This window comes from Azospirillum sp. SYSU D00513 (assembly GCF_017356015.1).
Lineage (GTDB): Bacteria > Pseudomonadota > Alphaproteobacteria > Azospirillales > Azospirillaceae > Azospirillum.
On sequence record NZ_JAFIQV010000028.1, the window covers coordinates 1 to 54,521 of the forward strand.

57 protein-coding genes are annotated in these 54,521 nt (G+C 69.2%); 28 read left to right on the forward strand and 29 right to left on the reverse strand.

Translation table 11 applies throughout. From position 1 onward, the window contains the following. A partial coding sequence (locus JUB11_RS20005; protein WP_348771472.1) for an AarF/UbiB family protein occupies positions 1-731 on the reverse strand: 731 nt, incomplete at its 3' end. A 5-nt stretch (positions 732-736) separates the two neighbouring features. After that, a complete protein-coding gene (locus tag JUB11_RS20010) occupies positions 737-1,513 on the reverse strand; it encodes a class I SAM-dependent methyltransferase (protein WP_207460346.1) in 777 nt (258 codons plus the stop codon). Between the two features lie 138 nt (positions 1,514-1,651). Here JUB11_RS20010 and JUB11_RS20015 point away from each other — a divergent pair, with 138 nt between their 5' ends. Continuing rightward, the gene (locus JUB11_RS20015; protein WP_207460347.1) at positions 1,652-2,524 is read left to right on the forward strand and encodes a DUF3800 domain-containing protein; all 873 of its coding nucleotides are present in this window, start codon (positions 1,652-1,654) and stop codon (positions 2,522-2,524) included. Between the two features lie 281 nt (positions 2,525-2,805). After that, positions 2,806-3,432: a LysE family translocator gene (locus JUB11_RS20020; protein ID WP_207460348.1), complete on the forward strand. Its 627-nt coding sequence runs from the start codon at positions 2,806-2,808 to the stop codon at positions 3,430-3,432. Between the two features lie 22 nt (positions 3,433-3,454). On the opposite strand, the gene JUB11_RS20025 is transcribed toward JUB11_RS20020, so the two are convergent. Further along, complete coding sequence (locus JUB11_RS20025) at positions 3,455-5,182, reverse strand: cache domain-containing protein (RefSeq protein WP_207460349.1); 1,728 nt, start codon at positions 5,180-5,182, stop codon at positions 3,455-3,457. A 183-nt stretch (positions 5,183-5,365) separates the two neighbouring features. Continuing rightward, positions 5,366-6,226, reverse strand: coding sequence for a helix-turn-helix transcriptional regulator (locus tag JUB11_RS20030; RefSeq protein WP_207460350.1), 861 nt, complete (start codon positions 6,224-6,226; stop codon positions 5,366-5,368). Positions 6,227-6,330: 104 nt separating this feature from the next. Between JUB11_RS20030 and JUB11_RS20035 the strand changes: the two genes are divergently transcribed. The 9 genes from JUB11_RS20035 to JUB11_RS20075 all read left to right on the forward strand — a co-directional run bounded on the left by JUB11_RS20035 (position 6,331) and on the right by JUB11_RS20075 (position 15,581). Further along, positions 6,331-7,110: a class I SAM-dependent methyltransferase gene (locus JUB11_RS20035; RefSeq protein ID WP_207460351.1), complete on the forward strand. Its 780-nt coding sequence runs from the start codon at positions 6,331-6,333 to the stop codon at positions 7,108-7,110. Positions 7,111-7,190: 80 nt separating this feature from the next. After that, complete coding sequence (mutM, locus tag JUB11_RS20040; RefSeq protein ID WP_207460352.1) at positions 7,191-8,033, forward strand: bifunctional DNA-formamidopyrimidine glycosylase/DNA-(apurinic or apyrimidinic site) lyase; 843 nt, start codon at positions 7,191-7,193, stop codon at positions 8,031-8,033. 13 nt (positions 8,034-8,046) lie between these two features. Then, positions 8,047-8,499, forward strand: a complete 453-nt coding sequence (locus tag JUB11_RS20045) for a hypothetical protein (RefSeq protein WP_207460353.1) — start codon at positions 8,047-8,049, stop codon at positions 8,497-8,499. A gap of 76 nt (positions 8,500-8,575) precedes the next feature. After that, entirely contained in the window at positions 8,576-9,352 is a 777-nt protein-coding gene (locus JUB11_RS20050) for an enoyl-CoA hydratase (RefSeq protein WP_207460354.1), read from the forward strand. Between the two features lie 124 nt (positions 9,353-9,476). Next, positions 9,477-10,349 (forward strand): glycosyltransferase family 2 protein, encoded by an 873-nt coding sequence (locus JUB11_RS20055; RefSeq protein WP_207460355.1) that lies wholly within the window; start codon positions 9,477-9,479, stop codon positions 10,347-10,349. 85 nt (positions 10,350-10,434) lie between these two features. Continuing rightward, positions 10,435-10,695, forward strand: a complete 261-nt coding sequence (rpsT, locus tag JUB11_RS20060; RefSeq protein ID WP_207460356.1) for a 30S ribosomal protein S20 — start codon at positions 10,435-10,437, stop codon at positions 10,693-10,695. Positions 10,696-11,335: 640 nt separating this feature from the next. After that, positions 11,336-12,874 (forward strand): chromosomal replication initiator protein DnaA, encoded by a 1,539-nt coding sequence (dnaA, locus tag JUB11_RS20065; protein ID WP_207460357.1) that lies wholly within the window; start codon positions 11,336-11,338, stop codon positions 12,872-12,874. 188 nt (positions 12,875-13,062) lie between these two features. Beyond that, the gene (locus tag JUB11_RS20070) at positions 13,063-14,241 is read left to right on the forward strand and encodes an extracellular solute-binding protein (RefSeq protein ID WP_207460358.1); all 1,179 of its coding nucleotides are present in this window, start codon (positions 13,063-13,065) and stop codon (positions 14,239-14,241) included. A gap of 257 nt (positions 14,242-14,498) precedes the next feature. Continuing rightward, positions 14,499-15,581: an ABC transporter ATP-binding protein gene (locus tag JUB11_RS20075; RefSeq protein WP_207460359.1), complete on the forward strand. Its 1,083-nt coding sequence runs from the start codon at positions 14,499-14,501 to the stop codon at positions 15,579-15,581. A 31-nt stretch (positions 15,582-15,612) separates the two neighbouring features. Here the strand turns inward: JUB11_RS20075 and JUB11_RS20080 are convergent, their stop codons facing one another. The 4 genes from JUB11_RS20080 to JUB11_RS20095 all read right to left on the reverse strand — a co-directional run bounded on the left by JUB11_RS20080 (position 15,613) and on the right by JUB11_RS20095 (position 17,481). After that, positions 15,613-16,680, reverse strand: coding sequence for a PAS domain S-box protein (locus JUB11_RS20080; protein WP_207460360.1), 1,068 nt, complete (start codon positions 16,678-16,680; stop codon positions 15,613-15,615). A gap of 110 nt (positions 16,681-16,790) precedes the next feature. Then, a complete protein-coding gene (locus JUB11_RS20085) occupies positions 16,791-16,982 on the reverse strand; it encodes a hypothetical protein (protein WP_207460361.1) in 192 nt (63 codons plus the stop codon). 12 nt (positions 16,983-16,994) lie between these two features. Next, on the reverse strand, positions 16,995-17,138 hold the full coding sequence (locus tag JUB11_RS20090; protein ID WP_207460362.1) for a hypothetical protein: 144 nt from the start codon (positions 17,136-17,138) through the stop codon (positions 16,995-16,997). Beyond that, positions 17,128-17,481 (reverse strand): excalibur calcium-binding domain-containing protein, encoded by a 354-nt coding sequence (locus JUB11_RS20095; RefSeq protein WP_207460363.1) that lies wholly within the window; start codon positions 17,479-17,481, stop codon positions 17,128-17,130. Before JUB11_RS20095 ends, JUB11_RS20090 begins: the two co-directional genes overlap by 11 nt. 174 nt (positions 17,482-17,655) lie before the next feature. Here JUB11_RS20095 and JUB11_RS20100 point away from each other — a divergent pair, with 174 nt between their 5' ends. Together JUB11_RS20100 and chrA are read left to right on the forward strand one after the other, a co-directional pair. Beyond that, the gene (locus tag JUB11_RS20100) at positions 17,656-18,657 is read left to right on the forward strand and encodes a chromate resistance protein ChrB domain-containing protein (protein WP_207460364.1); all 1,002 of its coding nucleotides are present in this window, start codon (positions 17,656-17,658) and stop codon (positions 18,655-18,657) included. 10 nt (positions 18,658-18,667) lie between these two features. Continuing rightward, complete coding sequence (gene chrA / locus JUB11_RS20105) at positions 18,668-20,101, forward strand: chromate efflux transporter (RefSeq protein WP_207460365.1); 1,434 nt, start codon at positions 18,668-18,670, stop codon at positions 20,099-20,101. Here chrA and JUB11_RS20110 read toward each other — a convergent pair. Then, positions 20,091-21,350, reverse strand: coding sequence for a GAF domain-containing sensor histidine kinase (locus JUB11_RS20110; RefSeq protein ID WP_207460366.1), 1,260 nt, complete (start codon positions 21,348-21,350; stop codon positions 20,091-20,093). The two genes, chrA and JUB11_RS20110, sit on opposite strands and share 11 nt — an antisense overlap. 334 nt (positions 21,351-21,684) lie before the next feature. On the opposite strand from JUB11_RS20110, the gene JUB11_RS20115 reads away from it, so the two are divergent. Both JUB11_RS20115 and JUB11_RS20120 read left to right on the forward strand, forming a co-directional pair. Further along, the gene (locus JUB11_RS20115; RefSeq protein WP_207460367.1) at positions 21,685-22,569 is read left to right on the forward strand and encodes an ABC transporter permease; all 885 of its coding nucleotides are present in this window, start codon (positions 21,685-21,687) and stop codon (positions 22,567-22,569) included. A 37-nt stretch (positions 22,570-22,606) separates the two neighbouring features. Next, positions 22,607-23,425, forward strand: a complete 819-nt coding sequence (locus JUB11_RS20120) for an ABC transporter permease (protein WP_207460368.1) — start codon at positions 22,607-22,609, stop codon at positions 23,423-23,425. Positions 23,426-23,439: 14 nt separating this feature from the next. On the opposite strand, the gene JUB11_RS20125 is transcribed toward JUB11_RS20120, so the two are convergent. Further along, positions 23,440-23,676 (reverse strand): hypothetical protein, encoded by a 237-nt coding sequence (locus tag JUB11_RS20125; protein ID WP_207460369.1) that lies wholly within the window; start codon positions 23,674-23,676, stop codon positions 23,440-23,442. Between the two features lie 150 nt (positions 23,677-23,826). Here JUB11_RS20125 and JUB11_RS20130 point away from each other — a divergent pair, with 150 nt between their 5' ends. Both JUB11_RS20130 and JUB11_RS20135 read left to right on the forward strand, forming a co-directional pair. Next, the gene (locus JUB11_RS20130) at positions 23,827-24,282 is read left to right on the forward strand and encodes a thioesterase family protein (RefSeq protein ID WP_207460370.1); all 456 of its coding nucleotides are present in this window, start codon (positions 23,827-23,829) and stop codon (positions 24,280-24,282) included. Beyond that, positions 24,282-25,637, forward strand: coding sequence for a class I SAM-dependent RNA methyltransferase (locus JUB11_RS20135; protein ID WP_207460371.1), 1,356 nt, complete (start codon positions 24,282-24,284; stop codon positions 25,635-25,637). The genes JUB11_RS20130 and JUB11_RS20135 overlap by 1 nt, the downstream gene beginning before the upstream one ends. Here the strand turns inward: JUB11_RS20135 and JUB11_RS20140 are convergent. Genes JUB11_RS20140 through JUB11_RS20150 form a run of 3 tightly spaced genes read right to left on the reverse strand, consistent with a single transcriptional unit; the run spans position 25,634 to position 28,917 of the window. Further along, positions 25,634-26,434: an ABC transporter permease gene (locus JUB11_RS20140; RefSeq protein ID WP_247887193.1), complete on the reverse strand. Its 801-nt coding sequence runs from the start codon at positions 26,432-26,434 to the stop codon at positions 25,634-25,636. The genes JUB11_RS20135 and JUB11_RS20140 overlap by 4 nt on opposite strands. Before the next feature lie 11 nt (positions 26,435-26,445). After that, positions 26,446-27,390: an ABC transporter permease subunit gene (locus tag JUB11_RS20145; RefSeq protein ID WP_207460373.1), complete on the reverse strand. Its 945-nt coding sequence runs from the start codon at positions 27,388-27,390 to the stop codon at positions 26,446-26,448. Between the two features lie 18 nt (positions 27,391-27,408). Then, positions 27,409-28,917, reverse strand: coding sequence for an ABC transporter substrate-binding protein (locus JUB11_RS20150; RefSeq protein WP_207460374.1), 1,509 nt, complete (start codon positions 28,915-28,917; stop codon positions 27,409-27,411). Positions 28,918-29,076: 159 nt separating this feature from the next. Between JUB11_RS20150 and JUB11_RS20155 the strand changes: the two genes are divergently transcribed. After that, complete coding sequence (locus tag JUB11_RS20155; RefSeq protein ID WP_207460375.1) at positions 29,077-30,297, forward strand: class I SAM-dependent rRNA methyltransferase; 1,221 nt, start codon at positions 29,077-29,079, stop codon at positions 30,295-30,297. Between the two features lie 23 nt (positions 30,298-30,320). Here the strand turns inward: JUB11_RS20155 and JUB11_RS20160 are convergent, their stop codons facing one another. The 3 genes from JUB11_RS20160 to JUB11_RS20170 form a co-directional block, all read right to left on the reverse strand. Beyond that, on the reverse strand, positions 30,321-30,788 hold the full coding sequence (locus JUB11_RS20160) for a hypothetical protein (RefSeq protein WP_207460376.1): 468 nt from the start codon (positions 30,786-30,788) through the stop codon (positions 30,321-30,323). Positions 30,789-30,895: 107 nt separating this feature from the next. Beyond that, positions 30,896-31,306, reverse strand: coding sequence for a response regulator (locus tag JUB11_RS20165; protein WP_207460377.1), 411 nt, complete (start codon positions 31,304-31,306; stop codon positions 30,896-30,898). 110 nt (positions 31,307-31,416) lie between these two features. After that, positions 31,417-32,211, reverse strand: coding sequence for a response regulator transcription factor (locus JUB11_RS20170; RefSeq protein ID WP_207460378.1), 795 nt, complete (start codon positions 32,209-32,211; stop codon positions 31,417-31,419). Between the two features lie 726 nt (positions 32,212-32,937). Here JUB11_RS20170 and JUB11_RS20175 point away from each other — a divergent pair. After that, positions 32,938-33,978, forward strand: coding sequence for a chemotaxis protein CheB (locus JUB11_RS20175; RefSeq protein WP_207460379.1), 1,041 nt, complete (start codon positions 32,938-32,940; stop codon positions 33,976-33,978). A gap of 571 nt (positions 33,979-34,549) precedes the next feature. Here the strand turns inward: JUB11_RS20175 and JUB11_RS20180 are convergent. Then, positions 34,550-36,493 (reverse strand): hybrid sensor histidine kinase/response regulator, encoded by a 1,944-nt coding sequence (locus tag JUB11_RS20180; protein ID WP_207460380.1) that lies wholly within the window; start codon positions 36,491-36,493, stop codon positions 34,550-34,552. Between the two features lie 90 nt (positions 36,494-36,583). Between JUB11_RS20180 and JUB11_RS20185 the strand changes: the two genes are divergently transcribed. Continuing rightward, positions 36,584-37,651: a chemotaxis protein CheB gene (locus JUB11_RS20185; RefSeq protein ID WP_348771475.1), complete on the forward strand. Its 1,068-nt coding sequence runs from the start codon at positions 36,584-36,586 to the stop codon at positions 37,649-37,651. A gap of 117 nt (positions 37,652-37,768) precedes the next feature. Here the strand turns inward: JUB11_RS20185 and JUB11_RS20190 are convergent, their stop codons facing one another. The 5 genes from JUB11_RS20190 to JUB11_RS20210 form a co-directional block, all read right to left on the reverse strand. Further along, positions 37,769-38,149 carry a Nif11-like leader peptide family natural product precursor gene (locus JUB11_RS20190; protein WP_207460381.1) on the reverse strand — a complete coding sequence of 127 codons (381 nt, stop codon included), beginning with the start codon at positions 38,147-38,149 and terminating at the stop codon, positions 37,769-37,771. Positions 38,150-38,477: 328 nt separating this feature from the next. After that, positions 38,478-39,644 (reverse strand): MFS transporter, encoded by a 1,167-nt coding sequence (locus JUB11_RS20195; RefSeq protein WP_207460382.1) that lies wholly within the window; start codon positions 39,642-39,644, stop codon positions 38,478-38,480. Then, positions 39,641-40,189 carry a TetR/AcrR family transcriptional regulator gene (locus tag JUB11_RS20200; protein WP_207460383.1) on the reverse strand — a complete coding sequence of 183 codons (549 nt, stop codon included), beginning with the start codon at positions 40,187-40,189 and terminating at the stop codon, positions 39,641-39,643. The genes JUB11_RS20195 and JUB11_RS20200 overlap by 4 nt, the downstream gene beginning before the upstream one ends. A gap of 665 nt (positions 40,190-40,854) precedes the next feature. Continuing rightward, complete coding sequence (locus tag JUB11_RS20205) at positions 40,855-41,574, reverse strand: Crp/Fnr family transcriptional regulator (RefSeq protein ID WP_207460384.1); 720 nt, start codon at positions 41,572-41,574, stop codon at positions 40,855-40,857. Between the two features lie 117 nt (positions 41,575-41,691). Continuing rightward, positions 41,692-42,105, reverse strand: coding sequence for a response regulator (locus JUB11_RS20210; RefSeq protein WP_207460385.1), 414 nt, complete (start codon positions 42,103-42,105; stop codon positions 41,692-41,694). Between JUB11_RS20210 and JUB11_RS33230 the strand changes: the two genes are divergently transcribed. The 4 genes from JUB11_RS33230 to JUB11_RS20225 all read left to right on the forward strand — a co-directional run bounded on the left by JUB11_RS33230 (position 42,104) and on the right by JUB11_RS20225 (position 44,313). Continuing rightward, positions 42,104-42,235 carry a hypothetical protein gene (locus JUB11_RS33230; RefSeq protein ID WP_282189117.1) on the forward strand — a complete coding sequence of 44 codons (132 nt, stop codon included), beginning with the start codon at positions 42,104-42,106 and terminating at the stop codon, positions 42,233-42,235. The genes JUB11_RS20210 and JUB11_RS33230 overlap by 2 nt on opposite strands. A 344-nt stretch (positions 42,236-42,579) precedes the next feature. Next, a complete protein-coding gene (locus JUB11_RS20215) occupies positions 42,580-43,299 on the forward strand; it encodes a Crp/Fnr family transcriptional regulator (protein ID WP_207460386.1) in 720 nt (239 codons plus the stop codon). Positions 43,300-43,444: 145 nt separating this feature from the next. Next, the gene (locus JUB11_RS20220; RefSeq protein ID WP_207460387.1) at positions 43,445-43,768 is read left to right on the forward strand and encodes a hypothetical protein; all 324 of its coding nucleotides are present in this window, start codon (positions 43,445-43,447) and stop codon (positions 43,766-43,768) included. Positions 43,769-43,860: 92 nt separating this feature from the next. Next, positions 43,861-44,313 (forward strand): response regulator, encoded by a 453-nt coding sequence (locus JUB11_RS20225; RefSeq protein ID WP_207460388.1) that lies wholly within the window; start codon positions 43,861-43,863, stop codon positions 44,311-44,313. 166 nt (positions 44,314-44,479) lie between these two features. Here JUB11_RS20225 and JUB11_RS20230 read toward each other — a convergent pair whose 3' ends face one another. The 4 genes from JUB11_RS20230 to JUB11_RS20245 form a co-directional block, all read right to left on the reverse strand. Beyond that, positions 44,480-45,574, reverse strand: coding sequence for a cytochrome-c peroxidase (locus JUB11_RS20230; protein ID WP_207460389.1), 1,095 nt, complete (start codon positions 45,572-45,574; stop codon positions 44,480-44,482). A gap of 74 nt (positions 45,575-45,648) precedes the next feature. Continuing rightward, positions 45,649-46,155, reverse strand: a complete 507-nt coding sequence (locus JUB11_RS20235; protein WP_207460390.1) for a hypothetical protein — start codon at positions 46,153-46,155, stop codon at positions 45,649-45,651. A gap of 187 nt (positions 46,156-46,342) precedes the next feature. Next, positions 46,343-46,891 carry a cysteine hydrolase family protein gene (locus JUB11_RS20240; RefSeq protein WP_207460391.1) on the reverse strand — a complete coding sequence of 183 codons (549 nt, stop codon included), beginning with the start codon at positions 46,889-46,891 and terminating at the stop codon, positions 46,343-46,345. 142 nt (positions 46,892-47,033) lie between these two features. Further along, the gene (locus tag JUB11_RS20245) at positions 47,034-47,957 is read right to left on the reverse strand and encodes an MBL fold metallo-hydrolase (RefSeq protein ID WP_247887195.1); all 924 of its coding nucleotides are present in this window, start codon (positions 47,955-47,957) and stop codon (positions 47,034-47,036) included. A gap of 100 nt (positions 47,958-48,057) precedes the next feature. On the opposite strand from JUB11_RS20245, the gene JUB11_RS20250 reads away from it, so the two are divergent. Continuing rightward, positions 48,058-49,047, forward strand: coding sequence for a helix-turn-helix domain-containing protein (locus JUB11_RS20250; protein WP_207460392.1), 990 nt, complete (start codon positions 48,058-48,060; stop codon positions 49,045-49,047). 68 nt (positions 49,048-49,115) lie between these two features. Here the strand turns inward: JUB11_RS20250 and JUB11_RS20255 are convergent, their stop codons facing one another. Next, positions 49,116-51,371 (reverse strand): CheR family methyltransferase, encoded by a 2,256-nt coding sequence (locus JUB11_RS20255; protein ID WP_207460393.1) that lies wholly within the window; start codon positions 51,369-51,371, stop codon positions 49,116-49,118. A gap of 194 nt (positions 51,372-51,565) precedes the next feature. Here JUB11_RS20255 and JUB11_RS20260 point away from each other — a divergent pair, with 194 nt between their 5' ends. After that, a complete protein-coding gene (locus tag JUB11_RS20260; protein ID WP_207460394.1) occupies positions 51,566-51,790 on the forward strand; it encodes a hypothetical protein in 225 nt (74 codons plus the stop codon). Between the two features lie 47 nt (positions 51,791-51,837). Here JUB11_RS20260 and JUB11_RS20265 read toward each other — a convergent pair whose 3' ends face one another. Then, positions 51,838-52,587: a Crp/Fnr family transcriptional regulator gene (locus JUB11_RS20265; protein ID WP_207460395.1), complete on the reverse strand. Its 750-nt coding sequence runs from the start codon at positions 52,585-52,587 to the stop codon at positions 51,838-51,840. A 188-nt stretch (positions 52,588-52,775) separates the two neighbouring features. Here JUB11_RS20265 and JUB11_RS20270 point away from each other — a divergent pair, with 188 nt between their 5' ends. Continuing rightward, positions 52,776-53,186 (forward strand): response regulator, encoded by a 411-nt coding sequence (locus JUB11_RS20270; protein ID WP_207460396.1) that lies wholly within the window; start codon positions 52,776-52,778, stop codon positions 53,184-53,186. 61 nt (positions 53,187-53,247) lie between these two features. Here the strand turns inward: JUB11_RS20270 and JUB11_RS20275 are convergent, their stop codons facing one another. After that, on the reverse strand, positions 53,248-53,460 hold the full coding sequence (locus JUB11_RS20275; protein ID WP_207460397.1) for a hypothetical protein: 213 nt from the start codon (positions 53,458-53,460) through the stop codon (positions 53,248-53,250). A 644-nt stretch (positions 53,461-54,104) separates the two neighbouring features. On the opposite strand from JUB11_RS20275, the gene JUB11_RS20280 reads away from it, so the two are divergent. Next, entirely contained in the window at positions 54,105-54,437 is a 333-nt protein-coding gene (locus JUB11_RS20280; protein ID WP_207460398.1) for a type II toxin-antitoxin system HicB family antitoxin, read from the forward strand. The last annotated feature ends 84 nt before the right edge of the window (positions 54,438-54,521 follow it).

Below are 54,521 nucleotides of genomic sequence, written 5' to 3' on the forward strand. Positions count from 1 at the left end.
CCGCGGATGCGCTCCAGCGTCAGGACGCGGCGCGCCGTGCGGTCCCAGTCGATGCGCGGCACCCGGAAGGTCTCGTCGCCCCGGAAGTTCGCGGCCAGCTCGGACGCCGCCGCCGCCTCCATGCGCAGCTCCATCTCCATCCGCGAGGTGCGGGCGAAGATCTCCACCACCTCCAGCAGCCGCAGCCGCTTGACCCTGGGCATCAGGATCTGCGCCCATTCGGCGAGCCACTGGAACAGGCCGATGTCGCGCTCGAAGGCGTATTCGATGCCCGGCCGCAGCACCTTGACCGCGACCTCCTCGCCCTCCGCCGTGACGGCGAAATGCACCTGCGCGATGGAGGCGGCGGCGACCGGCTCCTCGTCGAAGGTGAGGAACAGCTCCGTCAGCGGGCGGCCCAGCTCCTCCTCGATGATGGCGCGGGCCTGGGCGCCGGGGAAGGGCGGCAGATGGTCCTGCAGCTCGGCGAGGTCGGTCGCCATCCGCTCGCCCACGAGGTCGGAGCGGGTGGAGAGCAGCTGGCCCAGCTTGATGTAGGTCGGGCCCAGCTCCGTCAGCGCGCGGGCCAGACGCTGGCCGTCGCGCCCCATCACCTTCTTGTTGGCGACCATGCGCCAGAAGGGCGCGAAGCTCGGCGCCACCAGGGACAGCGAATCGGGCAGGGCGTTGTGCCGCGCCAGCGTGCGGCCGATGCCGACGAGGCGGACGAGGTTCCGGATCGTGCGGATCACGGGCGTCAGACCCGCCAGCCGGAATGGATGGCGGCGACCCCGCCCGTCAGGTTGCGCACGCGCACCGCGCCGAAGCCGGCCGCCTCGATCCGCTTGGCGAGCGAGGCCTGGTCGGGGAAGCGGCGGATGCTTTCCGCCAGGTACCGGTAGGAGTCCTCGTCGCCCGCGACCATGCGGCCCATGCGGGGAAGGATCTGGAAGGAATAGAGGTCGTAGACCTCGCGCAGCACCGGCAGGACCACGTGGCTGAACTCCAGGCAGTAGAACTTTCCACCCGGCTTCAACACGCGACGGGCCTCGGAAAGCGCGTCGTCGATGCGCGTGACGTTCCGAAGTCCGAACGCAATGGTATAGGCATCCACCGAACGGGACGCGAGCGGCAGCTTTTCGGCGTCGCCGATGGTCCAGTTCACGCCCGACAGGATGTTGCGGTCGTAGGCGCGGTCGCGCCCGACCCGCACCATCGCCTCCGTGATGTCGCAGACGATGGCCCGCCCGCCGCCCCGCTCCAGGAAGCGGAAGGCGATGTCGCCGGTGCCCCCGGCCACATCCAGCAGCGTCATGTCGGCCTTAGGCGCGACGAGCTGCATCAGCGTGTCCTTCCACAGCCGGTGGATGCCGCCGGACATCAGGTCGTTCATCAGGTCGTAGCGGCCCGCCACGCTGTTGAACACGCCGCGGACCATCCCGGACTTGGCGTCGGGGTCCACGGGACGGAAACCGAACCACTGGCCCTCGAAGCCCGTGGTCTTGTCCTTGTCGGAAGGGGTGCGTTCGCTCATGGCCCGGAAGATAGCGCGCCGCCCAGGCTTCCGCCAGCGGGGGCGGGCACAACGAGGCCGAATTCAGCCACGCTTTTTCGGTCGATGCCGCCGGTTCTTCATGCGAGTGTTTGTATGGAACCAACTGGCGGCGGCGCAATGACCTGGCTCCTGTTCATGGACGAATCGGGCCACGATCACAAGAAAATGCCCGCCGAGGTCCGAGGCGGCGTGGCGATCCATGCCAGCAAGATCTGGCCTTTCATGCAGGCTTGGCACGGGCTGGAGCAGGAAACCTTCGGTGTTCGGCTTGCCGACCATAAGACGGAACTCAAAGGCTACAAGCTGCTGGACAAAGACCGATTCAAGTGGTCCGCCCAGGCGGAAGAGCTGCCCGACGAGGAGCGGCGAAAAGGAGTTCGGCGTTTCTTTGCCTTGTCAGCGGAGAAGAAGTCTCCCGGACGTTCCGATTTCACCGCCTATGGTCAAGCCTGCATCGGCATGGCGGTTCAGATTTTGCTGCTACTGAAGCGCTTCGATGCCGTCGTCTTTGCCTCCATAATTCCCCGGGGGGTGAAGCCTCCCGCAGACTATGCCTATGATCATTTCCTACGCAGGGATCATGTTCTTCTGCTGGAGCGCTTTTTCCATTTCCTGTCGGAGAGACGGGATCATGGGCTTCTTGTCATGGACGAAACAGACAAGGCGCAGGACAGGCGTTTCGTCGATCGCCTGCAAGCCTACTTCACACGAACGCAAACGGGACGTACTCGGACTGAGTGGATCGTTCCCGCACCTTTGTTCGTTTCGTCGGATATGTCAGTCGGCGTTCAAGCGGCCGACATTGTACTTTACTGCATCAATTGGGGATTTCGTGCGCCGACCTGGAATTTCGATGGAAGCACGAGGCCAGAAATAGCAGAAAACTTCAGCGGTATTCTCAACGACTTGCAATTCAAGAGACAGGCAAGCCGGAACGGTGAGCCGGTCCCATCCCACGGCATCTTCTTCCTGCCCGACCCGTTCTACTGATCAGGCACAAAATGAAAAAGGAGGTAAAGCCAATGTCACCTCTTCCTGGCCAAAGCCGGAAAGCCGTGCATGGGCCGAACCTCCAAAAACAAATCTAGCTTCCCATCCGGGCGCATTCAAGGGCTTCCGAGTTCTGCTGCCGAAAGGGGGCGAAGGATCGCCTTTGCCGTTCAGAGCGCTCCTGAGGCTTATAGCTTGGCAGCATGGGCGAATGGGAGCAGATTTCCGGGCACGCCAGCCTCCCGACCGTCCGTTGAGAACCGCCCCATGAAGGTCAGCCCATGACGCTCCAGACCTGGATGATGTTCCTCCCCGCCTGCTTCGCCCTGAACCTCGCCTTCGGGCCGAACAACCTTCTGTCGCTGAACAATGGCGCGCGGGAGGGGATCGGGCGGGCGGTGCTGGCGGCGCAGGGGCGCACGCTCGCCTTCGCGCTGATGATCCTGCTGACCGCGCTCGGGCTGGGCGCGCTGCTCGCGGCGTCGGAACTCGCCTTCACCGTCGTGAAATGGGCCGGCGCCGCCTACCTGATCTGGCTTGGCCTGCGCATCCTGCGGGCCGGCGCGCCGGCTGTGGCGGGGGCCGGGGAACAGCCCCGGCGCAGTCTCCTCGCGCTGGCCCGGCAGGAGTTCCTGGTGGCGTCCGGCAACCCCAAGGCCATCCTGGTCTTCACCGCCTTCTTCCCGCAGTTCCTCGACCAGGAGCGCTACTGGTCCGGCTTCGCGGCGATGGGGGCGAGCTTCCTGCTGCTCGAGACGGTCGCCATCGCGCTCTACGCCGGGCTGGGCGCCAAGCTGGGCGAGCGGCTGCGCGGCGGCGCCATGCTGCGCTGGTTCGACCGGCTGTCCGGCAGCATGATGATCGGCTTCGGCGCGCTGCTCCTGCTGGCGCGCCGGCCGGCGTCCTGACGGGCGGCCAACGCCCGCCGGCTCACGCCACCGGAGGCAGTTCCCGCGCCTCCCGACCGGCGGCGTCGGCGGTGGCCGGCACGGGCGGCTGGGGCACGGTCGGGCGGAAGGTGACGGCGAATTCCGTCTCGCCGTCCGCCGAGGAGGCCTCCAGCCGGCCCTTGAGCTGGGCGACGGTGGAGCGCACCATCCGCATGCCGAAGCCCTTCGTCCCCGCCGGGTCGTAGCCGGCGGGCAGCGTGCCGCGGTTGCGGACCTTCAGCCGGATCTCGTTCCCCTCGCGCCCGTCGGAGCGCCGGGCCAGTTCGACCGTGATGGCGGGGGCGGCACCGCCGTGCTTGACGGCGTTGGTCACCAGCTCGTTCGCCACCAGGGCCAGCGGCATGGCCTGCTCCGGGCTCAGCCGCACGGCGGCGGCCTCCACCCGGATGGGGCTGTCCTCGGGCAGCATGGAGGCGCGCAGATCGGCGCACAGCTCCTGGAGCAGGGTGGTGAAATCGACCACCTCCACCCCGTCCGGCGCGTGGAGCCGCCGGTAGGCGAGCGCCATCGAGTTGATGCGCAGCACCGTCTGCTCGACCTGCCGGCGCCCTTCCGGGTCCCGGATGCCGCGGGCCTGGAGCGCGGAGAGGGAGCCCAGCGTCTGCAGGCTGTTCATCACGCGGTGGCTCACCTCGCGCAGCAGCACGTCCTTGTGGCGCAGCGCCTTTTCCAGGTCCGCCGCCATCCCGTTGAAGGACGCGCCCAGCCGGCCCAGCTCCGAGTCGGGCGCCGTCACGGCGACGCGGGCGGCGAGGTCGCCCCGGCCCAGCCGCTCCGCGGCATCCAGCAGGCCGGACACCGGCTTCAGGATGAAGGCGCGGCCGACGACCTGCACCGCCAGCAGGGCCAGCAGCGCCGTCAGCCCGAGGAGGAGGAGGTTGCGCAGCCGCACCTCCTCCATCCCGGCGAAGACCACTTCCACCGGGATGCCGACCGCGACCACCAGCCCCTGGGGCGGGTCCTTGAGCGAGGTGTAGCCGAGCAGCCGGGCCACCCCGTCGGCGGTGTTCTCCGCCGTGGAGCGCAGGGTGCCGCCGCCCTCCGGCGCGGTGAGGAGCTGCGGGTAGCGGACGAGCTTCGTGCCCTCCCGCTCGCGGTTCGGCAGCCGCACGAGGATGGTGGAACCCTGGTCCACGATCGTGATGGAGCTGCGCGGGGGGAAATGGCCGGTCTTGGCGGCGAGATGCCCGCGCAGCCAGTTCAGCCGCAGGGTGGTGGCGATGACGCCCACCGGCTTGCCGTCGCGCTCGATGCGCAGGGCGAAGGGCAGGACCGGCTCGCCGGAGGTCTTGCCCACCACATACTCGCCGGTCACGAAAGCGCCGGACTCCAGCGCCGCGGCGAAATAGGGGCGGTCGGTGATGTTCACCCGGTCCACGTCGCTGCACCGGCGGTTGCCGTCCAGGTCGTAGACGGAGACGGATGTCGTGGCCGGGTTGCGGTCCTCCAGCCGGTTCAGATACGCGCGGCAGTCCGGGTCGCGGAAATCCTGCACCGCCGGGGTCGCGACCACCGCGTCGAGTTGGGCGCGGATACCCTCGACGATGCGGTCGAGTTCGCCGGAGATCAGATGCGCGTAGCGCAGGGACTCCGTCTCGGCCGCCACCTCCCGCTGCCGGCGGTCGTTCCAGTCGTTGTAGAAGAGCAGCGCGGTTGCCGGCGTGACCGCCAGCAGGACGAGCAGGTAGAGCCGCGCCATCAGGGTCATGGCGACGTCCGGGTCCGGGACACGGGGAAAGCGGTCTGGGCGTGGCGCGGGGGCATGGTCGGTGTCGCGGGAAAGTTGGCCCACCCTATCGGGAAGCCCCTTTCCCTGTCCAGTGAGCGGGTGATGACTGGTCGAAGGCCATACAACCTCCGCGCGCGGATCCAGGGGGAGGGCGGTCCGGGCTCAGCCGATCAGCATCACCAGCTTGTGGCCGCCGGCGGCGGCCGGAGTCAGGGTGACCTGCTCGTACAGGCGGCCGCCCTCCTCCGGGTGGCGGAAGGCGCGCGGCCCGCCCTCCCGTTCCAGCACGCCGTGATCCTCCCAGAAGCGGGCGAAGGCCGGGCTGGCCTCCCGCAGGCCGCGCACCAGCGCGCGGAACTCCGGGGCGGCGGAGCGGCCGGCCGTGTCGGCGCGGAATTCCGCGAGCAGGCGGCGGGCGCGCCCCTCCCAGCCGGGGATGAGGATGCGCGCTCCCGGATCGAGGAAGACGTAGCGCAGCAGGTTCGGCTCCCCGCTCGCCGGCTCGAAGCCCGCCTCCTCCGCGCCCTCCTTTTCCGTGGGGCCGAGCCAGCCGGCGAAGAGCCGCCCGGCCGGCGCGTTCCAGCCGCGCGCGTTCCAGAAACGGTCGAGCAGATAGGCCGGCACCGTCATCGCCCGCAGCGCCGCCAGCAGCACGGGCGGCGGCGGCTCGGCGCCGGGGACCGGGCCGTCCGGATCGCGCCGGCCGGTCAGCTCGAACAGATAGGCGCGCTCCGCCGGCGTCAGGCGCAGCGCGCCGGCCACCCGCGCCAGGGCCTGCGGCGACAGCGATATCCCCCGCCCCTGTTCCAGCCATGTGTACCAGGTCGGGCTCAGGCCGCAGAGCAGGGCCACCTCCTCCCGCCTCAGTCCCGGCGTGCGGCGCCGCGCCGGGCCGCCCGCGATGCCGGCCTCGGCGGGCGTCAGCCGCTCCCGGTGCGAGCGCAGGAAGGCGCCCAGGAGCCGCCGCCCGTCGTCGGGGGCGGTGGTGGAGGAGCCGGGCTTGGGGCGTGGGGGAGCGGGCATGGTGGCAGGCTTTATACCAGGATAAACATCCCTCTTGTACCGGTCTAAGCGGCGAGCGAGGCTGCCCGCTTCCAAGAAGCCTGTCCGAAAGAGGAGACAAGGTCATGACCGGCAGCCATCACGCGGTCGTCGCGGACCAGTACGGCCCCCGCGCCGGCGACTATGTGTCCAGCGCGGTCCACGCCGGGGGCGAGGATCTGGACCGCATCGCGGAGATCCTGCGCGCCCGCGCTCCGGCCCGCCTGCTCGATCTCGGCTGCGGCGGCGGCCATGTCGCCTACCGGGCCGCGCCGCACGCCGGCGAGGTCGTCGCCCTGGACCTGACGGCGGAGATGCTGGAGGCGGTCGCCCGCACGGCCGGGGAACGCGGGCTGCGCAACATCGCCGTGCGGCAGGGGGCGGCGGAGGCTCTTCCCTTCCCCGACGGCGGTTTCGACGCGGTGGTCAGCCGCTTCAGCGTCCATCACTGGCGCGACGCGGAGGCTGGGCTGCGCGAGGCCCGGCGCGTGCTCGCCCCCGGCGGGCTGGCGGTCTTCGCCGACGTGGTGGCCCCGGAAACACCCCTGTTCGACACGCATCTCCAGGCGGTGGAGCTGCTGCGCGACCCCTCCCACGTCCGCGACTATGCCGCGTCCGAATGGATGGGGATGCTCGCCCGCGCGGGCTTCACGGTCACCGGCGCCACGCGCCGCCGGATGCGCATGGAGTTTGCCTCCTGGACCGCCCGCACCCGCACGCCGCCGGACCATGCGCGGGCCATCCGGTCGCTCCAGGCGCTGGCGCCGGCCGAGACCCGCGCCCATTTCGCCATCGAGCCGGACGGCAGCTTCACGATCGACGCCATGACCTTCGAGGCGATCCCCGCGGGGACCGGCGCCGTCTGATCCGGGCCTGGCGGGAGCCCGGCGGGAAAGGTGCTGCGCGGGGGCTTGCGCGGCCCCTGCCCAGCGCGCACCTTCTCGCCATGCCCGAGCTTCCCGAAGTCGAAACCGTCTGCCGCGGCCTCGCCCCGCATCTGGAGGGGCGCACCCTCCGGCGGGTCGAGCAGCGCCGCCCCAACCTGCGCTTCCCCTTTCCCCCGCGCTTTTGCGAGCGGCTGACCGGCCGGCGCGTGGAGGCGGTGCGGCGGCGCGCCAAATACATCCTCATGCACATGGACGACGGCACCGTGCTGATCGCCCATCTCGGCATGTCCGGCCGCATGGTGGTGTCGCCAGGACGGCCGGAGAGCTTCGGCGCCCACGACCATGTGGTTCTGGAGACGGAGGAGGGGACGGTCGTCACCTTCAACGACGCGCGCCGCTTCGGGCTGATGGACCTGACGACGGAGGACGCGCTGGGCGAGCACCCGCTGCTGCGCTCCATCGGGCCGGAGCCGCTGGGCAACGAATTCTCCGGGCCGGTGCTGGCCCAGCGGCTGGCCGGCAAGATGACCAGCATCAAGGCGGCGCTGCTCGACCAGACGGTGGTCGCCGGGCTCGGCAACATCTACGTGTCGGAGGCGCTGTTCCTCAGCCGCCTCAGCCCGACCCGGATCGCCTCCACCGTCAGCGGCGCCAAGGCCGACCGGCTGGCCTCCGCCATCCGCGCGGTGCTGGCCCGCGCCATCGAGGCCGGCGGCTCCACCCTGCGCGACCACCGGCAGGCCTCGGGCGAGCTGGGCTATTTCCAGCACCAGTTCACCGTCTACGACCGCGAGGGGCAGCCCTGTCCCGGCTGCACGTGCGACATGGCGAAGACGGGGGGCATCCGGCGCATCGTGCAGTCCGGCCGTTCGACTTTCTATTGTCCGCAGCGCCAGCGCTGATAGACTTGCCCGCATGACGGAATTTCCAGTCACGTTCAGGGCAGCCAGGCCCGGCCCGGCCGCCCTCCTGCTCGCCGGGCTCGCCCTCGCAGGCGCGGGCGTGCCATGGCCGCCGGGTCCCGCGCTGGCCGCCGGGGCGGCCCCGACGGCCGCCGCCGAGGAGGCCTTCGTCTCCGGGCTGGGCGACGTTCCCGCCATGCCGGGGCTGACCCCGGCCGAATCCGAGCCGCTGGTCTTCGACAAGCCGTCCGGCCGCATCGCCCAGGCCCTGCTCCAGGGGCCGGTGGAGCGCAGGGCGATCCTGACCTTCTACGGCCGCTCCCTGCCGCAGCTCGGCTGGACGCGGCTGGCCGACACCCAGTACGCCCGCGAGGGGGAGGAGCTGCGGCTCGAATTCGTGGAGCCGCGCGGCGCGCCGGTGAGACCGGCGCGCACGTTCGTGCGTTTCACCCTCAGCCCGCGCTGAACCCTCAACCAACGACCAGAACGCGGCACGGCCGTCCCGCAGGGACGCGCCGTCCGTCCGGGAGCGAGACCGAACCATGCGTTACGACACGATCCAAGTCGAAACCCGCGGGCCCGTCGGCCTGATCACGCTCGACCGCCCGAAGGCGCTGAACGCTCTCTCGGACCGGCTCGTGACCGAGCTGGGTCAGGCGCTCGACGCGCTGGAGGCCGACGAGGCCGTCGGCTGCATCGTCGTGACCGGGTCGGAAAAGGCCTTCGCGGCCGGCGCCGACATCAAGGAGATGGCGGGCTTCGGCTACATGGACGTCTACAGCCAGGACTTCATCACCGCGAAGTGGGAGCGTCTGGCCAAGTGCCGCAAGCCGACCATCGCGGCGGTGGCGGGCTACGCCCTGGGCGGCGGCTGCGAGCTGGCGATGATGGCCGACTTCATCCTCGCCGCCGACACCGCGAAGTTCGGCCAGCCGGAGATCACCATCGGCACCATCCCCGGCGCCGGCGGCACCCAGCGGCTGACCCGCTTCGTCGGCAAGTCCAAGGCCATGGAGATGTGTCTCACCGGCCGTCTGATGGACGCGGCCGAGGCCGAGCGCTCGGGCCTGGTGAGCCGCGTCGTCCCCGCCGCCGACCTCGTGGAGGAGGCGGTGAAGGTCGCGGAGAAGATCGCCAAGCTGTCGCGCCCGGCCGTGATGATGGCGAAGGAGGCCGTCAACGCCGCCTACGAGACGACGATGGCCCAGGGCATCCATTTCGAGCGGCGCCTCTTCCATTCCACCTTCGCCACCGAGGACCAGAAGGAGGGAATGTCCGCCTTCGCCGAGAAGCGCCAGCCCGACTGGAAGAACCGCTGAGCGGCGGCTGAGGCGGCGGGCGTGGCTGGAGAGCGGGCGCGACTGGACAGCGGCCGGGCGGGGCGGCTATAGCTGCGGCCCGATCCGCCCCGGCCCGTCCGGGTCCGCTGCCCTGGAGGCCGGCATGGCTCCCGTGAAGACGTCGGTCATCGTTTCCACCTACAACTGGCCGGCGGCGCTCCGGGTCTCGCTCACGTCGCTGCTGGCCCAGGACCGGCCCGGCTTCGAGGTCATCGTCGCCGACGACGGCTCGGCCGGCGAGACGCGCGACCTCGTCCAGGCGATGGGGCGGGGCGCTCCGGTGCCGGTCCGGCATGTCTGGCACCCCGACGAGGGCTTCCGCCTCGCCGCCATCCGCAACCGGGCGATCGCCGCGGCCGAAGGCGACTATCTCATCCTCATCGATGGCGACTGCTTCGTCCTGCCGGACTTCGTGCGGACCCACCGCGCGCTGGCGGAGGAGGGGTGCTTCGTCTCCGGCAAGCGCTCCTACCTGCGGGCGCCGATGACCCGCGACTTCCTGGAAGGGCGGCGCGACGCCGGGCAGGGGCGGGCGGCCTGGATGCTGCATGGTCTGGCCGGGCGCTGCACGCGCCCCCTGCGCTTCCTGAAGCTGCCGCTCGGCCCGCTGCGCCACCGCCGCCCGGACGACTGGCGCCGGGTGCAGACCTGCAACATGGGCGTCTGGCGCCGCGACGCCGTCGCGGTGAACGGGTTCGACGGGCGCTACCAGGGCTGGGGGCAGGAGGACTCGGACTTCGTGGTCCGGCTGCTGCGCCACGGGCTGCGGCGCAAGCTGGGCGACTTCGCCAACGTGGTGATGCATCTCGACCACCCCACCCGCGGCGGCGGGCCGGCCAACGAAGCGCTGCTCCGCTCGGTCATCGAGGGGACCGGCTGCCGCGCGGTCCAGGGGCTGGAGGAGACGGTCGAGGAAGGGGAGGCCGCGAGTCTAAGGAGCGCCTTGACCGATCCGGACCCGGTCCAGGCAAAGTAATTCCGGGTGCCTTGACTCTCATTTCCTCCGGGCGTATAAGGCGCCCTCGCATTGGGACAGGCGTGTCGTCCGGAGTAGGGTTTTCATGGCCAATCATAAGTCTGCTGAAAAGCGCATCCGTCAAACCGAGCGTCGTACGGAAGTCAACCGTAACCGCATCAGCCGCATCCGCACCTTCGTGAAGAAGGTGGAGAACGCCCTCGTGACCGGCGACAAGTCCGCCGCCGCCGAGGCCTTCAAGCTGGCGCAGCCGGAACTGATGCGCGGCGTTACCAAGGGCGTGCTGCACCGGAACACGGTGTCGCGCAAGCTGTCGCGCCTTTCGGCCCGCATCAAGGCTCTCTAAGCCTTCATCGGTGTCAAAAAAAGCCGCGCCCAATATTGGTGCGCGGCTTTTTGCGTTGCGGGAAATCGTTTCCAAGATTTGAACGGCAGGGCCCTGGGCTTCTTCTGCTCCGTTCGAATCCCCGGCGAATCCTGGGGTGTTTCGGCAACACTGTGTAGTTTTTCGCTGTTCGCCTTCTGTCCCATTGCCTTGGGACAGGCTCGCAACTAGACTTTCGATCCGTGTCTGGAGGGTGTTGGTCGTCCTGGCCGAAAAGGGCCGAGGGACGGGCCGGCGCCCGCCGGTGCGGGACGGAAGACGTTCGGGCCGCGGCCATGCGCGACGCGCGTGGCGACCGCCGGCCAGGGGATTGCCCCAACCTTAAAACCTGCGGCGTTGCGATGGTGGAATCCCGGATTCCCCCAACGGGGTAGCGCTGTCATGGCGGTGGGGCATTCGCCTATCGAGTCTTTCGGGGGGAACACTTGCCGGGGACTCTTCCCAGGTAAGGAGATGCCGGGCGTGCGCCCCGCGCGGATAGGGCGCGGGACCATTCCGGGAAGCGTCTTCTCGAACGGTTGCGACCCCTCGCGGTGAGCCCTTCGGCGCTCTTCCGCGGCGGCAGCCGGACGGGAAGGCCGAGCGGGGGAGTTGGGGAAGCATGTCGGTCGGCGTGTCGTCGTTGGATCAGCAATGGGTCCGCATCCGCGGGCGCCTCAAGGACGAAATCGGCGAGACGGCCTACCGCAGCTGGCTGCAGCCCCTGTCGGTGGGCGGCCTGCGCGGCGGGGAGCTGCGCATTCTCGTGCCGACCCGCTTCATGCGCGACTGGGTGATGACCCATTACGCCGACCGCATCCGCGCGCTCTGGTCCATGGAGAATCCCGAGGTCCAGTCCATCGACATCGTCGTCGCCGCGGCCGCCCCGCCCCCCGCCGCCCCCGCGGCGAACGGCGCCGGCAATGGCGGCTCCGCCGCCCAGGCCCTGCCCGGCGATGACCAGGACGGGGAGGAGGAACCCGCCCCGGAGCGCTTCGCCCGCCCGCCGGCCCGCCCCGCCCCCCCGGAGGACGCCTCCGCCACCGCCTACACCGGCTCCGGCTACACGGACGAGACCATCGGCGCGTCGGACGAGTCGCCCTCGGCCATCGGCTCGATGCTGGACGGGCGCGACGCCATCACGGCGGCGCTCGACCCGCGCTTCACCTTCGACAACTTCGTCGTCGGCAAGCCGAACGAGCTGGCCCACGCCGCGGCCAAGCGCGTGGCGGAGGCCAGCGCCGTCACCTTCAACCCGCTCTTCCTCTATGGCGGCGTCGGGCTGGGCAAGACCCACCTGATGCACGCCATCGCCTGGGCCATCCGCAAGAAGGACCCCTCGCGCAAGGTGCTGTACCTCTCGGCCGAGAAGTTCATGTACCAGTTCATCCGCGCGTTGCGCTTCAAGGACACCATGGCCTTCAAGCAGCAGTTCCGCTCGGTGGACGTGCTGATGATCGACGACGTGCAGTTCATCAGCGGCAAGGACTCCACCCAGGAGGAGTTCTTCCACACCTTCAACGCGCTGGTGGACCAGAACCGCCAAGTCATCATCTCCGCCGACAAGAGCCCGTCGGACCTCGAGGGGATGGAGGAGAGGCTGCGCTCGCGGCTCGGCTGGGGCCTCGTGGCGGACATCCACCCGACCACCTACGAGCTGCGGCTGGGCATCCTCCAGCAGAAGGCCGACAGCCTGCGCGCCGAGATCCCGATCAAGGTGCTGGAGTTCCTGGCGCACAAGATCACCTCCAACGTGCGCGAGCTGGAAGGGGCGCTGAACCGCATCGTCGCCCATTCCGACCTGGTCGGCCGCTCCATCTCGCTGGAGACGACGCAGGAGGTGCTGCACGACCTGCTGCGCGCCAACGACCGGCGCGTCACCATCGACGAGATCCAGAAGCGCGTGGCGGAGCATTACAACATCCGCGTCGCCGACATGCATTCGGCCCGCCGCGCCCGCGCGGTGGCGCGCCCGCGCCAGGTCGCCATGTATCTCGCCAAGCAGCTCACCGCCCGCTCCCTGCCGGAGATCGGCCGCAAGTTCGGCGGGCGCGACCACACCACCGTCATGCACGCGGTGAAGAAGGTGGACGAGCTGCGCGCCACCGACCCGGCCTTCGCCGAGGACGTCGAGCTGCTGCGCCGCATGCTGGAGAGCTGAGGCGCGGCGGTCGGACGCCGAGTCGAAGGCCGAAACGCCGACTACCCATTTCGTTACAGTCCGGTGAAGATTTGCACGGTTCCGTCTTGGGAAATGGACGGGATCCGCTACACTCGGGCAAATTCGCCGCGACGGCGGGGGACGCGAACGGCGCCTCCCCGGCGAAACGAACAGGGGAAACAAGCGCCATGGCTGACAGCAAGAAGACGCCCGACCAGATCTCCAGCGCCGCCACCCAGCGCGCGGCCAAGAGCTTCACCCGCCGCACCTTGCTGCGCAGCGCCGCCGCTGCCGGCGCCGTCGCCTCGGTCGGCCCCTGGATCCTCCGCGAGGGTCACGCCGCGTCGGGCAGCGTGAAGGTCTTCTCCTGGGCCGGCTACATCACCAAGGACATGCTGGCCGACTTCGAGTCGAAGACCGGCATCAAGGCGACCCTGACCGAATACGGCACCAACGACGAGCTGCTGAACCAGCTCAAGGCCACGGGCGGAGCCGGCTTCGACATCATCCATCCGACGGTGGACCGCGTCCCCAACTACGTCGAGGCCGAGCTGGTCCGCCCGCTCGACGAGTCGAAGGTGAAGTGGGACGGCTGCCTGAAGTCGGCGGTCGAAGGGTCCGCCGGCATGGGCGGGGTGGTCGGCGGCAAGCGCTACTTCGCCCCGGCCGACTGGGGCACCGAGGCCATCGCCTACGACATGAAGCAGTCGCCGCTGACCTACGGCAAGGCCGGCTACGGCGACATCTGGGCGCCGGAGAACGCCGGCAAGGCCACCGTGCGCGGCCACTCCTCGCTGATCGGCATCGCGCTGTGGCTGGAAGGGCAGGGCAAGCTGCCGCACCCCCTGCGCGACCAGTTCAAGGACGAGGCCAAGGCCCGCGCCAACTTCGACGCCATCCTGAAGGTGGCGACCGAGCACAAGAAGGCCGTCGGCCAGTTCTGGTCCAACGAGAACGAGGCCCAGGGCGCCTTCCGCACCAACGGCTGCACCATCGGCCAGACCTGGGACTCGACCGCCGTGGCGCTCCGCAAGGAAGGGCTGCCGGTCCGCTTCGTCGCGCCGAAGGAGGGAGCACTCGCCTGGATGGAAGGCTTCGCCATCCCCGCCAAGGCCGAGAACCTCGAGCAGGCCTACGCCTGGATCAACTGGTTCTACACGCCGCAGGCCGGCGCCCTCTACACCAACGCGTCCGGCATCTCCAGCACCTCGGTCGGCGCCGAGGCGCATCTCAGCGACCTGAACAAGCAGTTCTTCGCCGACGCCTATCCGGGCGACGCGCTGAACAAGCTGTGGTGGTGGCCGATCCAGGACGCCTGGTACGTCTCCATCCGCAACGAGTACCAGGACCGCTTCCTGGCGGCGTAAGGCGCGTCCGCGCGCATGCCCCATCCGGCCGGCCGCGACGGCGCGGGGCGGGTGGGGCAGCGTGGCGCCAAGCCCATCGCCGTCACCTCCGTCAGCCCTCATCCCCGCGGAAGCGGGGATCCAGGACTCCCCCATGGGACCAGCCGTGGGAAAGGCCCGGGTCCCCGCTTGCGTCGGGATGAGGGTTGCGTGTTGAAACGGGACCGCGCCCATGCGGCAAGGTCCCGCCCTCCCCACCCGCCAGCCCCGGATGAAGCATGAGCCAAGCTGTCGAACTCGACTCCGTCACGATGCGGTTCGGGCCGGTCACGGCGGTCCGCGACGTCAGCCTGACCATCGGCGCCGGCGAGTTCTTCAGCTTCCTCGGGCCGTCCGGCTGCGGGAAGACGACCATCCTGCGCATGGTCTCGGGCTTCATGGAGCCGACCTCGGGCGCCGTGCGGATCGGCGGCCGGGACATGCGCGGCATCGGGCCGAACAAGCGGCCCACCGCGCTGATTTTCCAGAACCTGGCGCTCTTCCCGCTGATGACGGTGGCCGACAACATCGCCTTCGGGCTTGAGGTGCGCGGCGTGCCCGCCGCCGACCGCCGCCGCCGGGTCGAACAGCTCCTGGAACTGGTCGCCCTGCCGGACGCCGGGCCGAAGAAGGTAACGGAGCTGTCCGGCGGCCAGCGCCAGCGCATCGCCATCGCCCGCGCGCTGGCGGTCGAGCCCGCCGTCCTGCTGCTGGACGAACCCTTGTCGGCGCTGGACCTCAAGCTGCGCCAGCACATGCGGGCGGAGCTGCGCGAGCTTCAGAAGCGCACCGGCGTCACCTTCATCTACATCACCCACGACCAGGGCGAGGCCCTGACCATGTCCGACCGGATCGGCGTGATGTCCAAGGGCGTGCTGGAACAGGTCGGCGACGCGCAGGCCATCTACGACCGGCCGGAAACCAGCTTCGTCGCCTCCTTCGTGGGGGAGACCAACCGCTTCGCCGGCACCGTGGCGCTGGCCGACTCCGGCACCGCCGCCATCGACACGCCGCTCGGCCGCCTGACGGGCCGCAACCCGCGCGCCCTCAAGCCCGGCGATCCGGCCACCCTCTTCATCCGGCCCGAGCGGCTGAGCCTCGGGGGCGCCGGCGACAACATGGTGGAGGCGCGCGTCACCCACCGCGACTTCGAGGGCGCCTTCATCAACGCCTTCCTCGAAGCCCCGGCGCTCGGCCCCGCCGCCCGCCCCATCATCGTCCAGACCCCCCACCTGGGCCAGGAACCCGCCTTCACCCCCGGCGCCCCGGCCCGCGTCGCCTTCCGCGCCGAGGACGCGGTGGTGCTGCCGGCGCAAGCGTGAGGGGCGCATCTCGGCGAGCCCCCGGACCCCATCACTCCGCGCGCAGCACGAAGGCCGTTTCCGGCTCCCGTTCGATGGTCAGGCTGGCCCCGATCTGGCCGGCGAGGGCGGTGACCAGCCGCATGCCGAGGGAGCGGGGTGCCGCGCTGTCGAAATCCTCCGGCAGGCCGGCGCCATCGTCGCAGACGCGCAGTTCCCAGCCGGCGCCCGGTCCGGCTGTCTCCGTTCCGTCCCCGGCCGGGCCGAAGCGGACCTGGATCCGCCCCGCGCGGCCCTGCGGGAAGGCGTGCTTGATGGCGTTGGTGACCAGTTCGTTGGTCAGCAGCGCCAGGGGAAGCGCGCGGTCGGCCGGCAGGACCATGGGGACGGCCTCGACCGCCAGCGCGACGCGTTCGGCGGCCGGGCTCGTGCCGTGGATGTCGGCGCAGACCTCGCGCAGCACGCTGGCGAACTCCACCGTCTCCGCATCCTCGATGCCGTGCAGCCGCTCGTGCAGCCGGGCCGCGATGGCGATGCGGCTGCAGGCCTCGTCGAAATGCTGCCGGACGGTTTCGTCCGGCACCTGATGAGCCTGAAGCCGCAGAAGGTTCAGCACCATCATCAGCGAGTTCTTGACCCGGTGATGCGCCTCCTGGATCAGCGCCTGCTTGGCGGCCAGGGCCTCGGCCAGCTGCTCCTGGATGCGCTTGCGCTCGGTGATGTCCACGGCGATGAGCACGGCGCCGATCATCTCCCCGTCGCGCAGGACCGGCGCGTTGGAGCAGGCGACGTGGATGGGCATGCCGTCGCGGTGGAAGAACAGGTCCTCGTGCTTTTCCAGCCGGTGGCGCGAGGTGAAGACATGCCCCAGCGGGCATTCCGACATCGGGAAGTGGCGTCCGTCGGAGTGCTTGTAATGGACCATGTCGTGCAGGGACCGCCCCCGCAGCTCGTCCTGGGCCCAGCCGAAGGTGCGTTCGGCGGCGGCGTTGGCGAAGAGGGTGCGCCCCTCCGTGTCCATGACGAAGATGGAGTCGCCGGCATTCTCGACGATCAGATTGGCAAGGTCGCCGGGAAGGTGGGATGGCCCGCCGGTTTCCGATAACAGGTCAACCGGCATCGTTCCTCCCACGCAAGGCGCATCTCTCAAGCATGGGCCATCCTACGCCGTCCCGGCCGGAAAGGCGACAGGCCGCCGGTGCCCTGCCCGCGGCTTTCCTGAATGCGGGGCTAGAACTCGTCCACCGCCACGCCGGCCATGATGAAGGCCAGCCGCAGGGCCGCGGCCATGCGCAGGTCGGCGGATTGCTGCTGGTCCTCGTAGGCGGCGATGGTCGCCGCGTCGACCAGGGAGCGGCGCGACAGCTCGTCCCGCGACCATCCCAGACGTTCCCGCGTGTTTCGGCATTTGGCGGGCGTCATGGCTTTCCTCCCTCAGAGCGCCAGCACATCCACCCCGGCCTCCGCGAAGGCCCGCTCCGCCCGGCCGCCCGTGATCCCGCCCGGCACGGGCGCCGACACCGCTCGCTGCACTATGACAGAGCGGGGGAGGGAGTCACCCGGAGATTCAGCGTCCATTCCAGTGTTCGCAGGCGACGCCGTCCTCGTCGCGGTCCAGATGGGACCAGTAGCCCGGCTCTCCGTCGCGGACGGGGGCAAGCTCCAGCAAGCGGGCGGTGCCGCAGCCGCCGGCGGCCGCCAGATGCTTGAGGGTCAGCAGGGCCGGCCATGGATATGACCACACCACCCCGGTGCACAGGACGGCGAGGCCGATCCCGGCCAGAAGCGCGGCACCGGCACGGCGCTGGAAGCGGCCATGCCTCGCCCTGCGATCCTGGTTCCGCGTGACCCTGCGGAAACGGGCATGCAGGTTCTGAAGCCTTTCTTCCGCCTCATCGCCATGCCTGGGGCGCCAAGCCATGAATTCCCCCTGGTTGCAGGAAGGACAGAGTAACCGTGCCGGGGAATGATGTCTCGTGCGGGATCATGGCGCCGTTCACGACCCCGACCGGTCAGGCCGCTCTCGGCCCGGCGCTTGAAAATGAAAGATACAGCTGTTGCGTATCGTGAATACTGCATGATACAGCCTCATTCCATGAGCGATGAGCGCCCAACCTCCGACTTCCGGCAGAGCTGGCTTCTGCTGTCCCACCAGCTTCCGCCGAAGCCGGCCTACTTCCGCGTGAAGATCTGGCGGCGGCTCCAGGATCTCGGCTCGGTGGCGATCAAGGCGTCGCTCTATGCCCTGCCGTCGCGCGCGGACACGCGGGAGGACTTCCAGTGGCTGCTGCGCGAAATCCGGCAGGGCGGGGGCGACGCGACCATCTTCGAGGCGCGGCTGGTCGACGGGTTGACCGACGGGGAGATCCGGTCGCTGTTCGACGCCGCCCGCGACGCGGAATACGGCAAGCTCGCCGAGGAAGCCCGCGCTCTCGCCGAGACCTTGACCGAAGCGCCGGAACCCGCCGGCGGGCGCGCCGCCGTTCCGGAGCAGCGATCCCAGCTCGCGCGGTTGCGGCGGCGCCTCGCCGAGATCGCGGATATCGACTTCTTCGGGGCCAACGGGCGCGACGCGGTGGAGGGGCTGCTCTCGGGAATCGAGCGCCGCCTCGACGAGGCCGCGCGGGATGAGAGCGGGGAAGGAGACGGGATCGCTGCGCGGGCGCGGCCGACCGGCCGTACCTGGGTCACCCGCCGGGGCGTCCATGCCGACAGGATCGCGTCGGCCTGGCTGATCCGCCGCTTCATCGATCCGCAAGCCAGTTTCAAATTCGTGCCGGACAAGGGTTATGTCCCGGAGCCGGGGGAACTTCGCTTCGACATGTTCGAGGCGGAGCACACGCACGAGGGCGACCGCTGCACCTTCGAGGTCCTGCTGGCGCGCTTCTGCGATCCGGACCCGGCCCTGTCCGCCATCGCCGAGATCATCCACGACATCGACCTGAAGGACGGCAAGTTCGGACGCGAGGAGGCGGCCGGCATCCGCACCCTGGTCGCGGGCATCGCCGCGGCGACCGACGACGACAGGCGGCGGCTGGAACGCGGGGCCGCCGCCCTCGACGACCTTCATCATTATTTCCGCAGGAAACGGGACTGAGGGGAGCCCCATGAGCCAAACCAATTCCGGCGCCGGCAGCCGCGCCGACACGGCCGCATCCGGTGCCGATCCGGGCGGCCGGTCCGGCGGCCATGGCGTGAGCCTCGGCGAGGCGCTGCGCGTCTGGGCGCGGATCGCGGCGCTCAGCTTCGGCGGGCCGGCCGGGCAGATCGCCGTCATGCACCGCATCCTGGTGGAGGAGAAGCGCTGGATCGGGGAGAACCGGTTCCTGCACGCGCTGAACTACTGCATGCTCCTGCCGGGGCCGGAGGCGCAGCAGCTCGCCGTCTACATCGGCTGGCTGATGCACCGCACCGTCGGCGGGCTGATCGCGGGCGTGCTCTTCGTGCTGCCGGGCGTCATCAGCATCATGGTGCTCAGCTGGATCTACGCCGGACTCGGCAATGTCGGGATCGTGCAGGGGCTGTTCTTCGGGCTGAAGGCCGCCGTGCTCGCCGTCGTGCTGGAGGCGGTGGTGCGCATCGGCCGGCGCGCGCTGAAGAACCGGGTCATGCTGGGCATCGCCGCGGCCGCCTTCCTGGCGATCTTCGCCTTCGACGTGCCCTTCCCGGTCATCGTGCTGACGGCGGGACTGGTGGGGTGGTTCGGCGGGCGTTCGGGCCATCCCGCCTTCAAGCCCGGCGGCGGCCACGGCGCGTCCGGGGGCAAGACGCTGGCCGACGCCGACAGCCTGCTGGGGGAGGAGATCCCGGCCCACGCCCGCCCGACGCTCGGCTGGTCGCTGAAGGTGAGCGCCATCTGCCTCGCCCTCTGGCTCGGCCCGGTGGCGGCGCTGCTGGCCCTGTTCGGGACCGGCGACGTGTTCAGCGAGATCGCCGTGTTCTTCTCGAAGATGGCGGTGGTGACCTTCGGCGGTGCTTACGCCGTGCTGGCCTATGTGGCGCAGCAGGCGGTGGAGACCTACGGCTGGCTGCGGCCGGGGGAGATGCTGGACGGGCTCGGCATGGCGGAGACGACGCCCGGTCCGCTGATCATGGTGGTGCAGTTCGTGGGCTTCCTCGGCGCCTTCCGCGAGCCCGGCGCCCTGCCCCCGATGCTGGCGGCGACGCTGGGCGGGCTGCTGGCGACCTGGGTCACCTTCGTGCCCTGCTTTTTGTGGATCTTCCTGGGCGCCCCCTTCGTCGAGGCCCTGCGCGGCAACCGGGCGCTGGGCGGTGCCTTGTCGGCGATCACCGCCGCCGTGGTCGGCGTGATCCTGAACCTCGCCATCTGGTTCGCGCTGCATGTTCTCTTCCGCGAGGTGGCGGAGACCCGTGTCGCCGGCATGACGCTGGACGTGCCGGTCCTTCGTTCCATCGACCCGGCGTCGCTGCTCCTGGCCGTGGCGGCGCTGCTGGCGGTGTTCCGCTTCAAGATCGGCATGATCCCCGTGCTCGCGGCCTGCTCGGTTGTAGGGATGCTGCTTCACCCCCTCATCCGCTGACGGCGGTCTCCGCACCAGTGGCCGGCATGCCATGGGCCGGCATGCGGAAGGTGAAGCGCGTCTCCTCCCGCGCGGAGGTCGCCTCCAGCCGGCCGCCATGGGCGCGGGCGATCTCCGAGGCGATGTAGAGCCCGAGCCCGAGCCCCTGCCGGCCGGGCTTGGCCGAGGCGCGGGCGAAGGGCTGGAAGAGGCGGGCGAGGATCTCCGGCGGAATCGGCTCGCACAGGTTCGACACGGACAGCTCGAACCCGTCCTCGCCGCAGCGCCCGCGGACCCGGACCGGGCCGGCGGGATCGCCGTGGGTCAGCGCGTTGGCCAGCAGGTTGGAGAGGAGCTGCGCCACGCGCGCCCCGTCGCAATGGACCGGCCGGCCGAGCGCCAGGTCGCACTGGATGATCCGGTCCGGCCAGGCGGAGCGCAGCTCGGCGACGACCTGGTCCAGCAGGGCGTCCAGCCCGGGCTCGGCCCGGCGGGCGCAGGGCAGGCCGCCGCCCAGACGGCCGCGCGCGAAGTCGAGCACGTCGTCGATCAGCCCGGCCATGCGCGCGGTGCTCTTCTGCACATGGGCAACGACCTCGGCGGCCGGCGCGCTCAGCGGCGTCTTACGCAGGAGCCTCATGCCGGCGTCGATGGAGGCCAGCGGGTTGCGCAGGTCGTGCCCCAGCACGGCGATGAACTGGTCGCGCAGCTCCCCGGTCCGGCGCTCGTCCAGCAGGGCCGCCTCGCCGGACTCCATGCGGTCCATGGCGTCGAGATGGAAGCCGATGAGGTCGGCGAACAGCTTGAACATGCCGATGGTCTCCGGCTTGTCCAGCCGGGCGGGGCGCGGGTCGATGGCGCAGAGCGTGCCGAAGAACTCCCCGTTGCGCCGGAAGACCGGCATGGAGAGATAGCTCTGGAATCCGTAGATCTTCGGCGTGCGGTGGTCGCAGAAGATCCCGTCCTCCGCCACATGGTCGATCACCACGTAACGGCCGCTGCCGCGGATCTCGTCGCAGATGGTCGTCTCCACCGGCAGCTCTCCGCCGGGCTGCAGCCCGAAGGCGATCTCGTCGCGCACCGCGCAGGCGATCCAGCGCTCCTCCGTCACCCGCGCGACCGCGGCGAAGCCCATGCCGGTCGTGCGGCAGACCACCTCCAGCATGGTCGGAATGGCATCGATCCGCGCGATGGCGGCCAGATCCCGTGAGAAACGATCCCCGCCTGCGTCGTCATCGGCAAGAGCACCGTCAGCAACGGCATTCGGCATGACGGCTCCTTGCCGGATTGGTTCGCAATGGCAGCCAGCTTAAACCGGCGGCGTCACTTTGTCACCCGCCGCTGCCGTGATCAGCAGGACTTGCGTGGCATCATGGATTTACCACCGGATACTTGAGGAAGCGTGTCGAAACGACTCCAAAACGTCATAATTCCCGCCGGTTGCAGCGCGCGGCCAAGCTTGCGCCCGATCCGCGTGCATGCTAGGCTTGCAGTCCTAAGCCCCCGCGCCACGACCTTCCTTCGACAGACTCCCGAGGTGACGCCGTGAAACACGACCGCGTTCCATGTTTCACGCTGTTCCATCCCGTTCCCGCGAGGGCGGCATGAGCGAGGTGCTGCGCCGCTACGGGCCGGTCCTGACGGGGATCATCCTGCTCGCCGTGGCGGTCTGGATGCTGCTGCTGGTGATCCTGCCGCAGCTTCTGATGATCGACTTCTCCTTCCGGCCGTCGTTGCCGCCGTCGAAGGCCGGCGGGCCGGAGGACGTCTACACGGTGCGCAATTACGCGACGCTCTGGACCAACCAGATCCACCTGACGATCTTCCTGAAGACGATCTGGGCCAGCGCGCTGGTGACCTTGACGACGCTGGTGGTCTGCTACCCCGTCGCCTATTACCTGGCGCAGGTGGCGCCCCGGCACCGGCTGCCCGTGCTGATGCTGATGCTGGTGATCCCCTTCTGGATCAACGAGCTGCTGCGCACCTTCGCCTGGTACATCATCCTCGCCTACAACGGCGTGCTGAACACGGTGCTGGTCGGGCTCGGGCTGATCGACGCGCCGCAGCGGCTGCTGGGTGGGGACGGCGGCGTGATCGTCGGCATGGTCTATGTCTACATCCTCTTCATGGTCTTCCCGATCTACAACGCCATGGAGTCGCTCGACCGCAACCAGATCGAGGCGGCGCGCGACCTCGGCGCCGGCACGCTGCGCATCCACCGCCGCGTGGTGGCGCCGCACGCCAAGCCGGGCATCGCGGTCGGCTGCATCATGACCTTCATGCTGGCGGCCGGAAGCTACGCCGTGCCCTCGCTGCTCGGCGGGCCGCAGAGCCGCTGGTTCACCGAGGTCATCTACAACTGGTTCTTCGAGGGCGGGAACTGGAACCAGGGTGCGGCCTATGCCTTCATCCTGCTGGTCCTGTGCATCGGCTTCATCCTGCTGATGATGCGGCTGTTCCGCGTCGGCTTGGCCGACATCGCCAAGTGATTTGGGCCAAGTGACCGGGTGAAGTGAGGAAGCCGACATGACCGCCGACCGTTTCCGCCGCATCCTGACCACCGCCTATCTGGTGCTGTTCTTCGGCTACCTGTTCCTGCCGCTCGGCATCATGGCGGCGGCGACCTTCAACGACAGCCGCTTCCCGACCGTGACGCCCTGGCGGGGCTTCACGCTGGGCTGGTTCGAAGCGCTCTTCGCGGACGAGCGGATGTGGACCTCGCTCGGCACCAGCCTCGTCGTCGCGGCGGGCGTGATCCTGGTGGCGGTGCCGCTGGGGCTGGCGGCGGCGCTGCTGCTGGACCGGCTGCACAGCCGGGCGCGCAGCTTCCTCTACGCGGTGATGGTGTCGCCGCTGCTGACACCGGGGGTGATCGTCGGCATCTCGACGCTGGTCTTCTGGCGGGAATGGTTCGGGGTGACGGGGGGCATCTTCCTCACCGTCGTGGCGCAGTCCAGCTTCGTCACGGCCTACGCCATGCTGCTGTTCCTGGCCCGGCTCCAGCGATTCGACGCGACGCTGGAGGAGGCGGCGCTCGATCTCGGTGCCAGCCACGGCCAGGTGTTCCGGCGCATCACGCTGCCCTACCTGACCCCGGCGATCCTGTCGGCGGCCTTCCTGGCCTTCCTGCAGAGCTTCGAGAATTACAACACGACGCTGTTCGTGCGCGGGCTCGACACCACGCTGACCGTCTACATCGCGTCCAAGGTCCGCACCGGCCTGACGCCGGCGGTCAACGCGCTCTCGCTGATCCTGATCGTCCTGACCATCGTGGGCGCGGTCGTCTATGAAATCCTGCGCCGGCGGGAGGCGCGCCGGCTGGCCGCCGTGTCTCCCGCCGCCTAGGGGAAATCCTCCCCTTACTCTTCCTCGTCGGCGTCCGCCTCGATCTGGGCGGCGAGGTCGCGGAGCATGTCGATCACATCCTCGTGGCTGGTCTCGTCGACCGCCGTGTTCACGGCCGCCTCGATCATGGCAACGGCGACATAGGGGCCGAGCGGGCCGCCTTCCTTCACCGCCTGCTCCAGGTGCTTCTCGGCGATGGACAGGGCTTTCTCGAAGATGGCTTCGGCGGTCTGATTGGTGTCGTTGCTCATGATTGCGGTCCGTTTTCTGGTATGGACGTGAACCTATAACATCCCGCAGCGCGAGTTGGCGCGGGAATTCGGCTCTATGCCTCGCAGGGTGGCCATCGCGGCGCGCATCGGGGTCTTGCCCCGGAGCGGCGGGCCAGCCACATTCGCGCCATGACCGACACGACCGACCGCAAGACCCCCGACGGGGCGGGACCCGACCTGACCGACCCCGAGGGCTATCGGTTCTGGGTGGACGAGCATGTGCGCTTCGCTGACCTCGACCCGCTGGGCCACGTCAACAACAACGCCATCGGCGTCTATTTCGAGCAGGCCCGCGTCGTCCTGCTGACCGCCGGGCTGGGCTTGCGCCGCGAGAGCCCCTGGACCGTGGTGATCGCCCGCAGCCTGATCGAATACAAGGCCGAGCTGCATTATCCCGCCGAGGTCCGCATCGGCGCGCGGGTGCTGCGGGCCGGCAACAGCTCGCTGACGCTGGGTTCGGCCATCTTCCAGGGTGACCGCTGCATCGCCACGCAGGAGGCCGTCCTCGTCATCGTGGACAAGGCCGCCCACCGCCCGACCCCCATCCCGGACGCGGTCCGCCCGGTTCTCGACCGGTACAGCTGATGCAGACCCATTCCCGGCGCCGACCCGCATCCCGGTCCTCCGCCCCGAAATCCGCTTCCAAACCCGCCGCCACGCTGACCGCCGACCTCACCATCGCGGAGGTCGGGGCGCGCGGCGACGGCGTCGCCCTGCATGGTGGCACCAAGGTCTTCGTGCCCCTGACCGTTCCCGGCGACCGGGTGCGCGTCCGGCTGGGCGACCCGAGCAACGCCCGGGGCGACGGCGTGCGCGGCGAGCTTCTGGAGCTGCTGGAGCCCGGCCCGACGCGGGGCGCCACGGCGGCCTGCGGCCATTTCGGCGCCTGCGGCGGCTGCACGCTCCAGCACATGACGGACGAGTCCTACGCCGCCTGGAAGGTTGGGCTGGTGCGCGCGGCGCTGGCCCGCGTCGGGCTCGGCGAGGTGTCGATGGAGCCGCTCTCCCGCACGCCCGAGGCGGCGCGGCGGCGCGCCCGGCTGGCGGCGATGCGGCGCGGCCGGCGCCTGCTGCTCGGCTTCAACGAGCGGCAGAGCCACCGGCTGGTCGATGTCGAGGCCTGCCCCGTGCTGGTCCCGGCGCTGGCCGCTCTGGTCGCCCCCTTGCGCGCGCTGCTGGCGGAGGTCCTGCCGGACGGCGAGGGCTGCGATGTGGTGCTGGCGGATCTGGAGGGCGGAATCGACCTGCTGCTGGTCGGGCCGCGCCGGCTCGACCGCGCGGCGCGCGACTGGCTGACCGGCTTCGCCGAAGTGGAGGTCGCCCGCATCTCCTGGCAGGCGGACGACCGCGGCAGCCCGGAGCCGATCGTCCACCGCCGCCCGGTCGCGGCGCGCTTCGCCGGGGTGCCGGTCACGCCGGCCCCCGGCGCCTTCCTCCAGGCCAGCGCGCAAGGGGAGGCCGCGCTGGTCGCCGCCGTCCTCAAGGAGATCGAACCGGTCGTCGCGGCGAAGGGTGCCAAGGCCCGCGTCGCCGACCTCTTCGCCGGGCTCGGCACCTTCTCCCTGCCGCTCGCCACGCTGTGCGCCGTCCACGCGGTGGAGGGCGACGCCCCGGCCATGGCCTCCCTCGCCAAGGCGGCGTCCGGGCTGCGGCTGGTGACCGAAACCCGCGACCTGTTCGAGAACCCGCTGACCGCGAAGGAGCTGGCGCGCTTCGACGCGGTGGTCTTCGACCCGCCGCGCGCCGGGGCGGCGGCCCAGGCCGAGGCGCTGGCGGCGTCCAAGGTCCCGCTGGTCGTCGCCGTCTCCTGCAACCCCGCCACCTTCGCCCGCGACGCGCGCGCGCTGGCCGATGGCGGCTACCGGCTGGAGCGGGTCTACCCGGTGGACCAGTTCCTCTGGTCCGCGCATGTCGAGCTGGTCGGCCTGTTCCGCCGCTAGCGCTCGCGCGGGTCGAGCCAGTCGCGCAGCCCGTCTCCGAGCAGGTTCAGCCCCAGCACGGTCAGCGCGATGGCCGCACCGGGAAACACGGCCTGCAAGGGGGCGGTGAAGAGGAAGGTCTGGGCGTCGCCCAGCATCCGTCCCCAGGAGGGGGAGGGCGGCTGGATGCCCAGGCCGAGGTAGCTCAGCGCCGCCTCGTTCAGGATGGCGACGGCGAAGAGGATCGTCGCCTGCACGATGACGGTCCCGGCGATGTTGGGCAGCACATGCGCCAGCGTCGCCGAGAGCGGGCCGCGCCCCAGCGCCAGCGCCGCCCGCACGAACTCCCGCCGCCAGGCCTGCTGGGCGGCACCCCGCGTCACGCGGGCCAGCACGGCGGCGTTGAAGACGGCCAGCGCCAGCACGGCGTTGGTGCCGCCCGGCCCCAGCACCGCCGTCAGAAGCATCGCGGTCAGCACCGCCGGAAAGGCGAAGAGCAGGTCGCCCAGCCGCGCCACCAGCTCGTCCCCCCAGCGCCCCCAGGCCGCCGCCGCGAGACCGAGCGGCACGCCGGCGGCCGCACCCAGCAGCACGGCCGAGGCGGCGACGGCGAGCGAGTTGCGGGCGCCGACCAGGATCATCGACAGGGTGTCGCGCCCGAAATGGTCCGTTCCCAGCCAGTGCTGGGGGCCCGGCGGGCGCAGCCGGGCGATGATGCGCACCTGCTCCGCCGGGTAGGGCGTCCAGGCCCAGGACAGCAGCGCCGCCGCGACCACCGCCAGGGTGATGGCCGCCCCGACCAGCAGGCTCTTAGGCATCCGCCGCCGCATCACGCCACCTTCGGGCGCGGGTCGAGGGCGGCGTAGGCGATGTCCACCGCCGCGTTCGCCAGCACGACCAGGATCACCAGGATCACGACGATGCCCTGCACCACGATCAGGTCGCGCTGGCCGACCGCCTGGTAGAGCAGGCGGCCGAGGCCGGGCAGGGTGAAGACATTCTCCACCACAACGGCCCCGCCGACCAGGAAGGCCGCCTGCAGGCCGAGCACGGTGACCACTGGCGCCAGCGCGTTGGGCAGGACATGGCGCAGCAGCACGGCCGCGCCGGACAGCCCCTTGGCCCGCGCCGTGCGCGCGTAATCCTCGCGCAAGGCATCGAGCAGGGCGGAGCGGGTGACGCGGGCGAGGATCGCCGCCTCCGGGATCGCCAGCGCCGCCGCCGGCAGCAGCAGCGCCATCAGGGCCGGGCCGGCGCCCGCCCCCCAGCCGGGAAAGCCGCCCGCCCGGAACCAGCCGAGCTTCACCGAGAAGAGCAGGATCAGGAGGATGCCGACCCAGAAGCTCGGCACCGAGATGCCGAGCCGGCCGAAGCCCGCCACCGCCCAGTCGCCCGCCCGCCGGTGCCGCGCCGCCGCCAGCAGCCCGAGCGGGACGGCGAGGGCGGTGGACAGCAGCAGCGCCAATGCTGCCAGCGGCAGGGTGACGGCCATCCGTTCCGCCACCAGCCCCGCGACGGGCCGCGCGTAGGTCACGCTGGTGCCGAGATCGCCCCGCAGAAGCCCGCCGAGCCAGCCGAGATACCGCAGGGGCAGGGGCTCATCCAGCCCCATCTGGGCGCGCAGGGCCGCCAGCGTGTCGGGCCGCGCCGCCGTGCCGAGCATCAGCAGGGCGGGGTCGCCCGGAACGAGCTGGAGCAGGGCGAAGATCAGCAGCGTGGCGAGCCAGGCGGTCAGCGCCAGCGTCAGCAGCCGCCGTGCCAGGAAGGCGAGCACGCCGGACCGTCCCTTGCCCTATGGTTTCCAGCGCACGGCGGTGGCGTCGTTGGCCTGGACCGGGCGGTTGACCCACATGCCCTCGACCCCGGCCTTCTGCACCGTGGTGACCGGCAGCATGAAGAGGAAGCCGTTCACCGCGTCTTCCGCCAGGAGCTTCTGCTGTTCGCCGTAGAGGGATTTGCGCCTGGCGGCGTCCTGGGTGCGGTTCAGCTCCTCCTCCAGGGCGAGGAAGCGTTCGCTGCGGTAGTTGAAGTAGTAGTCGGGGCGGGCGTAGATGTCGATGTCCAGCGGCTCGGTGTGGGCGATGACGGTCAGGTCGTAATCCTTGCCGCGGAAGACCTTTTCCAGCCAGGCCGCCCATTCCATCGGCTCGATCGACGCGCGGACGCCGACCTCCGCCAGCATGGCCGCGATCAGCTCGCCGGAGCGGCGGGCGTAGACCGGGGGCGGCAGCTTCAGCACTGTCTCGAACCCGTCCGGGTAGCCGGCCTCGGCCAGCAGCGTCTTGGCCTTCTCGACGTCGTAGGGATAGCGCTCCGTCAGGTCCAGATAGCCGTCCCGGTGGGGCGGGAAATGGCTGCCGATGGCGACACCGTTGCCGAACAGCACCCCGTCGATCAGCATCTTGGGGTCGATGGCGTGGGCCAGCGCCCGGCGCACCCGGACGTCGTCGAAGGGCTTGCGGCCGTTGTTGGTGGCGAGGATGGTCTCGCCCTCGGACGTGCCGACGGTCACCGTGAAGCGCGGGTCGTCCTTGAACTGCGGCAGCGCCTCGTAGGTGTCGAACTGCGGGAACGTGTCCACGTCGCCGGCCTGGAGGCTCGCCACCTGGGCGGCCGGGTCGGCGATGAAGCGGAAGGTCACGCGCTCCAGCGCCGGCTTCGGCCCGTCATAGTCGGGGTTGCGCACCAGCACCACCCGGTCGCCGGCGGTCCAGCCCTCGAAGCGGAAGGGGCCGGTGCCCACGGGGGTCTGCTTGTTGGCCGCCGCCGTCTCCGGCGCGACGATGGCCGCGTCGCCGGTTCCCATGTGGAAGAGGAACAGCCCGTCGGGCCGCGACAGCTTCACCACCACCGTGCGCGGGTCGGGCGTTTCCACGGAGTCGATGGCCGCGAAATAGGCCTTCTGCGCGTTCACCGAATCGGCGGCGCGGGCGCGGTCGAGAGAGAACTTCACGTCCGCCGAATCGGCGGCGGTGCCGTCGTGGAAGCGCGCGCCTTCGCGCAGGGTGAAGCGGTAGGTCAGCCCGTCCCCCGACACGGTCCAGCGCTCCGCCAGGCCGGGCACGACCTTGCCGTCCGCGTCGATGCGGGTCAGCGCCTCGAACAGGTTGGCGTAGGTCACCTCGTCGATGGCCGCGGCGGCCCCCGCCGTCGGGTCGAGGTGCGGCGGCTCCAGCCGCATGCCGAGCACGAGGTCGGTGCGCGCCTGCTGGCTCCGGGGCTGCTCCTGCGCCGGTGCGGGCACCGCCATCATCGCCGGCAGAAGGGCGGCGAGCGCGAGGCGCGGAAAGCGGATCGGCATGATGACGTGTCTCCCCCGGTCGAATGCGGCGGGATGATGCTGCGCACAATCCCCGAGCGCAAGGCCGCTTCGCCGGCTTTCCCGGAACTTCCCCGCCCCAACCCCGATTGCATGGCCGGCGGAAGCCGTTAGGATGCGCGCCGAAGACCGAGGGGCACCATGACCGAATCGACCAGGACCGAAGCGAACAAGACCGTGAAATACCCGTCCATCCACCTCCAGGCCGGCCGCCAGAAGCGCGTCGTGAACGGCCATCCCTGGGTCTATTCGAACGAGGTCCAGATGGACGCCGCCGCCAAGGCGCTGCCCGCCGGCAGCCCGGTGCGGCTGCTGGAGCCGAGCGGCAAGCCGGTGGGCATCTTCACCTTCAACCCGCACACGCTGGTCGCGGCCCGGCTGCTGTCCACCGACCCGGCGGCGGTGATCGACGGCGCCTTCCTGGAACGCCGCCTGCGCGCCGCCACGGAGCTGCGCGACCGGCTGTTCGGCCGTCCCTTCTACCGGCTGGTCCATGCGGAGGCCGACGGGCTGCCCGGCCTGATCCTGGACCGCTTCGGCGATGTCGTCACGGTGCAGGCGAACTCCGCCTTCATCGACCAGCGCATGGATCTGCTGCTGGAGGCGCTGGACCGGGTGCTGGCCCCGCGCGCGGTCATCCTGCGCAACGACAGCAACCAGCGCGGGCTGGAGGGGCTGGCGGAGGAGAACCGCCTCGCCAAGGGCGAACTCGACGGGCCGATCCGGCTGGAGGAGAACGGGTCGGTCTTCTTCGCCGATCCCTTGGGCGGGCAGAAGACCGGCTGGTTCTACGACCAGCGCGACAACCGGGCCTTCATCGCCGGGCTGGCGAAGGGGGCGCGGGTCATCGATTTCTACAGCTACAACGGAGGCTTCGCCGTGCAGTGCGCGTTGGCCGGTGCTGAATCCGTGGTGGCGGTGGACCGCTCCCAGGCGGCGCTCGACAACGCGGCCCGCGCCGCCGAGGCCAACGGGGTGGCCGCCCGCTTCGAGGCGCGCCGCGCCGACGCCTTCGAGGAGATGGAGCGGCTGGGTGCGGCGGAGGAGCGGTTCGGCGTGGTCATCGCCGACCCGCCGGCCTTCGTGAAGTCCAAGAAGGACCTCGCCGCCGGCAGCCGCGCCTACCGCAAGATGACGCGTCTGGCCGCACGGATCACCGCACCCGGCGGCTATCTGCTCTGCGCCTCCTGCAGCCACAACGTGGACCCGCCGGCCTTCGCCGAGCAGGTGGCGCGCGGCCTGACCGACGCGGGCCGGACCGGCCGCATCCTGCGCTCCGCCGGGGCGGCGCCGGACCATCCGGTCCACCCGCACCTGCCGGAATCGGCCTACCTGAAGGCCATCGTCATGCAGCTCGACTGACAGGCGCCCTCACGGAGCGCTTCCTAGCGGCCGATCGTGTTCTGCTCGTGCTGCCGCAGCAGCAGGTCGCGCTGGCCGACGGGGTCGAGCTGGTTGAAGCGGTCGGCCTCGCGCAGCCGGTCGAGCTGGGGCTGCATCAGGTCGCGCTTGGCGTCGTTCACCGCATCCCTGTTGGACGGCGGCGGCGGCAGGCCCGGCGTGGTGATGAAGGGAACCGCCTGCTCCGGCGCCGGGGAGGAGCTGCCGACCCGCCGCCGGGGCGCCTGCCGGTCCGGTTCCCGGTTCGGGTTCTGACCGTTCTGGGCCTGCTGCCGGGCGGGCTCCGCCTCCGCCCGCGACGGGGCGGGCGCGGCGCCGATGCCCGGCGTGTAGGACTGGGTGCGGATGGCGGGGGCCGGCGTCCGGGCCTGGCCGGGCGTCTCGTCCCGGACCTCCGTCGCGCAGGCGGCGAGAAGCAGCGCCAGGGCGACGGTCAGCGGTGTGTGTCTCATGGAACAAGGATGTCGGTGGCGCCCGCCCGGCGGCAAGGCGGGATTCCGGCTTACCGCCCGCCCCGCGGTCCGCCACGTCGCCCGAGTCCGCCGCCGGTCACGGCGGCTCAGGCCGCCGTCTTGAAGAGCTGGAGCGCCGGGGGCACGTCGGTGGGGCGCAGGCCGGATTGCAGCTCCTCGGCGGTGGTCACGGCGCCGGTCAGCGCCTCCGGTCGGAAGGGCTTGCGCAGGCAGCCGAGCGCCACGTCGCGGGCCTCGTCGCCCCGGTGCTCGTAGCCCGTGACCATCAGGGAGGGAATGCCGTGCTGCTCCTTGAGCGTGCGGGCGAGGCTCGCTCCGTTCTCGCCCCCCGCCAGATTGTAGTCGATCAGCGCCAGGTCCGGACGTTCGCGTCCGGCGAGCCGGACGGCCTTGGCGGCGTTCTTCAGCGGTCCGATCACCTCATGGCCTGCGTTCTGCAATACGGCTTTCATGGCCGGCCCGATCAACGGGTCGTCCTCCACGATGAGAAGCCTCACGGTCTTTACCCCGGTTATACTTATCGTTCGGTCGTTCCGGTCCTTCTCGCGAAGGACATCCTCGCAAAGAACAACGGGTCCGGTCCCAAGTGGTGTCCCGGTCGGGGCAATCAAGCCGAACCGGTCGGCATATCCCCATCGGCTGTAGGGTTGTTCGGACCCAGCAGCCCGGCGCGCGCGGCGAGCATCGTCACCTGGGTGCGGTTGCGGGCGTTGAGCTGCTGCATGATGGCGCGGACATGCACCTTCACCGTGCCTTCCAGCACGCCGAGGCTGCGGGCGATCTCCTTGTTCGAGGCGCCGGCGATCAGCAGATGCAGGACCTCCCGCTGCCGTTCGGTCAGGCCGCCGAGCATGGGATGGCCGCCGGGGGCGGCGGCCGGCGCCGGCCACGGAGGCGGGGGCTGCACCCGACGGGGCTCGCTGAGAGCGCCGGCGCGCGGCGCGTAGGTGCCGCCGCTCAGCACCAGCGGCAGCACATGCTCCAGCACCTCCGCCTTGCACCATTTCGGCAGGAAGCCGCTGGCGCCCGCGCGGATGCATTCGGCGGCGATGTCCGGGGCGGGCGAGGCGGAAATGACGACCACCGGCACCGGCCCCACGCGGTCCAGCAGATGGCGCAGGCCCGGGATGCCGTCGGCGTCGGTCAGGCCCAGGTCGTAGACGACCGCCGCCAGCCCTTCCATCCCCCGCGCCTTCTCCAGCGCCTCGCCCAGGCTGCCGGCCTCGGTCACAACGGCGCCGGGAAGGCGCGTCGCGATGGTCATCGCCAGCCCGCGCCGCATCAGGGCATGGTCGTCCACGAGCAGGATCGGCAGTTCCGGCGGGCCGTCCGCGTCCGCGCGGCGGGACTCCGGGACCCGGTCGCGCTGGACCGCGAAACGTGTGTCGTGTTGTACCGTCATTGCCTCGCCGTTCGTTGTTGTTGCTTGAGGACGGTGTCGTTTTTCCTGCTCCACGAAGACAGTAACAGCCGAAGGCGAGGGATGTTCGTTCTCGGACGGGGTGCTCCGAATGGAAGGGCGGCGCCCATGCAGAAAAGACGGACGCGCCTTCGCGCGTCCGCCAGGTCGGGTCACAACCGAAGGAACCCCTTTCGTGAAAAGGCGGGCGGCCCGGTGGGCGGTCCGGTCCCGGCCACATTCCCCACGACCGGCTCGGACCAGCGGGTCGGAGCCGGGGGCGACCGGCGCGGCGGAGCCACCACCAGGAGGCACACCGGGAGAGAGCACACCATCTCCGCCCCGCCGGTCATGGGGAAAACAGGTTCTCGGGGCGGACCGGCCCCCTTTCCGGCCGCCTTATACCGGCCGAGGAGCCCCGCCGCCTCCCCGGCCGGCGGTGGTATGCACGATGGCAGGCCGATGGCCGGACCTGCTGCACCGCCGCGATAGCCTGTCCGCACCAGGGCGCCGGAGAGCGGCGGGCGCTGTTCTGATGACCGGTCCCATCGCATGGGGCTGCTTCATGTTTCCCCTGAACGCTCCACCTTCCCTGCCGGCCGCCTCGCCCTCACGGGCGAGCGGCCGGTCTTTTTTCGCCCCCGCTCCCGCCCCCCGGCAGGCCGCCGGAAAAGCGCGGGCTTGGACTTGGCGGCAAGGACGATCCTGTCCGCGGCCTGTTGATGCCGCATGGAACTCGGCTCAATCGTCGTGATCGGCGCCTCGGCGGGCGGTGTGGAAGCGATCCTGGAACTGGTGGCCGGCCTGCCGCGCGACCTGCCGGCGGCGGTCTGCATCGCCCTGCACATCGGCGCGCGGCCGAGCACCGCGCCCGAGCTGTTCGGCCGGGCCGGGCGGCTGCCCGCCGTCTTCGCCACGGACGGCGCTCCCCTGGTGCCCGGCCGCATCCACGTCGCGCCGCCGGACCACCATCTTCTGGTCGCGCCCGGCCGGCTGCATCTGTCGCGCGGCCCGCAGGAGAACCGCACCCGTCCCGCGGTCGATCCCCTGTTCCGCACCGCGGCCGAAGCCTATGGGCCGGCCGCCATCGGCGTGATCCTGTCCGGCCTGCTCAGCGACGGGACCGCCGGCCTCAGCGCGATCAAGGGCCGGGGCGGTACCACCGTGGTGCAGGACCCGCGGGACGCGCTCTATCCGGGCATGCCGAACAGCGCGCTGGCCCATGTCGCCGTGGATCATTGCCTTCCGGTTTCCGGGATGGCCGGGCTTCTGGTCCGGTTGACGAAAGGGCAGGAGGTCGGACCACCGCCCTCCGCTGTCACGTCGGCACGTGCGAAAGGAACGGTCCCGCCGACCGCGACCGCCAGGGAGACGATCAGGATGGACGGCGAATACGAACTGAATCAGCCTGTGGCGCTCTGCTGCCCCATCTGCGGCGGGGCCATGAAGGAAAGCTCGGTGGACTCCCTGCCCTATTACAGCTGCCACATCGGGCACCGCTTCGCCGCCGAGAACATGGACGCCGCCCAGTTCGACATGCTGGAGCAGGCGATGAGCGTGGCGTTGCGCACCCTGAACGAACGCACGGCCCTGTGCGAGCGCATGGCCACGGCCGCCGAAGCTAAGCACCAGACCCTTACCGCCCGGCGCTGGCGCGACGCGGCCCGCGAAGCCGGAGAGCGCGCCGAAACGCTCCGCCGCTTCCTGGAGCAGGACTGGATCCGGCCCGCCTCCAACGCCGAGGACAGGAACGAGACCGGAGAGGGATGAGGCCGGCCACGGCACGGCCCCGTTGTGCGGCGTTGTGCAGTTTGTGCTGAAAGCATCTTTTGCACAACGCCCCGTTCGGGGCGGTTTTCAGCGCAGTTTCAAGGGTTTGGCACTGTCCGCCGGACTGGCGCGTTGTGCAGCCGCTGCACAACGAAGGAGTGCCGTCCGGACGCAATCCGCCCCTTGATGGCGAGGATGTTAGGGCGGACTTCGCACCGGGGCAATGTTTCCGGACGCATCCCGCGACGCGGTGTTCACGCGGACAAGTAAGGCGCAACCGTCAGCCCCGCTTTCGAGCATGGGCGCTGACTAATTCCCTCTCCCCTTGGGGAGAGGGCCTCTCGCGCAAACGCAGTTTGCGCTGTCGGCGGCAGGCGAATGCCCTTGGCATTCGCTGGAAGCCGGGGTGAGGGGGGCAGGGGGGACATTTGCGTTCGGCAATCGCGGCCCCCTCACCCTCCCAGCCCTTGCGGGCTGGGCCCCGCCCTCTCCCCGGCGGGGAGAGGGAGAAGGCGGCGGCCCGCTCCCGCGAGTGTTAAGGTCAAGGCGAGCCATGCGGTGCCGCTGGTCCTCAGCTCGCGATCAGCTCGTCCAGGGTCCGGGCGAGGTCGTTCGCCTCCACCGGCTTGTGCAGCAGGCGGCAGTCGAGTGCGGCGGCCTCGCGCAGGCGGTCGGGGCCGGTGTCGCCGGTCATGATGATGGCCGGCAGGTCCCAGCGCGCGCGCACCATCTCCACCACGGCGCGGCCGGTGTGGCCGCCCGGCAGGCGGTAGTCGGAGATCAGCGCGCTCGGCCGCTCCTCGATGTGGTCCAGCAGCTCCGCCATCTCGTCGCGGCTGGAGGAGGAGACGACGTTCATCCCCCACAATTCCAGCAGCATGACGACGCCCTTGCGGACGGACAGGTCGTCCTCCACCACCAGCACGGTGCGCCCGCGCAGGCGCGCGAGGTCGGCGGTGGGAGCGGGACCAGCGCGCAATTCCATGGCCGCGGCCTCCGCCGGGGTGGCGAGCGGGACGCGGACCCAGAAGACCGAGCCGCGCCCGACGACGGAGCGAAGGCCCAGCTCCAGCCCGAGCAGGCGGGCCAGCCGGTGGACGATGGCGAGCCCCAGCCCGAACCCGCGCGCGGCGTTCCGCTCCGGGTTGTGGAGCTGGTGAAACTCCTCGAAGATGGCCTTCCGGTGTTCCTCGGAGATGCCCGGGCCGGTGTCCCAAACCTGGAATTCCGCATGGCCGCCGCGCCGGCGGCAAGCGAACAGCACGCGTCCCTCCTCCGTGTGGGTCACGGCATTCGCCATGAGGTTGCGCAGGATGCGCTCCAGCAGATGGGCGTCGCTGCGCACGGCCAGTCCGCAGGTGCGCACGCGCAGTTCGATCCCCTCATGCTCGGCCTGGGCCTGGAATTCCGACGCCAGCCGGATCATCAGGTCGTCCGGGTTGAAGGCGGCGATCTTCGGCTCGATCACGCCAGCCTCCAGCCGCGACAGGTCGAGCAGCCCGTCGAGCATGGAATGCAGCCCGTCGATGGAGGCCTGCAGCAGGCCCAGAAGCTCGCGGGTCGCCTCGTCCTTGGCCTGATAGCCGATCAGCCCGGTGTAGAGCGAGGCCGCCTGGATCGGCTGGCGCAGGTCGTGGCTGGCCGCCGCGATGAAGCGCGTCTTCGCCTGGTTGGCGCGTTCCGCCATGATGACCGCCTCGCGCAGGGCGTGCTCCATCTCCTTCTGGCGGGTGATGTCGATCGACAGGCCGGTCACGCGTGTGGCGCGCCCGTCCCGGCCGCGGGAGACGCGCCCGCGTCCCATGATCCAGCGCTGGCCCCGGACGGGGTGGAGGATGCGGAACTCCGCCAGGAAATCCTCCTGGCCGGGGGTGCTGACCGCGCTTTCCAGCGCCTGCCTCGCCCGGTCCCGGTCCCCGGGATGGATGGACCGGATCCAGGCGTCGGGCGAGGGCGTCCAGGCCGCGGGATCGAGCCCGAACAGGTCGTAATATTCGGGCGAGCAGGTCGCGGTGCCGGTCTCGACCTCCCAGTCCCAGGTGCCGGCCGCGGCGCTGCGCTGGGCGAGGCGCAGCAGCTCCTGGCTGCGCGCGAGGGCCTCGTTCGCCTCGGTCAGGGAGGCGGTGCGTTCCGCCACCCGCTGTTCCAGCAGCTCCTTCTGCCGCTGGAGCTGTTCGTTCGCGACCTCCAGCTCCTCGGCGGTGACCTGAAGCTCCTCGATGGTCGTCTGAAGCTCCTCGGCCAGGACGCTGTAATCGACATCGGCCGGCGGCCTGCGCCCGGTGCTGGCGGAGCCGTGCCGCATGGCGGCGATCCGGGCTTCCAGCATCGCCGCGTGCGCCTGGGCACGGGCCAGCTCCACCGCCTGGCTCTGCCTTTGCGCCAGGAGCCGGTTCCGTTCCTCGGCGAGCCGCTGCATCTCCTCGCGAAGGGTCTCGTCGTTGATCAGGGCCTGTTCGCGCTCGTCTTCAAGCCAGGCAAGGCGTCGCCGCAGGGATTCCAAATCCTCACCCATATGTCCCGATCACCCCGCAGAAGGCACAGCTTGAAAGCTTCACCCACCGACAACAGCGGGAACAAGTTCTTTCATGCGTGGTTCCCCAAAGTGGGGGGACACAAGGCCGGGCTGGAGAGTGACCTGGATAAACGAGATATCTTCGTCATAGGCTCTTCGGCCGGGGGTGTCTCGGCGATGCAGAGGCTGTGCGCAGTCCTTCCCGCCTCCTTCCCGGGCGCGCTCTTCCTCGCCCAGCACGTCAGCGCCGAGGCGCGCAGCGTGCTGCCGGAACTGCTGTCCCGCGCCGGCGCGCTGCCCGCCTTCCACCCCCGCGACGGCGATCCGATCCGGCCCGGACACATCCATGTCGCCCCCCCGGACCGCCACATGCTGCTGCGCGGCGGGCAGGTGCTGATCCGCCGCGGCCCGCAGGAGAACCGCTGCCGTCCGGCCATCGACCCCCTGTTCCGCTCGGCCGCCGTTTCCCATGGCGCCCGCGTCGTGGGGGTGGTGCTGACCGGAACGCTCGGCGACGGGACGGCCGGGCTGCGCGCCGTGAAGGCCTGCGGCGGCACCGCCGTGGTGCAGGACCCCGCCGACGCGGAATGGCCGGACATGCCGCGCAACGCGCTGGCCAAGGCCGAAGTGGACCATTGCCTGTCGCTTCCGGCCCTCGCGGACCTTCTCGTCCGCCTCGCCGGGGAGCCGGCCGGACCCTCGCCGGCCGTTCCGGAGAGCCTTAGGGTGGAAGCGCGGATATCGGAGATGGAGCCGGACACCATGAATGGGCCGATGCCGACGGTTGGCCGGGATTCCGGCATGAGCTGTCCCGAATGCGGCGGCGGGCTGATGGAGATCCAGGACGGGCCATTGCTGCGCTTCCGCTGCCACACCGGCCACGCCTACAGCAGCCACGCCCTGTCGGAGGAGCAGATCAGCGGGCTGGAGCGCGCCATCTACGTCGCGTTGCGCACGCAGAACGAACGCTTCCTGCTGTTCGAGAAGCTGGCCGACAACGCCCGTACAAACGGCCAGACCCGCACCGCCGCCAAATGGGATGCCGCCGCCCAGGAGGCCAGCGAGCATGTGGAGGTCCTGCGCGGCGCCCTGTCCATCCGCCGGCTTCTGGAAACGGAAGCGGACGAGGAGGGGCAGCCGGAGCACGGGGTGGAGTAGGGATAAGGCAAGCGCGTGAGGCCAGGCTCCTTCCGCCCTCCGGGAGGAAGGAGCCTGGCGCGAGCGGTGCCGGGGGTAAGCGGGAGCGCTCGCGTGATGGCCCGCCGGACTGCCCTGTCAGGCGTGGGCGTAATCCGAGAACACCATCCCCACGAAAGGCGGCAGGGTGGAGCCTGTCCCGCCGACCACACGGTCGAGGGCGTCGTCGTTCAATTCTCCGGCCCCCGCCGTGGCCGGCTGAAGCTCATCGGCCGACAGGTCATAGCCCCGCGCCTTCAACGTTTCAGAGGCGGCCACCGCGTCCTCCGCCAGGGAGAGTTCCCGGGCGATTTCGGCCTTCAGCGAGGGGTCGGCTTCGGCGTCCTTCCGTAGGCGTTGCAGTTCCTGAGCGCTCACCATGGCCTCCTGTCGGAAACGATCGGGTTGAGAATGTTGCTTTTGCGCGCGGCGCGGCGGGTGGGTGGGTTCGCCCGGAACCAGCCGGCCCGTGATCGTCATGACCGCGGGCAATGCCCGGGGAGCACGATATCGAAGCTCTTTTGAAAGATCATCAACAGCTTACCGGTCAGGAGGCGGGGGCGGGAAAAATGGACATGGAGGCAAATCGCCCCCCTTCCTCCCCCCTCGAGGGCGGGCTTTTCCATGCGCGCTATCACCATTCTCCGTATGTGTAACCGGCTGTATCGGGCGCACACTGACCCCGCCCCCGTGAAGAGTTCGGGGGTGTGACAGCAAACTGGCCCGCTTCCGCCCATCCCGGAGGCGGGCTTTCTTGTGCCCGATCACGGCGACCATGGCATCCGGAACTGGTGGCCGATCCGCGAGATCACGGAGCAGGCGGGCTGCCGCGGCGGACCGGCCAGACCATCGCCGCGCAGGCGATCGCGGCGAACGACGACAGGGAAGCGGCAGCGCCCACCCCGTCCAGCAGGGCGCCGAAGAGCGGTGCGCCGACCATCTGGCCTGTGGCGATCGCCAGGAAGGAGATGCCGAGCCCCAGGTCGGGGCGGTCCGGGAGGATTGCCGTTCCCCGGATCAGCAGGACGCCGCTGGAGACGATGTAGGCGGCGCCGAACAGCGCCATCGCCGCGAAGGCGAACAGGGGGGCTGCCGTCGCGGCCGCGAGCGTTGCGTGGCAGAGGGCGATGGCGAGAAGGGCCGCGCGGTGAACCGTGCCGGTCCCGAAGCGGGCCACGAGGAGGCCCGTGGCCGAGCCGGCGAGCCCGCCGAGGCCGAGCGCGATCCAGGCGAGCGCGATGCGCTCTTCCGGAAAGCCGAACCCGCCGCGCAGCAGGTCGGCGCCGAAGGTCCAGACCGCCGTGCTGGCCGCACCCATCAGGAAGGCCGCGGCGCACAGGCCGGCGAGGCCGGGCCTCGCCAGCCGCCGCGGCGGAACGCCGCCGGTCCCGCGCCCGGCAGCGTGTCCGGCAGCGTGTCCGATTGCGCCTGGGGGCATCGCGAACCACAGCCAGACCGTGACCGCCGCGCCGATCAGGGCGAAGAGCGCGTAGAGGCCGCGCCAGGGCAGCGCGAAGCCCATGACCGCGACACCGGAAAACACGATCCCCGCCGCCGTGCCGGCGTTGATCATGCCGTTGGCCTTCGGACGTGCGCCCTCGTCGAACCCGCGCGCGACGGCCGACGCGAGCGGCGGGGAGGCGATGCCGGTGCCGAGCCCGCCGAGGGCCATGGCGATGCCGAACAGCGGCATGGTCGGGGCAAGCGCCGCAAGTCCCAGGCCAGCCGTCGCGGCGAGCCCGGCGAACACCGCCAGGGTCCGCTCCCCGCATCTCGCGCCCGCCAGCAGGGCGAGGGCGACGCCGACGCAATAGGCCGCGAAGGCGCCGCCGCCGATCCAGCCGGCGGCGACCGCGCCGAGCGACAGATCCTCCCGGAGCCGCGGCAGCAGCAGGCCGTAGGCGAAGCGGGCCAGCCCATAGCAGAGGGCCGTCAGCGCGAAGGCGGCGGCGACGAGGTTGCCGCCGCCCTTCACCGTGCGTTCTTCCGCGCCTCATCGACCAGCGAGACGGCGGCATCCCTCGCTTCGTCGATGACGGACAGATCGGCGACGCTGGCCGCCGCCGTTGCGCCCTCGAACAGAAGCCAGATCCGGGTCGCCAGCCGTCCGTCCGCCCGTCCGAGCGCCGCCTCCGTTCGGGCCTCGATCATGCGGCGGAACTCGCTTTTTTGGCAGCGGACGAGCCCGACGATCTCCTCGTTCGCCCCCGCATATTCGGCCCGCGCCCGCAAGAGCATGCAGCCCCGCGCGCCATGCTCCTCCAGCCATTCCTTGAGCGTGTCGAACAGGGCGGCGACCGGATCGGCGCCCGCTGCGGCGGCATCGAGACGCTCCGCGAAGCCGCGGTGCCGCTCCTCCAGGACGGCGAGAATCAGGCCGTCCTTGGAGCCGAAATGCTTGTAGAGGGTGCGGGTGGAAGCACCCGACGGCGCCAGCACCCTGTCGATGCCGACGCCCCGAAACCCCTCGGCTTCGAAAGCGCCGGCGGCACCCGCGATGATGTCCGTCCGCTTGTCCATGGGCGGATGGTAAAACTATCGTTTTACGATGTAAAGGGATCGTTTTACCGGCGTCATGCCCGCGCGAATGGCCCAGCCCGCCGCGCCTTTTTCGCCCTCTCCCCGCTGGGGCTACGGCTTGCACAGATTTTGCGTTGCGGTAAGTATCTGGAAGAAAAAGAACTTTTCCGTCATCCCCGCGTCCGCGCATAGGCGCTAACTTTGAGAATCGACCGACGAAACCGAGCATCCGAGCGCCTTTCCACCGTCATCCCCGCGGACGCGGGGATCCAGATTTTCCGATAGGTTCGCTGCGGGAAGGGACTGGATTCCCGCTCTCAAGCAAACTTCGTTTGCTCTGACGCGGCAGGCGAATGCCAGAAGCATTCGCCAAGAGCGTTTCGCGGGAATGACGAGGAGGGATGGCACGGGCTTCGGTCGAACGGACGAACATGCAAAAGTTAGCGCCCATGCGCTTTCGCGGAAATGACGGGGAGGGAGGTCGCAGACCTCGGCAAATCGGGCCGATGTGCAGAAGCCAGCGCCTATGCGCGAAGGCGGAGCTTGGCGTGCCGCAATGCAGGATGTGCGCGGCCACAGCCCGAAGGGGAGAGGGATCAAAGGGCCGTTTCCGGAAACGGGGCGGCCCTTGCCGCCCGTCGGCAAGGCCGGTCGAACTTGGCGAGCTAGACCCGGTCCGCGCCGACCAACCGCTCGACATCGCGCTGGACGATGCCGTAGCACTCACAAGAGGAACCTTCCAGGCCCTCGCGGTCGAGCACGGTCATCTGGCCGTGGGCGTAGCTGATCAGGCCCGCCTGCTTCAGGGCGCCCGCGGTGATGGTCACGCCGGCGCGGCGCACCCCCAGCATCATGGCCATGAACTCCTGCGTCATCGGGAAGGCGTCGCCGCCGGCACGGTCATGCGCCATGAGCAGCCAGCGGGCGAGACGCTCCTCGAGAACATGATGGACGTTGCAGACCGCGGTTTGCGCGACCTGGGCATGGAGCGACAGCATGTAGCGCGACAGCCGGTTCCGGATCGCCTCGCTCTCGCGGAACGCCTGTCTCAGGGACGCGGGGTCGATGCGCCAGGCCGTCCCCTGCATCTGGACCATGGCCCCGTGGGCGGCAACCTCAGCCCCGAACACGACGGGCAATCCGATCACGCCTTCCGAGCCGATGAGGCCGATCTCCTGCATCTCCCCACCCGCCAGGTAGCCCACATAGGAAGTCATGCCGGTTTCGATGAAATAGGCGGCCGGAATGGGCTCATCGGCTTCCATCAGGGCCTGCTTGAGAGGCAGATCAACAGCCGTGAGGGACCCGGCCAGGAGCCCGAAGTCGGCTGGCGGCAGGGCGGAAAGAAGCCGATTGCGAACGGCGGACTGGTCGATCCGGGACATGTGCCCCTCCCAAGTTCAGCGGGAGCACAAGAATCTCTCAGTCGCCCACAGCCAGGATCGTGGTGGGCAATGAAGGCTAGTTGGGAACTCCGCGCACGGCCTGCAAGCTGTAATCCCCTAATCCTCCGCGAGAAGGGAAGAGGTGGGTTGTTCGGTCCCTTGCGTTGCCCTGTCCTCAAGAACGGCCTGAAGAGTCTTGACTAGGTTGTCGAACGGGAACGGCTTTTGAATGATCACCAACCGCTTCGCATCTTCGGGCTGAATGGCGTCGGCGTTGGCCGTCATCACCACGACGGGAAGAGCGGGGCGGCTTTGCCGGATCCTTCGAACCAATTCGGTTCCGTCCATGACCGGCATCCTCAGGTCGGTGACCAGGATGTCGGCCGGGTCGTTCGCGTCGGCCTCCAACGCTTTCTTGCCATTGGATGCCGTCGTAACCCGGAATCCTCTCCCTTCCAGGGAGGCGGACAGAGCTTGCGCGATGAGGAATTCATCCTCGGCGATGAGGATGTGCGGAGGGACGACGGACATGAGCGCGCTCTTCTGGATCAGGAAGAGCGCACGTATCTCTCAACCACCCGCGCCTGAAGGGACCGAGCAAGTGACGGTGCTGTTGTACGCTTCCGCACGCTTCACCACCATCGGAATCATCCTGTCCTGACGGGGGAGGCTCCGCCCGGCAGGACGTTCCCCACACCAGACCCCTTCGGAGAGCCGAGGTCTGGACCCTCGTGCCTCGGACCGGATCCTTCATGGTCCGTCACCAAGGTCGGCACACCCCCGTCCTCGAAGCACGGCAGCAATCAGGAGACGGTTTCTTCCTGCCCGCCTGCGGGCTTTGCCCCGACGTCCCGGGTTCCTTCCGGGACCCGCCGTTCCGCTTCGACCTGATCGCGGCTTGCAGACGGCGGCCCGAGGCTTTAAGTCATCCTCATTGCCCACCACGATCCTGGCCGTGGGCAACCGAGAGATGCGTGTGCTCCCGCTGAAAAGAGGGGGGCGCACATGGCCAAGATCGAGCAATCCGCCGTCCGCAACCGGCTTCTCGCCGCCTTGCCGCCAGCCGACTTCGGGCTCCTGGCCGGGTCCCTCACGGCTGTGGATCTGCCTTTGAAGCTGCCGCTGCTCGAGGCGGATGAACCCATTCCGGCCGCCCATTTCATCGAAACCGGCATGGCCTCTTACATCTGCTACCTGGCGAATGGAGGGATGCAGGAGGTGGGGCTCGTCGGCTCGGAGGGCATGGTCGGGTTGCCGATCGTTGTCGGCGTCGAGCGTGCCGCGCACGGAGCCATCGTCCAGATGCAGGGCACGGCCTGGCGCATCGACGCAGCCGCCTTGAGGCAGGCGTTCCGCGAGAGCGATCCGCTGCGCACCCTCCTGTTCCGCTACGCGCTCGCGCTTCACGGCCAGACCGTACAGAGCGCAGCCTGCAATGCTCATCATGTCCTTGAGGAGCGCCTCGCCCGCTGGCTGCTCATGGCGCATGACCGTGCCGGGGGCGACCGGTTCCCGATGACGCACGAGTTCATGGCCATGATGCTGGGGGTGCGCCGCGCCGGCGTGACCATCACCGCGGGCGCCCTGAGGCAAGCGGGCCTGATCAGCTACGCGCAGGGCCAGATGACCGTGCTCGACCGGGCCGCCCTGGAGGAAGCCTCCTGTGAGTGTTACGGCATCGTCCGTGGGCAGTTCGAGGAACTCCTCGGCTCGAAGCGCGGGTGATGGCGGCAGCGTGCCGAAGGTCCCGACCGGCGGATTTTCCGTGCCGCCTCACGCAAGGTTTCAGAGCCGGGCGGGACGGTTTGCGATGAAGAGGAGGGCTGCCGGTGGTATGAGCCCTGTCCAGCGGAGCTGGAGACCGACGGCCATGGACAAGCAGGACGGCGCGCCCGATCCGGATGCGGCGATGTTGGCGGAAGAGCTGCGGCGCGCCATCGGCACCTTCGTGCGGACGGTCCGCGACGACGCCGACGGGCCGAAAACGGCGCAGTCCGAAACGCTCGGGCTTCTGGAGCGTTGCGGCGCCATGAACATCGCCAGGACGCCCGGCAGCGTGTTGATCCCCCAATGCTCCGCGCAGTGGCCGCCGGCGCCCCGGACGATGCCGATGACGTCGATCCGGACGGGCCGCCCGGTCGCGTCGATTCCCATGACGGGGCCGGCGGTGTCCGGCGAATGCGCAAAGGAGTAGGGCGCGAGTCTCTCGGGGGGAGATGTCCGCTACCGGACAGCCCTGTCCCCCTTGACGCCTCATGCTTCCGGAAACGCCGATGGGAGCAGACCATGCCGAGCCTTAGCGACACTGCGTTTCCAGCCTCGACCGCCTGCCCGCCCGACATGCTGAACGTTGGGGTGCTGGCCGTCTTCATGGACGATGATCCGGCCCAGCGCATGGCCCTCGCCATGCTGGCGGAGGTGTGGGGGTACCGGGCCCTTGCCGGGGCCGCGCCGAAGGATGTCCTTCCGGACGTTCAGGCGGCGTCCTGCACTCCCGGCATCATCATCGTGGATTTCCGCCTCAGCCAGGATCTGACGGCCTATGATGCCGTCGCGGAGTGCAACGCGGCGCTGAACTGCGCTCCTCCCGTCATCGTGGTGACGGGCGACACGTCCCAGGAGTTGCGCGAGAACGTGCAGCGCTGCGGCTGGCGCATCCTTCACAAGCCCTTCCCACCCCACGCTCTTCAGGCACTCATGGCGGAAATGGTTCTGGAACGGCACGGAGCGCGGGCGTAAGGGCGGTCTGCCCTCCTCGTTGTCGTAAAGCAGCCGCGACAGGGTGACGCGGCATGTGGTGCTCCGGCCGCGCCGGTCGAGCCCACCGTCTCCCGTTCGACTGCGTTTTATGAGATCCTTCCCAGGCGTAGCGGGACACCGGACGCATCCGGTGCCCCACAGGTTATCAGCGGATCGGCACCGCCTTCTCGACGGCGTCGGTCTTCTCGAGCGAGTTCTTCACGAGTGGCTCGGGACGCGGGGTTTTGGCCGTGCTGACCGGCAGCATCGGCATCTCGACCCGCGGCTGTTCGCCGGTGAGGGTGTTGAGGAAAGCCGTGATGGCGTCGACTTCAGTTTTCGAGAGTTCCTTGCCCAGCTGGCTGGTGCCCATGATGGCAACCGCCTGTCCCAGATCCCAGACCTTGCCGGTGTGGAAGTAGGGCGCGGTCAGGGCGACGTTGCGCAAGGGGACGGCGCGGAAGACGTACTCGTCCGAGGCCGTCTTGGTCACGGCGAAGCGGCCCTTGTCGTTCTCCGGCAGGATGTCGCTGCCCGGACGCTCGACCACGCCGAACGGGAAGTAATCCTGCCCGCCGAGGTTCACCCCGTTGTGGCAGCTGGAACAGCCCGTGTCCATGAACAGGCGCAACCCCTCCTTTTCCTGGGCGCTCAGCGCGTTGGCGTTGCCCTCGAGATATTGGTCGAAGCGGGAGGCCGGGGTGATGAGCGTCGCCTCGAAGGCCTCGATGGCTTTGGCGACGTTGTCGAAGGTGACGGCGTCGGACTCGCCGGGGAAGGCCGTTTTGAAGCGCTGCTCGTATTCCGGCATGCTCTTCAGGACCGCAAGGACCATCTCGGGTGTGGCCGCCATCTCGACGCCTGCCTGGATCGGTCCCTTGGCCTGCGTGCGCAGATCCTCGGCGCGGCCGTCCCAGAACTGGGCGGCGTTGAACACCGAGTTCAGAACCGTCGGGGAGTTGCGGGGTCCTTTCTGCCAGCCATGGCCGATCGAGGTTTCCAGGTTGTCATCGCCGCCCATGGCCAGGTTGTGGCAGGAGTTGCAGCTGAGGATGCCACTTGCCGACAGGCGCGGGTCGAACCACAGCATGCGTCCGAGTTCGGTCTTCTCGCGCGTGACCGGGTTGCCCTGCACCGCCGGGACCATGGAGGGAATGACCTTGAAGGCCTCGTTCGCGCTCTTCAGCAGGTCGTCCTCAGCGGCTATTGCCGGGCTGGACAGCAGCGCCAAGGCGGCGATGGAAAGAAGTGCTTGTTTCATCAGGCTGCTCCAGATTTCACGCTTGGTTAACAGGCCATCTTTCCCTTGGCTCAGGGCATTCACCTTGATGTGGATCAAGGCTCCGCATCCTTTGCCCGAAGAGAGTCGCGCATGATCCCCGCCGCCTGACCAACACTGCCGCCAAACGAGTCATGCGCGGCATTGCCCTGACCCGGTAATCCTGGCTGTTCGTCGGTTCTGATCGCGGCAGCCAGCAAACCACCTTCGTGAACTGCCTGATCGAGGCACGACACGGTTCGATGAAGCGTTTGCGTCCGAAGCTGTTCGAGACGGACAAGGAACGGGGACCTGAGCTCAAGGGGGCGCCCGCGCCCGCGCCCGTCACGCTGGCTCCCGTTCTCCAGGTCCTGCCGGGGGCCTGGCACAGCGCACACGTCGGCTTTGAAGGGGTGGCCGTCGGGAAAGCCGTCGTCCAGAAATGCCGACAGCTCCATGAGCTGGTCCGGAAACTCCTCCGCGCCGATCCGACCCCGCCGCAGGGCGGCGGCCGTGTTCAGGTCCGTGCCGGGCGCGCGGCCGATGCCCAGATCGATGCGCCCCGGCGCCATCGACGCCAGCAATCTTTCGACCGTTCAGCCGCAGGGGTTGTGCAAACCCACGCCAAACCCCGCCCATTGGGCAAGCCTGGCAACTGTCGCAGGCCTGCCAAGCCTTCCGCAGGCTGAACATCCTTTGCCGGCTGCGGCAAAGTCGGGAATGAACAAGGACTGGCGCGAGCGGAACACCGCTGCGCCAGCCGGTGGATCATCAGCGGGAGAGGAACTCGTTCGTTCCGATCACCTTGCCATAGGCAAAAGCCAGCGCCGCCATGTTTGCGGAATGGACTTGGGAAGCCGGAACCGTGGTGCCGTCGAACTCGACGTCTCGGGTGGCGCAGGCATCATGGACGACAACGGTGTCGTAGCCGAAGTCCGCGGCAGCCCGAGCCGTCGCGGCGATGCACATGTGGCTCATCGCCCCGACGACGACGACCTCCTCCACGGCCTGCTCGTCGAGCATCTGCTTCAGCCCGGTTTCGCGGAACGAGTTCGGATGGTTCTTCAGAATGACGGTTTCGGTCCCGGCCGGCTGGACGAGGGGGTTGATCCGCGCGCCCTCGGTGCCGGGGACGAAGAAGGGCGCATCGGGGGTCGTGAACTCGTGACGGACATGGATGAGGATGTCACCCTCGTCCCGAGCCTTCCCGATCACCTTGGCCGCATTGGCGGCTGCCTCTTCGATGCCCTTCAAGGGCCACTTTCCAGAGGGCCAGTAGTCGTTCTGGAGGTCGACGACGACGATCGCACGCTTTTTCATGATGCTTTCCTGTCTGTTCAAAGGATTACTGTTTCGATGGAGATGACGGTTGGCGCTGAAATTCTTCAAGCCAGCCGGCGCTGTCTGCCCGCATCTTCCTGGGAGGACGAAACGCCCACCCCGATCGGGCGGGCGTCATGGATCAGAACTTCAGGGTTTCGCCATCGGCCGGGATCAGCACGCGATCCTCGATGCCATTCTGCTGGACATACTCCTGCAGATCCTTGCGGCTCAGGTCCATGTGGTTGATCGCATCCAGATGGACCGCGACGATGGTCGCGTCCGGCGCGGCGCGGGTTGCGCGGAGCACGTCGTCCTTGCTCATGATGATGGCTCCGGCGTAGCCGACCAGACGAGCTTCGCCGGCGTTCAGGATGACCACATCGGGCTTGAACCTGGCCAGGTTCTGCTCCACCTCGCCGCGCCACACGGTATCGCCGACGAGGTAGACGGTCGGCGAGCCCTGTGCCTGAAAGACGACACCCATGGCTTGGCCCAGGAACCCCGCCAGCCGGCTGTCGGCGTACATCTCGTCGGTGCCGTGCTGCCCGCCTGTCCTGGTCAGGCGCACGCCTTCGAAAAGGGTGCTCTCACCGATCACGCGCACGTCGGTGAAGCCCTGTGCGCGAATGATCTTGGCGTCGGACTCGTTCTGCACGATCAGAGGCATGCCTTTGGGAAGCAGCCGATGCTCGCCACCGTCCCAGTGGTCGAGGTGGGTATGGGTCACGATGATCGCATCCACGCCCTTCAGGACGTCTTCGACCGGCATCGGAAGCTCGACCAGCGGGTTGCGCAGATTGCTGCGGAACGTCCCTTCAAACCCGGGATAGGCCCCCTTCTTCGCAAGCATGGGATCGACAAGGAAGGTCTTGCCCGCGTAGCTGATTTTCGTCGTGGCGTTGCGGATGTGCTGCATCCGCACTGCCGACGTGGGGGACGTCGAGTTGGCCTCGGCGGCGGCTTGTGCCGATACGCTTGCTGCACCCATGGCCACGGAAAGCGCGATGGCACGGACGACGGTCATTGGCTGCATGTTGCCGCTCCAAAAGACGACGTGGATCATGGACGGCATTGTGTGCAAGCCAGCCCTGCCGTAAAAGTGACCCGGGAGCCAATCATCGAAACTATCGGGCCACCGCCCCGGGGATCACCGCCCAATGCCAATGCCCGTTCCCACCGTTGCGCTGATCGTGCCTCCCCAAGTCAGCCCATTCCATTTTTCGGTGCCGTACATGGTGTTCAACACGGAACTGCCGGAAGGGCGCCTGTTCGAACTGAAGATCGTGGTGCCGGGCGGCCAGCCGCTGGCGGCCGATCGCGCACTGACGGTGTTTCCGGACGGGGGGCTGGAACTGACGGACACGGCGGACATTCTGGTCGTGCCCGGATGGCAGGATCTGAGCACTCCGCCTCATCCCGAACTGGTCGAGGCTCTGAAGCGCGCTCACGCGCGCGGGGCTCGTGTCGTGGGGCTGTGTTATGGAGCGTATGCGCTCGCTTATGCGGGGTTGCTCGATGGCAAGCGAGCCTCCACTCACTGGCTGGGCGAACAGGATTTCGGCAAGCGCTTTCCGCGCGTCAAGCTGGACTTGAACGCTCTTTATGTTGAAGAGGACAGGCTGATCACGTCAGCAGGCACCGGCGCGGGACTGGACTGTTGCCTGTATATCGTGCGCGAATATCATGGTCCAAAAATAGCGAACAAGATCGCGCGCTACTTGGTCATACCGCCCCATCGAGAAGGTGGGCAGGCGCAGTTCATCGAGCAGCCGATGGCGGTGTCAACACAGGACGCACAGGTCAACCGGCTTCTCGATCATCTGCGCGAGAACCTCGCCCATCAGCACACCCTTGACGAACTGGCGGCGCGAACGGCGATGAGCCGAAGGACCTTCACGCGCCATTTCAGCAAGGCAACCGGCATGACGCTCGTCGAATGGCTTGTGAATGAACGGTTGCAGAGAGCCCGCGAACTGCTTGAAACCACATCGCTGCCGGTGGAGAGGATTTCTGATCTGGTGGGGTTCCAAACGCCCGTGTCACTCCGGCAGCATTTCAGGAAGCGCTTTCAAATCAGCCCGAGAGACTGGCGCCAGACATTCGGCGAAAGGGGAGTGAACCGCACCGGCTTTCCCGAAGTCTGTTTGGGTTGAGGCACGCCGCCATCGCGGCGTCCTCGGCTCGAGCCTGGCAGCGCGCTCGGGCGCGCCGCCTGGAACCGTCAGGGCGCTTCCGCCCCCGTCAGGCCCAGGCGCTGGCGTTCGCGGGTGGTGTGGAGGAGGGCGAGCAGGATGGGGGGCTGTTCGCGGCCGAAATACTGGAGGCAGGCCTCCACCGGATGGCGGGTGCCGTCGCGGCTTTCCATCTCGGTCTCGAAGACGATCTCCTCGCGGTCGCCGGACAGCAGCGGGGCGATCAGCGCGCGGAACTGCGGTTCCGACACGCTGGGCATCAGGTCGTGGATGGCGATCCGGCGGAGCTGGTCGAGCTTGTAGCCGAGCTTCGCCTCGGCACCCGCGTTGACGAGGTGGAAGCGCAGCGTGTGCGGGTCGAGGAAATAGACCTCGTTCAGCGACTGGCCCAGGATGCGGCCGAGATAGCCGGCGAAGGCCTCGTTGCGGACGCGTTCGGTCACGTCCTCTATGATGACGACGGCACCGCGCATCTCGTCGCCGTCATAGATCAGCGGCGACAAGGTGACCCGGCACACCATGCCGCGCCCGCGCCGGTCGAGCGCGTCCGTCTCCATTTGGACCTGGTCCGTCTCGCGGCCGAGCAGCCGCTGCAGGTCGGCGCGCAGCTTGTGGACCGGAAAACCGATGTCGAGGTCGAGAAAGGCCCCGCCGGTCACCTCCTCGCCGCGCAGGCCCCAGAGGTTCTCGTTCCAGCGGTTCCAGGAGCGGATGCGCATCTCGCCGTCCAGCACGGCGATGCCGACATCCATGCTGCGCAGCAGCGATTCCGCGTAGCGGCGGTATTCCGCCGTCTCGTCGCCGTAGCGGCGCAGCTCCTCGTTGGCGACCTCCAGCTCCTCGTTCGTGGAGCGGAGTTCCTCGTTCATGGTCTCCAGCTCCTCGTTCGTGGACTGAAGCTCCTCGTTGGTCGTCTCCAGCTCCTCGTTCGTGGATTGAAGCTCCTCGTTCGTGGTTTCCAGCTCCTCGTTCGTGGACTGGAGTTCCTCGACCGTCGTCTCCAGGCTTTCCTGCGCGGCTTCCAGCTCCTGCTGGAGGTGATGGGTGCGGGTGGTGTCGGTGAAGGTCAGCAGCGTGGCGAAGACCTTGCCGTCGCGCCCGGCGAGCGGCGCCACCTCCGCGCTCAGCCGCATCGGATCGCCCGGCGGGCGGTGGTAGTCCAGCTGTTCGATGCGGACGGGCCGCCCGCCCTGCAGCACCTCCTCGATCCGGCTGCGCATCTCCACCGGCCGGTAGGAGATGGAGAGATCATGGAAGGGCCGCCCGATGTCGTTTTCCGTCACGTCGAACAGGCGGCGGGCGTGGGCGTTGGCGAAGACCAGCAGCCCGTCGGTGCCGACCGCCAGACAGGCGGCCTGGCTGTGGTCGACGATGGCCTCCAGCATGCGGGAATGGAGATTGTTGCGGCTGGTCTGGGCGTCGGGCGCCACCGTCAGGCTGCCGCCCAGGCTGCGGCGCCATTCCTGCGGGACCTTGCGGAAGATGCGGCTCTTCAGGTCCACCGGTTCGAACATCTTGGAACGGGCGAGCTGGGTCTCCGCCTTGCCCAGGAACAGGTGCCCGTCGTTGACCAGCGCGTAGTGCAGGCGCGGCAGCACCACCTTCTGCGTCTCGGATTCCAGATAGATCAGCAGGTTGCGGCAGACCAGCAGGTCGATGCGGGAGATCGGCGCGTCGGACACGATGTTGTGGCGGCCGAAGATCACGCATTTGCGCAGCTCGCGCTGGAAGACGAAGCGGTCGCCGCTGCGGTGGAAGTATCTTTCCAGCAGGTCCGGCGGCACGTTTTCCACGTCGCGGGAGGTGTAGGCGGCGTGGCGGGCGGCGTTCAGCGCCCCTTCGTCCAGGTCCGTGGCGTAGATCTTCACCCGGCGGCAGAACGCCTCCGGACCCAGCAGCTCGGCGAAGAGGATGGACAGCGAATAGGGCTCCTCGCCCGAGGCGCAGCCGGCGCTCCAGACGCGGATCGGGTCGCGGTCGCCCTTGCGGGCCAGGATCCTCGGCAGGACCTCCGTCTTCAGCACCGCCCAGGGTTCGGCGTCCCGGAAGAAGGAGGTCACGTTGATCAGCACCGTGTTCAGCAGGTCGTTGAATTCCTGCGGGTGCGCCTCCAGGAAGGCATGGTAGGCCGGATAGTCCTCCATCCCGACCTCCTCCATCCGGCGCCGGATGCGGCGCTGGAGGCTCGTGCGCTTGTAGCCGCGAAAGTCGAGGGCCCGGTTTTCTTGGATGTAGAGGATCAGCGATTCGAATTCGGGATCGGTCGACGTGTCCTGGACGGCCATATGCGGTGCCAATGCTTTCGGTGACGGCGCCTCCCGGCGCGTTCCGCATGATAGACGCCATGGCGTGTTTCACAAGCATGGCGGCCGGTCCGGCCCCGTCCGCCGCGGGCAATTCCTCGCTGCGTTCGATCCTGTACAGACGGCCCGTCCGCTTCGCTTCACCTTGGCCGATCAGGGGAGCGGCTGACGGCAGGGTGCGTGTGGTGGTGGACGAGGCGGATGAGGTGGAGGATGTCCGGGAGGTCCGGTTGCAGGATCTGATCGAGCGCGCCCGCGAGAATGTCCAGCGCGCCCGCCGCGCGGTGGAGCGGTCGCGGGCGCTCCGGGAGGTTTCCGGAAAGCAGCGGCGCGCGCGGGCGGCACGGCGCCCGGATGACGGCCCGGAAGGGCCGGGTGCCCCGGATGCCCCGGACGAATAGGATGGCGCGGGGCGGGGCGGCGAACAGAGGTTGGGCGGCTCCGGCGCTCATGCGCCCGTGTCGCCGGCCCGGTTGCCGCTTCCCGGAACGCCGTCCGGGTATTTTGCCCCGTCCGGCAGCAGGCGCCGGAACTCCTCGCGGATGATGCGGTAACAGTCGCAGGAGGCGTCCTCCAGCCCGGCCGGGTCGACGATCGTGAAATGGCCGCGCCGGTGGCGGATCAGCCCGGCGTTCTGGAACAGGTTGGCGGTGATGGTCACGCCGGCCCGCCGCACGCCGAGCATGATGGCGAGATATTCGTGGGTCAGCGGGAAGTCGTCCCCGACCCGGTCCCGCGTCATCAGCAGCCAGCGGGCGCAGCGCTCCTCGATGCTGTGCAGGCGGTTGCAGGCCGCCGTCTGGGCGACCTGGTTGAAGTGCCCCTGGGCGAAGCGCAGCAGCTTGATGCGCAGCCCCTCGTTCCGGCGCATGGCGGCGGTCAGCGCCGAAGCCGGCATCCGCCAGCCGTCGCCGGGGACTTCCATGTCGCACTGGCAGGGCATCCGGTCGCATTCCAGCAGGACCGGCGTGCCGACGATCCCCTCCCGCCCGATGGTCCCGACCTCCACCGCGTCGCCGTCCGGCAGGACGTTGATGAGGGAGGCGCAGCCGCGCTCGACGAACCAGACATGGCCGATCGGCTCGTCCGGATGGAAGAAGGTCATCTTGTGCCGCATCTCCACCGGTTCGAGATGGGGGCGGACGAGCGCCTCCTCCTCGGGCGTGAGGCTGGCCAGGATGAAGTTGCGGCTTTCCATGGGCACGGCTTTCCGATGGCTGGGCCTTTGGCGGCCTTCCTGGGGTTTGGCTGCACGGTCCAACAGATGAAAAAGCCCTATGGCACCGCTGATGGGTACGGAAACGGACGAACCGGGCGCGCGGATTGCCTTAAGAAGAGGCGGAGTCGCGTCCGAGGCGGACCGGCCCGCAGCCGAACAGGAGCCGCATGGAAGCGCAGAACAACGCCGCCCCGGTCGTCGCCCTCCTGGAGGATGACGACCAGGTGCGGTTCGCCGTGACGGCCCTGCTGGGATCGAAGGGGATCGAGACCGTCGCGGCGGCGGTGGGGGCGGAGCTTGCCGGGATGATCATCGCGCGCGGCGTCCGGCCGGCGCTGCTGATCGCCGATTACCGGCTGGGCTCCGCGACCGCGCTGGAGGAGGTGCCGGCGGTCCTGCCCGCCCTGGCCCCGGATGCCCGCGTGATCGCCACCACCGGCGACACCTCGCCCGCGACGCGGGACCTCATCGAGGGGAACGGCTGGGGCCTGCTCATCAAGCCCTACAAGCCGCAGGAATTGCTGGCACTGGTCGCGGAGTCCCGCGCGGCGACCGAAGGGGCGGTCGGCCCGGCCTGACGGCCGGGAGGGGAACGGCGGGCGGCGCCCGCCGGAATTGGCGCTGGAACGCGGCGGGGGATCAGCCCTCCGCCTCGCCGCCGCCCTCGCGCGGGGAGAAGGCGAAGAAGGCGCGGATGCTGTTCCGGTCCCGCTGGATGTTCAGGAACAGGTTGTCCCGGTCGGCGATCGCCTCGGCCGCGATGCGCGCCGTCTGGAATTCCTCCTCGCTGCCGAAATTCAGCAGCGTCGCGGCCTTCATCCTCGCCGCGTTCTCGAGCGCCTCGATGTGCATCCTGGGTTCCGATCCTGAACTGTCCCGAAAGCCGACAGCCCAACATCTTTCGCCCCGGACTTCAACCCCACGGGCGCGCCATCCCACGATGCGGGAAGGGAGGGGGGTGTTTGGAGGGGGGCGGGGCGGCGGTTGCTGGAGGTGAGGCGGTTTTCTGGTTTCCACCGTGGTTCCGCAGGGTAAGGGATCGCTGAACAAAGCCCGGATTCATCAACAGGCAACCACACCACCGTCATCCCCGCGGACGCGGGGATCCAGGGTTTCCAACGGTTTCGCTTTGGGAAGGACTGGATTCCCGCTCTCAAGCAAACTTCGTTTGCTCTGACGCGGCAGGCGAATGCCAGAAGCATTCGCCAAGAGCGTTTCGCGGGAATGACGAAGAGGGAGGTTGCAGTCTTCGGCAAGACGGGCCGATGTGCAAAAGTTAACGACTATGCGGGAAAGCGGGGATCCAGAAGTCCGCAGAACGAATGCCGTGGAAGAGTCCTGGACCCCCGCTTTCGCGGGGGTAACGGGTAAGTTGTTGTTTTTCTTTACATTTCAACTCTGGAAGATATGTACGCTCCATAGTGTTTCACGGGGGTGACGGCTACATGGTTGCGTGTTCCTATAGGCATATCAGGCCGTACTCTCTGGATCGTGACATGCCCGAATACGTAGCCCTGCTCCACAAATCCCCGGGTTCCTGTCACGGCGTCATGTTCCCCGACTTTCCCGGCTGCGTGAGCGCGGGCGAGACTGTGGAGGACGCGTTGCGCATGGGGGCCGAGGCGCTGGCGCTGCACATGGAGGGCATGCGCCGGGATGGCGAGGCCGTTCCCGAGCCGCGGACGCTGGAGGAGATCCGGGCGGCCGGCGAGGCTTGGGTCATCTGGGAGGGGGCCATCGCCGTGCTGGTGGAGCCGAAGGACGGTCGCGCCCCGGAACCCCTGCCGCCCCGGCCTATTCGCATTAGGCCCTCGAACCGAAGGCCCTGAACGTCCGGCCTATGCCTTTCCAACCGTATACAAACACCCCGCCGTCCGTACTATGGGCCGAGATGAAAGATGCTTATGGCCCCA

Coding starts and splice junctions, on each gene's coding strand:
- JUB11_RS20010 (WP_207460346.1), bottom strand. CDS start 1,513: ATGAGCGAACGCACCCCTTCCGACAAGGACAAGACCACGGGCTTCGAG.
- JUB11_RS20015 (WP_207460347.1), top strand. CDS start 1,652: ATGACCTGGCTCCTGTTCATGGACGAATCGGGCCACGATCACAAGAAA.
- JUB11_RS20020 (WP_207460348.1), top strand. CDS start 2,806: ATGACGCTCCAGACCTGGATGATGTTCCTCCCCGCCTGCTTCGCCCTG.
- JUB11_RS20025 (WP_207460349.1), bottom strand. CDS start 5,182: ATGACCCTGATGGCGCGGCTCTACCTGCTCGTCCTGCTGGCGGTCACG.
- JUB11_RS20030 (WP_207460350.1), bottom strand. CDS start 6,226: ATGCCCGCTCCCCCACGCCCCAAGCCCGGCTCCTCCACCACCGCCCCC.
- JUB11_RS20035 (WP_207460351.1), top strand. CDS start 6,331: ATGACCGGCAGCCATCACGCGGTCGTCGCGGACCAGTACGGCCCCCGC.
- mutM (WP_207460352.1), top strand. CDS start 7,191: ATGCCCGAGCTTCCCGAAGTCGAAACCGTCTGCCGCGGCCTCGCCCCG.
- JUB11_RS20045 (WP_207460353.1), top strand. CDS start 8,047: ATGACGGAATTTCCAGTCACGTTCAGGGCAGCCAGGCCCGGCCCGGCC.
- JUB11_RS20050 (WP_207460354.1), top strand. CDS start 8,576: ATGCGTTACGACACGATCCAAGTCGAAACCCGCGGGCCCGTCGGCCTG.
- JUB11_RS20055 (WP_207460355.1), top strand. CDS start 9,477: ATGGCTCCCGTGAAGACGTCGGTCATCGTTTCCACCTACAACTGGCCG.
- rpsT (WP_207460356.1), top strand. CDS start 10,435: ATGGCCAATCATAAGTCTGCTGAAAAGCGCATCCGTCAAACCGAGCGT.
- dnaA (WP_207460357.1), top strand. CDS start 11,336: ATGTCGGTCGGCGTGTCGTCGTTGGATCAGCAATGGGTCCGCATCCGC.
- JUB11_RS20070 (WP_207460358.1), top strand. CDS start 13,063: ATGGCTGACAGCAAGAAGACGCCCGACCAGATCTCCAGCGCCGCCACC.
- JUB11_RS20075 (WP_207460359.1), top strand. CDS start 14,499: ATGAGCCAAGCTGTCGAACTCGACTCCGTCACGATGCGGTTCGGGCCG.
- JUB11_RS20080 (WP_207460360.1), bottom strand. CDS start 16,680: ATGCCGGTTGACCTGTTATCGGAAACCGGCGGGCCATCCCACCTTCCC.
- JUB11_RS20085 (WP_207460361.1), bottom strand. CDS start 16,982: ATGACGCCCGCCAAATGCCGAAACACGCGGGAACGTCTGGGATGGTCG.
- JUB11_RS20090 (WP_207460362.1), bottom strand. CDS start 17,138: ATGGACGCTGAATCTCCGGGTGACTCCCTCCCCCGCTCTGTCATAGTG.
- JUB11_RS20095 (WP_207460363.1), bottom strand. CDS start 17,481: ATGGCTTGGCGCCCCAGGCATGGCGATGAGGCGGAAGAAAGGCTTCAG.
- JUB11_RS20100 (WP_207460364.1), top strand. CDS start 17,656: ATGAGCGATGAGCGCCCAACCTCCGACTTCCGGCAGAGCTGGCTTCTG.
- chrA (WP_207460365.1), top strand. CDS start 18,668: ATGAGCCAAACCAATTCCGGCGCCGGCAGCCGCGCCGACACGGCCGCA.
- JUB11_RS20110 (WP_207460366.1), bottom strand. CDS start 21,350: ATGCCGAATGCCGTTGCTGACGGTGCTCTTGCCGATGACGACGCAGGC.
- JUB11_RS20115 (WP_207460367.1), top strand. CDS start 21,685: ATGAGCGAGGTGCTGCGCCGCTACGGGCCGGTCCTGACGGGGATCATC.
- JUB11_RS20120 (WP_207460368.1), top strand. CDS start 22,607: ATGACCGCCGACCGTTTCCGCCGCATCCTGACCACCGCCTATCTGGTG.
- JUB11_RS20125 (WP_207460369.1), bottom strand. CDS start 23,676: ATGAGCAACGACACCAATCAGACCGCCGAAGCCATCTTCGAGAAAGCC.
- JUB11_RS20130 (WP_207460370.1), top strand. CDS start 23,827: ATGACCGACACGACCGACCGCAAGACCCCCGACGGGGCGGGACCCGAC.
- JUB11_RS20135 (WP_207460371.1), top strand. CDS start 24,282: ATGCAGACCCATTCCCGGCGCCGACCCGCATCCCGGTCCTCCGCCCCG.
- JUB11_RS20140 (WP_247887193.1), bottom strand. CDS start 26,434: ATGCCTAAGAGCCTGCTGGTCGGGGCGGCCATCACCCTGGCGGTGGTC.
- JUB11_RS20150 (WP_207460374.1), bottom strand. CDS start 28,917: ATGCCGATCCGCTTTCCGCGCCTCGCGCTCGCCGCCCTTCTGCCGGCG.
- JUB11_RS20155 (WP_207460375.1), top strand. CDS start 29,077: ATGACCGAATCGACCAGGACCGAAGCGAACAAGACCGTGAAATACCCG.
- JUB11_RS20160 (WP_207460376.1), bottom strand. CDS start 30,788: ATGAGACACACACCGCTGACCGTCGCCCTGGCGCTGCTTCTCGCCGCC.
- JUB11_RS20170 (WP_207460378.1), bottom strand. CDS start 32,211: ATGACGGTACAACACGACACACGTTTCGCGGTCCAGCGCGACCGGGTC.
- JUB11_RS20175 (WP_207460379.1), top strand. CDS start 32,938: ATGGAACTCGGCTCAATCGTCGTGATCGGCGCCTCGGCGGGCGGTGTG.
- JUB11_RS20180 (WP_207460380.1), bottom strand. CDS start 36,493: ATGGGTGAGGATTTGGAATCCCTGCGGCGACGCCTTGCCTGGCTTGAA.
- JUB11_RS20190 (WP_207460381.1), bottom strand. CDS start 38,149: ATGACGATCACGGGCCGGCTGGTTCCGGGCGAACCCACCCACCCGCCG.
- JUB11_RS20200 (WP_207460383.1), bottom strand. CDS start 40,189: ATGGACAAGCGGACGGACATCATCGCGGGTGCCGCCGGCGCTTTCGAA.
- JUB11_RS20205 (WP_207460384.1), bottom strand. CDS start 41,574: ATGTCCCGGATCGACCAGTCCGCCGTTCGCAATCGGCTTCTTTCCGCC.
- JUB11_RS33230 (WP_282189117.1), top strand. CDS start 42,104: ATGAGCGCGCTCTTCTGGATCAGGAAGAGCGCACGTATCTCTCAACCA.
- JUB11_RS20210 (WP_207460385.1), bottom strand. CDS start 42,105: ATGTCCGTCGTCCCTCCGCACATCCTCATCGCCGAGGATGAATTCCTC.
- JUB11_RS20215 (WP_207460386.1), top strand. CDS start 42,580: ATGGCCAAGATCGAGCAATCCGCCGTCCGCAACCGGCTTCTCGCCGCC.
- JUB11_RS20220 (WP_207460387.1), top strand. CDS start 43,445: ATGGACAAGCAGGACGGCGCGCCCGATCCGGATGCGGCGATGTTGGCG.
- JUB11_RS20225 (WP_207460388.1), top strand. CDS start 43,861: ATGCCGAGCCTTAGCGACACTGCGTTTCCAGCCTCGACCGCCTGCCCG.
- JUB11_RS20230 (WP_207460389.1), bottom strand. CDS start 45,574: ATGAAACAAGCACTTCTTTCCATCGCCGCCTTGGCGCTGCTGTCCAGC.
- JUB11_RS20240 (WP_207460391.1), bottom strand. CDS start 46,891: ATGAAAAAGCGTGCGATCGTCGTCGTCGACCTCCAGAACGACTACTGG.
- JUB11_RS20245 (WP_247887195.1), bottom strand. CDS start 47,957: ATGATCCACGTCGTCTTTTGGAGCGGCAACATGCAGCCAATGACCGTC.
- JUB11_RS20250 (WP_207460392.1), top strand. CDS start 48,058: ATGCCCGTTCCCACCGTTGCGCTGATCGTGCCTCCCCAAGTCAGCCCA.
- JUB11_RS20255 (WP_207460393.1), bottom strand. CDS start 51,371: ATGGCCGTCCAGGACACGTCGACCGATCCCGAATTCGAATCGCTGATC.
- JUB11_RS20265 (WP_207460395.1), bottom strand. CDS start 52,587: ATGGAAAGCCGCAACTTCATCCTGGCCAGCCTCACGCCCGAGGAGGAG.
- JUB11_RS20270 (WP_207460396.1), top strand. CDS start 52,776: ATGGAAGCGCAGAACAACGCCGCCCCGGTCGTCGCCCTCCTGGAGGAT.
- JUB11_RS20275 (WP_207460397.1), bottom strand. CDS start 53,460: ATGCACATCGAGGCGCTCGAGAACGCGGCGAGGATGAAGGCCGCGACG.
- JUB11_RS20280 (WP_207460398.1), top strand. CDS start 54,105: ATGCCCGAATACGTAGCCCTGCTCCACAAATCCCCGGGTTCCTGTCAC.